Annotated in this window: 31 protein-coding genes and 1 pseudogene; 13 read left to right on the forward strand and 19 right to left on the reverse strand. The window is 71.1% G+C overall.

The genetic code is table 11. From position 1 onward, the window contains the following. The 3 genes from D456_RS23625 to D456_RS0104250 form a co-directional block, all read right to left on the reverse strand. The coding region (locus D456_RS23625) for a protein kinase domain-containing protein (protein WP_040698675.1) at positions 1-364 on the reverse strand (364 nt) is incomplete at its 3' end. 389 nt (positions 365-753) lie between these two features. Beyond that, positions 754-3,516, reverse strand: a complete 2,763-nt coding sequence (acnA, locus tag D456_RS0104245) for an aconitate hydratase AcnA (RefSeq protein WP_193373804.1) — start codon at positions 3,514-3,516, stop codon at positions 754-756. A 337-nt stretch (positions 3,517-3,853) separates the two neighbouring features. Beyond that, positions 3,854-4,789, reverse strand: coding sequence for an LLM class F420-dependent oxidoreductase (locus D456_RS0104250; protein WP_017574913.1), 936 nt, complete (start codon positions 4,787-4,789; stop codon positions 3,854-3,856). A gap of 413 nt (positions 4,790-5,202) precedes the next feature. On the opposite strand from D456_RS0104250, the gene D456_RS0104255 reads away from it, so the two are divergent. Together D456_RS0104255 and D456_RS0104260 are read left to right on the forward strand one after the other, a co-directional pair. Further along, entirely contained in the window at positions 5,203-6,288 is a 1,086-nt protein-coding gene (locus tag D456_RS0104255; RefSeq protein ID WP_230480088.1) for a hypothetical protein, read from the forward strand. Between the two features lie 288 nt (positions 6,289-6,576). Continuing rightward, entirely contained in the window at positions 6,577-6,870 is a 294-nt protein-coding gene (locus D456_RS0104260; protein ID WP_017574915.1) for a hypothetical protein, read from the forward strand. A 15-nt stretch (positions 6,871-6,885) separates the two neighbouring features. Here D456_RS0104260 and D456_RS0104265 read toward each other — a convergent pair whose 3' ends face one another. Beyond that, positions 6,886-8,175 carry a class I SAM-dependent RNA methyltransferase gene (locus D456_RS0104265; RefSeq protein ID WP_017574916.1) on the reverse strand — a complete coding sequence of 430 codons (1,290 nt, stop codon included), beginning with the start codon at positions 8,173-8,175 and terminating at the stop codon, positions 6,886-6,888. Between the two features lie 218 nt (positions 8,176-8,393). On the opposite strand from D456_RS0104265, the gene D456_RS0104270 reads away from it, so the two are divergent. Further along, entirely contained in the window at positions 8,394-9,068 is a 675-nt protein-coding gene (locus D456_RS0104270) for a potassium channel family protein (RefSeq protein WP_026115557.1), read from the forward strand. Then, the gene (locus D456_RS0104275) at positions 9,061-9,744 is read left to right on the forward strand and encodes a potassium channel family protein (protein WP_026115558.1); all 684 of its coding nucleotides are present in this window, start codon (positions 9,061-9,063) and stop codon (positions 9,742-9,744) included. Before D456_RS0104270 ends, D456_RS0104275 begins: the two co-directional genes overlap by 8 nt. 66 nt (positions 9,745-9,810) lie before the next feature. Here the strand turns inward: D456_RS0104275 and D456_RS0104280 are convergent, their stop codons facing one another. Beyond that, on the reverse strand, positions 9,811-10,605 hold the full coding sequence (locus D456_RS0104280; protein WP_017574919.1) for a DUF3159 domain-containing protein: 795 nt from the start codon (positions 10,603-10,605) through the stop codon (positions 9,811-9,813). Between the two features lie 295 nt (positions 10,606-10,900). Here D456_RS0104280 and D456_RS0104285 point away from each other — a divergent pair, with 295 nt between their 5' ends. Then, entirely contained in the window at positions 10,901-12,004 is a 1,104-nt protein-coding gene (locus D456_RS0104285; RefSeq protein WP_017574920.1) for a serpin family protein, read from the forward strand. A gap of 40 nt (positions 12,005-12,044) precedes the next feature. Here D456_RS0104285 and D456_RS0104290 read toward each other — a convergent pair whose 3' ends face one another. The 4 genes from D456_RS0104290 to valS form a co-directional block, all read right to left on the reverse strand. Beyond that, a complete protein-coding gene (locus D456_RS0104290) occupies positions 12,045-12,785 on the reverse strand; it encodes a PIG-L deacetylase family protein (protein ID WP_017574921.1) in 741 nt (246 codons plus the stop codon). 43 nt (positions 12,786-12,828) lie between these two features. Beyond that, positions 12,829-13,674, reverse strand: a complete 846-nt coding sequence (locus tag D456_RS0104295; RefSeq protein WP_017574922.1) for a DUF3710 domain-containing protein — start codon at positions 13,672-13,674, stop codon at positions 12,829-12,831. Between the two features lie 101 nt (positions 13,675-13,775). Further along, the gene (dut, locus tag D456_RS0104300) at positions 13,776-14,237 is read right to left on the reverse strand and encodes a dUTP diphosphatase (RefSeq protein ID WP_017574923.1); all 462 of its coding nucleotides are present in this window, start codon (positions 14,235-14,237) and stop codon (positions 13,776-13,778) included. 102 nt (positions 14,238-14,339) lie between these two features. Then, positions 14,340-16,922 carry a valine--tRNA ligase gene (valS, locus tag D456_RS0104305; protein ID WP_017574924.1) on the reverse strand — a complete coding sequence of 861 codons (2,583 nt, stop codon included), beginning with the start codon at positions 16,920-16,922 and terminating at the stop codon, positions 14,340-14,342. Between the two features lie 217 nt (positions 16,923-17,139). On the opposite strand from valS, the gene D456_RS0104310 reads away from it, so the two are divergent. Next, on the forward strand, positions 17,140-17,418 hold the full coding sequence (locus D456_RS0104310) for a DUF4235 domain-containing protein (protein WP_017574925.1): 279 nt from the start codon (positions 17,140-17,142) through the stop codon (positions 17,416-17,418). A gap of 195 nt (positions 17,419-17,613) precedes the next feature. Here D456_RS0104310 and D456_RS0104315 read toward each other — a convergent pair whose 3' ends face one another. The 3 genes from D456_RS0104315 to D456_RS0104325 all read right to left on the reverse strand — a co-directional run bounded on the left by D456_RS0104315 (position 17,614) and on the right by D456_RS0104325 (position 20,321). Next, entirely contained in the window at positions 17,614-17,910 is a 297-nt protein-coding gene (locus tag D456_RS0104315; protein ID WP_017574926.1) for a DUF4193 domain-containing protein, read from the reverse strand. A 504-nt stretch (positions 17,911-18,414) separates the two neighbouring features. After that, the gene (locus tag D456_RS0104320) at positions 18,415-19,671 is read right to left on the reverse strand and encodes a sensor histidine kinase (protein ID WP_017574927.1); all 1,257 of its coding nucleotides are present in this window, start codon (positions 19,669-19,671) and stop codon (positions 18,415-18,417) included. Then, the gene (locus tag D456_RS0104325) at positions 19,668-20,321 is read right to left on the reverse strand and encodes a response regulator transcription factor (RefSeq protein WP_017574928.1); all 654 of its coding nucleotides are present in this window, start codon (positions 20,319-20,321) and stop codon (positions 19,668-19,670) included. Before D456_RS0104325 ends, D456_RS0104320 begins: the two co-directional genes overlap by 4 nt. A 673-nt stretch (positions 20,322-20,994) precedes the next feature. On the opposite strand from D456_RS0104325, the gene D456_RS27035 reads away from it, so the two are divergent. Further along, the gene (locus D456_RS27035; protein WP_017574929.1) at positions 20,995-21,159 is read left to right on the forward strand and encodes a hypothetical protein; all 165 of its coding nucleotides are present in this window, start codon (positions 20,995-20,997) and stop codon (positions 21,157-21,159) included. A 221-nt stretch (positions 21,160-21,380) separates the two neighbouring features. On the opposite strand, the gene D456_RS0104335 is transcribed toward D456_RS27035, so the two are convergent. The 3 genes from D456_RS0104335 to D456_RS0104345 form a co-directional block, all read right to left on the reverse strand. Then, complete coding sequence (locus D456_RS0104335) at positions 21,381-22,196, reverse strand: inositol monophosphatase family protein (RefSeq protein ID WP_017574930.1); 816 nt, start codon at positions 22,194-22,196, stop codon at positions 21,381-21,383. Between the two features lie 482 nt (positions 22,197-22,678). After that, positions 22,679-24,715 (reverse strand): S9 family peptidase, encoded by a 2,037-nt coding sequence (locus D456_RS0104340; RefSeq protein WP_017574931.1) that lies wholly within the window; start codon positions 24,713-24,715, stop codon positions 22,679-22,681. Between the two features lie 193 nt (positions 24,716-24,908). Further along, positions 24,909-25,928 (reverse strand): ferrochelatase, encoded by a 1,020-nt coding sequence (locus D456_RS0104345; RefSeq protein ID WP_051049398.1) that lies wholly within the window; start codon positions 25,926-25,928, stop codon positions 24,909-24,911. A 148-nt stretch (positions 25,929-26,076) separates the two neighbouring features. On the opposite strand from D456_RS0104345, the gene D456_RS0104350 reads away from it, so the two are divergent. Then, entirely contained in the window at positions 26,077-27,399 is a 1,323-nt protein-coding gene (locus D456_RS0104350; RefSeq protein WP_026115560.1) for a D-arabinono-1,4-lactone oxidase, read from the forward strand. Positions 27,400-27,471: 72 nt separating this feature from the next. On the opposite strand, the gene D456_RS0104355 is transcribed toward D456_RS0104350, so the two are convergent. Then, positions 27,472-28,665 (reverse strand): hypothetical protein, encoded by a 1,194-nt coding sequence (locus tag D456_RS0104355; protein ID WP_017574934.1) that lies wholly within the window; start codon positions 28,663-28,665, stop codon positions 27,472-27,474. 581 nt (positions 28,666-29,246) lie between these two features. On the opposite strand from D456_RS0104355, the gene sepH reads away from it, so the two are divergent. Next, positions 29,247-30,620 carry a septation protein SepH gene (sepH, locus tag D456_RS0104360; protein ID WP_017574935.1) on the forward strand — a complete coding sequence of 458 codons (1,374 nt, stop codon included), beginning with the start codon at positions 29,247-29,249 and terminating at the stop codon, positions 30,618-30,620. Between the two features lie 40 nt (positions 30,621-30,660). On the opposite strand, the gene D456_RS0104365 is transcribed toward sepH, so the two are convergent. Next, complete coding sequence (locus D456_RS0104365) at positions 30,661-32,883, reverse strand: PH domain-containing protein (RefSeq protein ID WP_017574936.1); 2,223 nt, start codon at positions 32,881-32,883, stop codon at positions 30,661-30,663. Continuing rightward, positions 32,883-33,473 (reverse strand): PH domain-containing protein, encoded by a 591-nt coding sequence (locus tag D456_RS0104370; RefSeq protein WP_017574937.1) that lies wholly within the window; start codon positions 33,471-33,473, stop codon positions 32,883-32,885. Before D456_RS0104370 ends, D456_RS0104365 begins: the two co-directional genes overlap by 1 nt. 162 nt (positions 33,474-33,635) lie before the next feature. On the opposite strand from D456_RS0104370, the gene D456_RS0104375 reads away from it, so the two are divergent. Together D456_RS0104375 and D456_RS0104380 are read left to right on the forward strand one after the other, a co-directional pair. Then, positions 33,636-34,598 carry a daunorubicin resistance protein DrrA family ABC transporter ATP-binding protein gene (locus D456_RS0104375; protein WP_017574938.1) on the forward strand — a complete coding sequence of 321 codons (963 nt, stop codon included), beginning with the start codon at positions 33,636-33,638 and terminating at the stop codon, positions 34,596-34,598. Next, the gene (locus D456_RS0104380; RefSeq protein ID WP_017574939.1) at positions 34,595-35,425 is read left to right on the forward strand and encodes an ABC transporter permease; all 831 of its coding nucleotides are present in this window, start codon (positions 34,595-34,597) and stop codon (positions 35,423-35,425) included. The genes D456_RS0104375 and D456_RS0104380 overlap by 4 nt, the downstream gene beginning before the upstream one ends. Here D456_RS0104380 and D456_RS0104385 read toward each other — a convergent pair. Next, positions 35,407-38,766: a BTAD domain-containing putative transcriptional regulator gene (locus tag D456_RS0104385; protein WP_017574940.1), complete on the reverse strand. Its 3,360-nt coding sequence runs from the start codon at positions 38,764-38,766 to the stop codon at positions 35,407-35,409. The genes D456_RS0104380 and D456_RS0104385 overlap by 19 nt on opposite strands. Before the next feature lie 154 nt (positions 38,767-38,920). On the opposite strand from D456_RS0104385, the gene D456_RS0104390 reads away from it, so the two are divergent. Both D456_RS0104390 and D456_RS0104395 read left to right on the forward strand, forming a co-directional pair. Then, entirely contained in the window at positions 38,921-39,538 is a 618-nt protein-coding gene (locus tag D456_RS0104390; protein ID WP_026115561.1) for a YbhB/YbcL family Raf kinase inhibitor-like protein, read from the forward strand. 326 nt (positions 39,539-39,864) lie between these two features. Beyond that, positions 39,865-41,741: pseudogene (locus D456_RS0104395) on the forward strand (hypothetical protein); the annotation flags it as partial.

Genomic DNA, 41,741 nt, shown 5'->3' on the forward strand with positions numbered 1-41,741 from the left:
TGCCGCTGCGGGGGCCCTCCTTGGTCACGGAGTCCTGGAGGGTGGGTCCGTCGATGTACTCGGTGGCGATCCAGGGCTCGTCCGCGTCGGGGTCGGCGTCCAGGATCGAGGCGATGCAGAACCCGCTCACCCGCCGGGCCTGGTCCACCTCCGTGGCGAACCGGCGCCGCATCTCGGTGTCACCGGCCCAACTCGCGTGCAGCACCTTCACCGCCGCCAACCGGCCCGCCTCGTCCTCACCCAGGTACACCTCGCCGAAACCGCCGCGCCCCAACGGGCGCAGGATCCGGAAACCGCCCACAGTACGTTCTTCGGGCCCGTGTTCCGGGATCGATCCGGTGTCCTGGTCCAGGGGTTCGTCCACGCCCGTCCCGTTCCTTGGTCGTCATGCGTGCGGTCGCCCGGTCCGCGCCCTGGAACCGTGGTCGACACAGCAGGGTCTTCGGTCCGGGACGGCGCGTCCGGCGCTCCGCGCAGCCGACGCGGGGCGCGCGAGGACGGCGTCCCCGGTTGGGGGCCCTCCCAGATTAGCCACAGAAGGCGGGTGCCGGGTACTCCAGTACCGGCTCCCGGCCCCTCCGGACCGGTCACGAGGCAGGATCCCGCCCCGCGAGTTCGTCGCCGTGAGCCCCGCGCCCGGGCGCGGTCCGCGCGTGCCCGGCAGAACGAAGGGGCCGCCACCGTCGGTCGGACGGTGGCGGCCCCCGTGAACCGCGCGGCGCACCTGTTGGGTGCGGAGCGGAGCTCGAACCGCTACTTGGCGATCAGCTGGCGCAGGACGAACTGCAGGATGCCGCCGTTGCGGTAGTAGTCGGCCTCACCCGGGGTGTCGATACGCACGTCGGCGTCGAACTCGACCCCCGTCTCGGTGGTGACCTTGACCGTGCTCGGGATACGGCCCTCGTTGAACTCGGTCACACCGGTGATGGAGAAGGTCTCCTCACCGGTCAGCCCCAGGGAGTCCGCCGACTCGCCTTCGGGGAACTGCAGCGGCAGGACACCCATCCCGATCAGGTTGGAGCGGTGGATGCGCTCGTAGGACTGGGTGATGACCGCGCGCACGCCCAGCAGGCTGGTGCCCTTGGCCGCCCAGTCGCGCGAGGAGCCGGAGCCGTACTCCTTACCGCCCAGGACCACCAGCGGGGTGCCCTGCTCGGCGTAGTTCTGCGCGGCGTCGTAGATGAAGGACACCGGCCCCCCGGGCTGGGAGAAGTCGCGGGTGTAGCCGCCCTCGGTCCCCGGCGCGAGCTGGTTGCGCAGGCGGATGTTGGCGAACGTACCGCGGATCATCACCTCGTGGTTGCCGCGACGGGAACCGTAGGAGTTGAAGTCGCGGCGCTCGACACCGTTGGCCTTGAGGTAGTCGGCCGCCGGGGTCCCCGGCTTGATGGCCGCGGCGGGCGAGATGTGGTCGGTGGTGACCGAGTCGCCCAGCTTGGCCAGTACGCGGGCACCGTTGATGTCGGTGACCGGCTCCGGGGTCCGGCCCATGCCCTCGAAGTACGGGGGCTTGCGGACGTAGGTGGAGTCCGCCTCCCACTCGTAGGTGTTACCGGTCGGCGTGGGCAGCTCGTGCCAGCGCTCGTCACCGGCGAACACGTCGGAGTAGGCCGCCTCGTACATGTCGGAGGCGATGGAGTTGTCCATGACCTCCTGGATCTCCTCGGAGGTCGGCCAGATGTCGGCCAGGTAGACGTTCTCGCCGTCCTTGCCGACGCCCAGCGGCTCGGTGGTGATGTCCACGTCCATGGACCCGGCCAGGGCGTAGGCGACCACCAGCGGCGGCGAGGCCAGGTAGTTCATCTTGACGTCCGGGTTGATCCGGCCCTCGAAGTTGCGGTTGCCGGAGAGCACCGAGGTGACGGCCAGGTCGTTGTCCTGCACGGCCTTGGAGATCTCCGTCGGCAGCGGACCGGAGTTGCCGATGCAGGTGGTGCACCCGTAGCCGACCAGGTTGAAGCCCAGCTTGTCCAGGTACGGGGTCAGGCCGGAGCGCTCGTAGTAGTCGGTGACGACCTTGGAGCCCGGGGCCATGGAGGTCTTGACCCACGGCTTGCTGGACAGGCCCTTCTCGACCGCCTTCTTGGCCAGCAGGGCGGCTCCCAGCATGACCGAGGGGTTCGAGGTGTTGGTGCACGAGGTGATCGCGGCGATGGTGACGGCGCCGTGGTCGATCGCGGTCTCGGTGCCGTCGGCCATGGTGACCTCGACCGGACGGTGCGGACGCTCACCGTTCACGTGCTGGGCCGGAGCGTCGGAGGCCGGGAAGGTCTCCTCGTTGGCCTCGTCGATCTCGTCCTCGACGTAGTTGCGGACGTCGTGGCGCCAGGCGCTCTTGGCCTCGGAGAGCGCGATGCGGTCCTGCGGGCGCTTGGGGCCGGCGATGGAGGGCACGACCTCGGCCAGGTCGAGCTCCAGGTACTCGGAGTACTCGGCCTCCTTCGAGGGGTCGTGCCAGAAACCGTTGGCCTTGGCGTAGGACTCGACCAGCTGGACGTGCTCGTCGGAGCGGCCGGTCAGCTTCATGTACCGGATGCTCTCCTCGTCGACGGGGAACATCGCAGCGGTGGAGCCGAACTCGGGGCTCATGTTGCCGATGGTGGCGCGGTTGGCCAGCGGCACGGAGGAGACGCCCTCGCCGTAGAACTCGACGAACTTGCCGACGACGCCGTGCTCACGGAGCTTCTCGGTGATGGTGAGCACCAGGTCGGTTGCGGTGGTGCCCGGCTGGAGCTGGCCGGTGAGCTTGAAGCCGACCACGCGCGGGATGAGCATGGAGATCGGCTGGCCGAGCATGGCGGCCTCGGCCTCGATGCCGCCGACGCCCCAGCCCAGGATGCCCAGGCCGTTCTGCATCGTGGTGTGGGAGTCGGTGCCCACACAGGTGTCGGGGTAGGCCTGGCCGTTGCGGCTCATGGTCACGCGCGCCAGGTGCTCGATGTTGGCCTGGTGCACGATGCCGGTGCCGGGCGGAACGACCTTGAACTCGTCGAAAGCGGTCTGGCCCCACCGGAGGAACTTGTAGCGCTCGTAGTTGCGCTCGTACTCGATCTCGACGTTGCGCTCGAAGGCGTCGGGGCTCCCGAAGAGGTCGACCACGACCGAGTGGTCGATGACCAACTCGGCGGGGGCGAGCGGGTTGATCTTGTCCGCGTCGCCACCCATCTCGCGCACGGCCTCGCGCATGGTCGCCAGGTCGACGACACAGGGAACGCCGGTGAAGTCCTGCATGATCACCCGCGAGGGGGTGAACTGGATCTCCTGGCTCGGCTGGGCGTTCGGGTCCCAGTTGCCGAGTGCACGGATGTGGTCGGCGGTGACGTTCTGCCCGTCCTCCTTGCGGAGGAGGTTCTCGAGCAGAACCTTCAAGCTGTAAGGAAGCCGGTCGGACCCCTCGACGGCGTCCAACCGGAAGATCTCGTACGACTCGTCGCCAACGCGCAACGTGTCACGTGCGCCGAAGCTGTTCGTGGACACGGTGTCTGCCTCCTGATCTCGCCACTTTGTCCCCAGCATCCTGCCTCATGGGGCGGACGCGGGACCTACTGAGGCCGCCCTTGTCCGATGCCGGGGACCGGGGCCTCCGAACCCGGGGCCCCTCGCATCACCAGCATCCACCAGTTCCGCCCTGACCTGCAACGACACCACTCGCCACAGGGCAGGCGGCCCACGGATCGCGGGCGTCCACGATGAAGCGGGGCCGGACGTCGACAAGCGGTGAACTTCACACGCCCGAGCCGGATGCGGGCCGGGGGAACCCCGCTTTTATCTTGACATCAAGTTATCTGACTTGTATCTCGATATCAAGTTATCGGGTGCCCGCCACGGGCGGACACCCGCCCCCCGGAAAGACTCACGCGACCTGCGGTGCCACTTGCTCGGCCACCAACGCGAGGTGGTCCAGGTCGGACATGTCCAGCACCTGGAGATAGAGGCGTTCGGCCCCCGCCTCGGCGAACCGGCCGATCTTGTCCACCAGCTCGTCCGGGCTGCCCGCCAGGCCGTTGGCCCGCAGTTCCGCGGGCTCGCGGCCGATGCGCTCGGCCCGCCGGGCGATCTCGGCCTCGTCCCGGCCCACGCAGAGCACCTGCGCCGCCGAGTAGGTCATGGGCCCGGTACGGGAGGAAGCCGCCACGGCGTCGCGTGTACGGCCGAAGGCGGCCGCGGTCTCCTCCAGCGAGGAGAAGGGCACGTTGTACTCGTCGGCGAACACGGCCGCCAGGCGCGGGGTGCGCTTGGGGCCGGTCCCGCCGATGATGACCGGCGGGCGCGGTCCCTGTTGCGGCTTGGGCAACGCCGGCCCCTCCGAGAGGCGGTAGTACTTGCCCTCGTAGCGGAAGGACTCCCCCACCGGTGTGCTCCACAGGCCGGTGATGATGTCCAGCTGCTCCTCGTACCGGTCGAACCGCTCGCGGCCGGCCTTCGGGAAGGGGATCCCGTAGGCGGCGTGCTCGTCCTCGTACCATCCCGCACCGAAGCCGAACTCGACCCGGCCCCCGCTCATCCGGTCGACCTGGGCCACGGAGACGGCCAACGGGCCGGGATAGCGGAAGGTCGCCGCGGTCATGAGCGTGCCCAGTCGGATCCTGGAGGTCTCGCGGGCCAAGCCGGCCAGAGTGATCCAGGCATCGCTGGGCCCGGGCAGACCACTCACGTGGTCACCCATGTGCAGCAGGTGGTCGGAGCGGAACAGTCCGTCGAAACCGAGGTCCTCAGTGGCCCTGGCGACGGCGAGTTGGTCCTCGTAGGTGGCCCCCTGTTGGGGCTCGAGGAAGATCCTCAGGCGCATGGGCCCATTTTCACCCACCTCGGCCACAGCGCCGAATTCGTCGCACCACTCCAGCTCCGGCAGGCCCCGCGCACGGCCCCGGCCTGCCGGACACCGCTTGCGCGGCGGCCCCTCGCGCAGCGACGACGAGGCCGTCGGCCGGACACCGGTGCCAGCCGACCGCCGCACGGATCCGCGACACCGTCACGGGCACGGCCTCCGGTCGGCCCGGAACCGCGGCCACCGGAGCGGGGAGGCACTGACCAGGGACGGAACGCGGAACGGCGCCCCGGACCCGTGCCGCAGGAACCATTCAGGATGATTCCCGACACACCATCTTGTATTTGGCAAATATTTTAATTGGAAGAAAATATGATGCTTTCGGCCGACCCCATCCGGGGCGGAGCCCTCTTCCGGAGGTGGTGTCCTTGTCCGTGTCCCGTGCGCTCCTCACCGCGCCTGCCGTCCTCCTCGGCAGCGCCGTGGCCCTGGCTCCTGCCCCGGCCACCGCCGACGCCGGAGAGGACTTCCCCGCGAGCGCGGACAGCACTCTGGTGCGCCTCGAGGCCCCCGGGGAGGACCTACGAGGGTTCTGGGGCCACGTGCACGCCGAGTCCGAACTGGGCGAGGACCGGGCCGCCGCGGAGTTCGCCACCGACCCCACCGGCATCACCCCGTACCTGGAGGTGGCCGGTCCGCAGCGTTCGGAGGTCGGGACCAGCGCCGAGGGGACCGGGCACGCCGAGGCACACACGGCGGCCGCGGGCGTGGAGCTGGTCCTGCCCGGCGAGGAAGAACGGCCCCTGGTCTCCGTGGACGGGCTGCGCACATCGGTGGCCTGCGATTTCCACGGAAACCTCTCGTGGGACCATGCGCTGGGCGGCGAAGGCTTCAGTGAGCAGGTCCTGACCGTCATGGGCACCCCGATCGCAGCGGACGAACCAGAGGTCACCGAGGTCGTCGAGGGCCCCGGCGGGAAGGCCGCAGAGATCACCGTGACCACGGACCGGCCCGACAGCGAGAGCGGGCGCAGCGGGAGCGCGGGCACCACCGTGACCGCCGTCCAGGACGGCGAAGAGCTGTTCGAGCTGACCCTGGGCGAGGTCGCCGTCGAGTGCGGCACCCCCGAGGACACCGTCGACGGGGAGAGCGGAACCGACGGTGAGGAGGCCCCTGCCTCGGACGGGACCGACGAGCGCTCCGAGCCCCTGCCGGAGACCGCCGAGGAGGAGCGGACCGCCCCCGAGCCCGGGTCCGGTGCCGCGCCCGGGACGGAGACGCCGACCGAGGAAACACCCGCGGAGGAAGCACCCGCAGAATCCGGCCGGGACGACTCGGACCGGACCGCGGAGGAGGACGCCGCTGCCGGCACCGAGCACGGTGACTCCGGGCAGGGGCTGCCCGTGACCGGCGCGGCCGTGGCCGGTCTCGCCGCTGTGGGAACGCTCGCACTCGCCGGTGGCGGCCTCGCCCTCCACCTGGGCCGCAAGCGCCGCAGCGCCGCCCCCGACGACGACTGAGCCGCCGGAACGCCTGAGCGCGCGGGCCGGGGGCAGGCCCCACGCAGCCGTGCACACGGGCCGGGCGGGGGTTCCGCCGGTGTGCAGGGCGGGCCGGGGCTGCTGGGGCCTCCGGTCCGGCGGAGGCTCAGCCCCTCCGGAGGCTCTCGGCGCCACCGGCACCCCGCGTGTACCGCCCCCCCCGCCCGGAAAGGGCGCCCCGGTACCGCGGGGACGACCCTCGCGGCCCCGGATCCGGTTCCGCCGTACGACCGGGACACCCCGCCCCCGAACGGGTACACACAGTGCATGACGGATGACCCCCTGCTCCCGGAGGACCGTGCCCGCCTCGTCAGGCTTCTCGCCCTCATGGAACCGGAACACGCCCGGGACGTGGCCGCACACCTCGGTATCGACCTCTGCACCGAACCCACGGCAGGCCCCGGCCCCCGGGAACCCACCGCTCGGGGCTCCCAGCACGCGGACCCCGCGGAACCGGACGGGGACCCCGGCTCCGCACGAGAGGACCCTTCCGGCCAAGACCCCTCGTGTCTTCCCCCGCACGGGGCCGAGGTCCTGCACGTTCTCCGGGAGCGGCCGTGACTCGGGCCCCGCGGCTCAGTCCAGCTCGCGGTGGCGCGGGGCGAGCTTGACCGGTTCCAGGACCGCCAGGCACTCCACGTGGTGGGTCATCGGGAACGCATCGAAGGCGCGCAACTCGGTCAGCCGGTACTTGCGGCGCTCGAACTCGGCGAGGTCCCGGGCGAGCGTGGCCGGGTCGCAGGAGACATAGGCGACCGCACGCGGGCGTGTGCCGGCGATCAGGTTCACCGTCTCCTTGCCCGCCCCCGAACGCGGCGGGTCCAGTGCCACCACGTCGGCGCGCACGTCCGCCCACTCGCGCATCTGCGCCGCGGCGTCCCCCTGTTCGATACGCACCTGTTCCAGGTCGCGCAGGTTGTAGCGGGCGTCGCGCACGGCATCGGCCCCGCTCTCCACGCCCATCGCGCGTCCCTCGGGCCCCACCGCCTCGGCGAGGAAACGGGTGAAGAGGCCGGCCCCGCAGAACAGGTCGAGGGCGGTCTCGCCCTCCTTGGGCCGCAGCGCCTCCATGACCGCGTGGGTCAGGACCCGGCCGGCCTCCGGGTGCACCTGCCAGAACCCGCCGGCGCTGACCCGGAACTCACGCTCGTCGACGTTCTCGCGCACACCCTTGCGCCCGCGTACCTGCTGGATCCGGCCGCCCTTGAACCGCCGCAGCACCGCGCTGGAGGCCTTGAGCTCGGGCAGGGTGCCGAGTTTGGCGCCGACGGGGTTGACGACGACGGCCCGGTCGGCGCGGGCGGCGGAGGCCACACCCTCGACGTCGCGGATGCCCTTCCACCGCACCTCGGGGATACCGAGCTCGGTCACGCCGGGGTGGGCGATCAAACAGCGGTCGACGGGTTCGACCTCGTGGGAGCGGTGGCGGCGCAGTCCGGCGTGGCCGTCCTCGTCCACGGTGAACCGCACACGGGTGCGCCAGCCGAGGCCGTCAGGAGTCCCGGGGAGCTCCTCGACCTCGACCTCGCGCTCGATACCGGCGATACGGCGCAGCTGCTCGCCGATCACCTGGCCCTTGATGCGGCGCTGGGCCGGGAGCGAGGCGTGCTGCCAGTCGCAGCCGCCGCACTTACCGGGGCCGGCGTAGGGGCAGGGGGCCTCGACACGGTCGGGGGAGGCTTCGAGGACCTCCACGGCGTCGCCGCGCAGGAACCGGGTGGTCTCCTCGGTCACCCGCACGCGTACACGTTCGCCGGGCAGGGTGTGGCGCACGAAGACGACCTGGTCCTCGTGGCGCCCCACGCACCACCCTCCGTGGGCCACGTCGTCGACGGTGAGCTCGAACTCGGTACCCACACGGGTCATGGCGGTGTCCTTCGATGGTCGGGGCGCGTCACGGTGACCATGCACGCACAGCCACCCACCGTTCCCAATCTACTGTCCTGCGGGCCCGTTCCGGCCGCGCTCGCGTCCTGACAGGAGGTCAGGCACACGTACCCCGGGGATCTGTGCCAGGCTGTGTTCTCGAGGGCATGGATCGTTCGGTGCCCGGTGAGGGTTGTCTCGACGGAAGCGCGGACCAGATGCACATCGTGATCATGGGGTGCGGCCGAGTGGGGTCCACTCTCGCGCACACGCTGGTGGACCTCGGGCACACGGTCGCGGTGATCGACCAGGACCCCGACTCGTTCCGGCGGCTGCGCGGGAACGTCGCCAAACACGCGGTGCGCGGCGTGGGGCACGACCGTGAGGCGTTGCAGACCGCAGGGATCGAACGGGCCTCGGCGTTCGTCGCGGTCAGCAACGGTGACAACTCCAACATCATCGCCGCCCGGGTGGCACGTGAGACCTTCGGGGTCGAGAACGTGGTCGCCCGGATCTACGACCCGCGGCGCGCGGCGGTCTACCAGCGTCTGGGGATCCCCACCGTGGCCACCGTGGGGTGGACGGCCGACGCGATCCTGCGGCGCATGATGCCCGGGGACGAACAGCTGGCCTCCGCGCCGGAGTGGCAGGACGCGTCGGGGACCTTGGCGATGCAGGAGGTACCCCTGCCCGAGGGGTGGACCGGCCGCAGTGTCACCGAGCTGGAACTGGGCCGGGGCCTGCGTGTGGTGTACCTGACACGCAGCGGCCGGATCCTGCTGGCCGGGGTGGACCAGGTGCTGGAGGCCGGCGACGTGCTGCACGTGGTGGCCCACTCCCAGGACCTGGAGGGTCTGCCCGAGCGGTTGGCCGACGATACGGAGCGTGGTTGAGATGCGGATCGCCATCGCGGGTGCGGGGAGCGTGGGCCGCTCCATCGCCACGGAGCTGGCCGGCAGCGGCCACGACGTGCTGCTCATCGACCGGGACACCCGGCGGATCGGGGTCGACGACATACCCCAGGTGGAGTGGCTGCTCGCCGACGCGTGCGAGTTGGCCACGTTGGAGGACGCCCGTCTGGGCGACTTCGACGTGGTCGTCGCCGCCAGCAGCGACGACAAGGTCAACCTCGTGGTCTCGCTGCTCGCCAAGAGCGAGTTCGGGGTGGAACGGGTGATCGCCCGGATCAACGCGCCCGAGAACGAATGGCTCTTCGACGACTCCTGGGGCGTGGACCTGGCGGTCTCTCCCCCGCGGTTGATCGCGGACCTGGTCGAGGGTGTGCCCGAGGAGGACCCGGAGGACGAGGGTGCCCGCCCGCCCCTTCCGGGGGCCGAGATCGCAGAGACGGTCCTGTCCGCGCACAGCACCTTCGTGGGGCGTGCCGAGTCGGAACTGACCGCGGCGCTACCCGAGGGCACCGCGCTCGTGGCGGTGCTGGGCCCGGGCGGGGTGCGCCCGCCCGAGCCGTCCCGGGAGCTGGCCGTGGGCAACACACTCGTGTTCCTCGCCGCCCCGGAAGCCCTGAGCGTCCTGGAGGAGCTGCTCGGCCCCGCGGACGAGACCTGAGGTTCCGCCCCGAGCACGGCCCGTAGGGGTTCCGTGCTTCGGGGACGCCTGTCACCGGCGCACGGTTCAGGGTGCCTCGGGTCCGCCCTTCTCCTGGGGGTTCTCCTGGCCCCCGGGACCGTCGGCGTCCTCGGAGGAACGTCCCAGGGGGGTCCGGCCGCGGGCGAGGACCCACACCATCCCCGTGAAGGCGGCGACCTGCAGGGGCCAGCCCATGGCGACCTTGGAGAAGCCCAGCAACGCGAACGTGTCGGCCCACTCGTAGTGTTCGGCCAGCCACAACGGATACTGGACGAGCACACGGATCACGCACGGCAGGATCAGGAGCCAGGTCAGACGCGAGGCGAGCGTGACCACGGCGGGATTCGTGCGCCAGGAGGTGAAGTCCTCCTTGTTCCCGATGAAGGGGCCGATCATCAGTCCGATGGCGGGCCAGCGGATCAGGATCGTGCCGGTGAGCACCACCGCGTACACGGCGTTGTAGATGATGCCGGGCAGGAAGGCGTCGGCGGCGTTACCGCTGCGCATCGCGAACAGCGCGGCGATCCCGATCCCGAACAGGCTCGTGATGACGTACTGGGGCGAGGAACGCTGCACCAGGCGGATCAGGCCGAGGAGCAGAGCCACGACCACGGCCGCGGTGATCGACCGGCCGAGTTCGGTGGTCACGACGTAGCCGATGGTGAAGGTCAGCGTGGGTACGGCGGCCTCGACCATGCCGCGTTTGCCGCCCAGGGCCTTCGACAGCTGGGAGCGGACCAGGGCCTCGACGGTGTCCTCGGTGACCCGGGGTGTGCCGTCGGTACTGTGCCGGTCTTCCGACAAGACGGACTCCTCGGTGGCCCGATACTGCTCGGTCATCTGGGTGTTGGGCGCACAGGCCCCGCCCTCGAGCGGGGAGGAACGCCCTCTCCTTCCTGGCGCAGGTTCACGGAAGACCTCGACGGTAGTCTCCGGTCTCACACGTCTTCGACGCGGAGTCACCCGCCATCCTGAACCAGCCTAGGCCACGTGTCACCCTTTACACAGGCCGTTGGGACAGGCGGTCACGGACCCCGGGGCGGGTTCGTCCGTGTTGGTCCTCGGATGTCGCGTGCGGCTTCTCCGGGCCTTCCGTACGCTGGCAGCTGCACCCGCCGTCGCGAGGAAGGCCCGCATGAGGCTGAGCACCGCACCCCGGACCGATCACCTGGCCTTCGCCGCCGCCCTCGATCAGGCCCTCACCCGGCCGGAGAGCTCACACGTGTGGTCGCCCTACTCCGTGGCCACGGTCCTGTCCCTGTTGGCCTCGGGCGCCCGCGAGCGCACCAGGGAAGAGCTGGTGTCCCTGGTGGGGAAGGATCTGCGCGGACACCTGGAGTCCCTGGACGAGGCCGCCGCACCCGAGGAGGGCCTGGACCTGTCCGCCCTCAACGGCCTCTACCCGCGCGCCGACCTCCCGCTGCGCCCGGATTTCCGGGGCCTGGTGCACGAACGGGTCGCCGCGGAGGTCGAGGCCGCCGACTTCCCCGGGGACGCCGAAGGGGTACGCACCCGCATCAACGCCCGGATCTCACGGCTCACCCATGGGCTGATCGACGAACTCCTGCCGCCGGGGACGATCCACGCCGATGTGCGCTTCCTCCTGGTCAACGCGTTGTGGGTGGCCATGGCCTGGACCACCCCCTTCGAGATGGACCGCACCACGCAACGTCCCTTCCACACGCCCGGCGGACGGCGGGAGGTGGCGACCATGCACCGCAGCGAACGCCTGTCCCACGCCCGAGCACGCGGATGGTCGATGGTGAGCCTGGAGGGCGGACACGGGCTCAGCCTGGACCTGTTCCTGCCCGACGACCGGTCCCCCACCCCGCCCCCGCTACGGGCCGCGGACCTCGGAGCGCTCTACGGGGGCCGCGCACAACAGCAGGTGGAGCTGGCCCTGCCCCGGTTCATGGTGCAGACCGACACCTCTCTCCTGGAGCCCCTGGCCGAGCTCGGCGTGCACGAGGCCGTCTCGGACCGGGCCCGCTTCGACGGCATCAGCGAGGCCCCGCTCAAGGTCGACGCGATGCTGCACCAGTCGGTGTTGCGTGTGGACGAGAAGGGCGCCGAAGGGGCCGCGGCGACCGCAGCGATGCTGGTGATGTCGGGGATGGTGCCGACGCCTCCGGTGGCCTTCACCGTCGACCGCCCGTTCGTGTTCGCGCTCCGCCGCCGCGGGGCGCTGCTGTTCCTGGGGCGGGTGAGCGATCCGGTCGACCCGGGTCCGGCTCGCTGAGGACCGGCACGCGCACCGGAGGGCTCCCCGCCCCGGCGGTTCAGGTGTCGAAGACCTCGAAGACGGTCGCCAGGGGAACCCCGGCCAGGCGTCCGGCCTCCGCGGCCGCCTCAGGCAGGAACGAGCGGTGGTCCCAGCCTTCCAGGGCGGCCATGTAGGCCTCGTGGGAGTCGAGGGAGGCCACCCCGGCGGCCAGGTCCTCCTCCGACAGTTCGACGTAGTGGGTGGGTCCGGGCGCCGCGCCGAAGGCGGCGAACCGGACCCCTTGCCACGGTTGCGCACCGTCGGCGAGCTGGTCCCGGAAGACCCACCGGTTGGCCGCATCGCGTACCGCGTCCAGCAGTGCGGGGCCCAGGACCCGGTGGTCGGCGTGGTTGAAGAACGGTGCGCCTGCGAAGTGTTCGCGGAAGTTGATGGAGACCACCACGTCGGGGCGGTGCCGCCTGATCGCCTCGGCCAGGGCGCGGCGCAGCGGCAACCCGTACTCCAGGGTGCCGTCGGGGAAGTCGAGGAACTCCACGGCCGAGGCGCCGACCACGGCCGCCGAGGCCCGCTGCTCGGCCATACGCACCGGTGCGCACTCCTGGGGTGCGAGGGTGTCGATGCCGGCCTCGCCCTTGGTCACGAGGAGTTCGACGACGTCCTTGCCCTGCCGGGTCCACCGGGCCAGGGCGGAGGAGGTGCCGAACTCCAGGTCGTCGGGGTGGGCCACCACTGCCAGGGCCTTCTGCCAGTCCTCCGGCAGGGGCCGGGGGGCGCTGTCGTCCGTGCTCTGAGTCATGGCCCGAGCCTACGGAAACCGGCGCTCCCCCGACAGGACCCCGTCAGCTCCGGGAGGGCGGTTCCCCGGCCGTGCCGGAACTGGGCGAACCGTTCGGGGAGCGGCCCGCATTGCCCTTCTGGGCGGTCTGCTGCGCCGAACGCTGCGCGGCGGCCTCGGCCATCTTGTCCTGGATCTCCTTGGGCACGGTGATCGGCAGCATCTCGTTGGGCGGCGCGGGCTGGTCCCCGCGCACCACGACGATGCCGGCGAACATCCGCTCGGCCTCGGCCATCATCTCGGGTTTGGAGGCGCCCTCGCCCCGGATGACACCGCGCAGTACCCAGCGGGGTCCGTCCACACCGATGAAGCGCACACGCTGACCGAGCTGCTTGCCCTCCTCGTTGGTGCGTCCCTTGACCGGTACCAGGGCCCTCAGCTCGGCCCCGAAGGGACCCTCGTGGTCCTCGACCCGGCCGCCCTGCTGCGTGACCTGCCCGCGCAGTTCCTCACGCATCTCGTCCCACAGACCGGAGGACTTGGGTGCGGCGAAGGGCTGGACCTGCAGTGAGGTCCGGCCCCGCACCAGCGTGATACCGATGATGCGCTGTTTGCCCTGCTTGTCCTTGGCCACGTTGACCTGGATGTCGGATCCCTGGTCCATGGGCACCCTCATGCTGCCCAGGTCCATGCGCTGGGACTCGGGGGCGTCCTCGCTCTCGTCCCAGGGGCCGGTCGCACGGTGGCGGTCCTCCCCCTTGACCGGCTCGGACCGGGCCCTCTCGGGTGTGATCTCGTTCTCGAAGGAGACGGCCCCGGCCGCCCCTTCCTGCTTCGACGGCGACGGCTCGGGGGCCGGTGCGGCCTCTCTGCCGGTACCCTGGTCCTTCTTCTTACGGCGTCCGAACACGCCTTCACCTCTCCAGCTCTCAGGTCGGGCCCGGCTGGTCACCGGGGCCGGTCCCCGTCCGGCGGACCGGGCATCCACCGTTCAGGGCCCGGGGGCTCGTGTCATCCCTGTGCGGTGTGGCCCCCGGTCGATCCGAAACCTCCCGCTCCCCGCTCGGTGTCGGGCAGGGCGTCGGCCTCCACGAACTCGGCCCGTTCCACGCGCTGGATCACCAGCTGGGCGATCCGGTCCCCGCGCTCGAACTTGACGGGGGTGTGCGCGTCGGTGTTGAGCAGAGTCACTCGGATCTGGCCCCGGTACCCGGCGTCGACGGTTCCTGGCGCGTTGACGATCGTGACACCGTGGCGCGCGGCCAACCCGGAGCGCGGGTGGACGAAGGCCGCGTACCCCTGCGGCAGCGCAATGGCCAGACCGGTGGGCAGGGTGGCCCGCTCCCCCGGTTCGAGGACGGCGTCCACGGTCGTGCGCAGGTCGGCACCTGCGTCACCGTCGTGGGCGTACTCGGGGAGGGGAAGGCCGGGATCGATCCGGTGGACCGTGATCGGGATCGGACCCTCTTCCATCGATGTGCTACTCACATCCGCCGAGCCTATCGGTCCCGGTACAGCCGACCGGTACGAACAGCGGGGCCGGAGCGCTCGTGACCGCCCCGGCCCCTGGTGCCGTTACTGCTGCTCCCCGGAGTCGGGCAGGCTCACCTCGACGGTGAGTTCCTTTCCCTCGACCGGCTCGAGGTCGACGGCGGCGGCTCGGCCGGCCGCGGCCAGGTCACCGACGGCCGGACGGACCGCCTCGACCCGGTCACCGGCCACATGCACGTTCGCGACCTCGGCGCGCATGGACAGCTTGGCCTCGGACTTGGCGCGGCGCACGTCGTGCAGCACCTCGGCGGTGGCAGCGAGCACGGCGGGGTCGCCGTCGGCGGCCAGGGCGCTGTACTCCTCGGCGTCGGGCCAGGGCTGACCATGCACCGAGCCCTCCCGCCACCAGCTCCAGACCTCCTCGGTCACGAAGGGCAGGAACGGCGAGAAGAGGCGGTGGAGCACGTCCAGGGCGATGAGCAGGGCCGCTCGGGCCGAGGCGCCCTCGGCGGACTCGGTGTCGTAGGCGCGGGCCTTGACCAACTCCAGGTAGTCGTCACAGAAGGCCCAGAAGAAACGCTCGGTACGTTCCAGGGCCCGTGTGTGGTCGAAGGACTGGAACGCGGTGGTGGCCTCGGCCACGACCTCGGCCAGGGCGGCGAGCATCGCGCGGTCCAGGGGCTGGGTGACCTGGGCCGGTTCGGAGGTGGCCTCCCCGCTGCCCGCGACCGACATGACGAACTTGCTGGCGTTGAGGATCTTGATGGACAGGCGGCGCCCGATCTTCATCTGGCCCTCGTCCAGGGCGGTGTCGGTGCCCAGGCGGCCGTTGGCGGCCCAGTAGCGCACCGCGTCGGAGCTGTACTTCTCCAGCATCGCGACGGGCGTGACGACGTTGCCCTTGGACTTGGACATCTTCTTGCGGTCCGGGTCCAGGATCCAGCCGGACAAGCCGGTGGTGGACCAGGGCAGCGAGTCGTGCTCGAAGTGGGCGCGCACGACCGTGGAGAACAGCCACGTACGGATGATGTCCTGGCCCTGGGGGCGGAAGTCCATCGGGAAGACCCTCCCGAAGAGGTCTTCGTCCCGTTCCCAGCCGGAGGCGATCTGCGGCGAGAGCGAAGAGGTCGCCCAGGTGTCCATGACGTCGGGGTCGCCGGTGAACCCGCCGGGCATGCCGCGCTGCTCCTCGGTGTAGCCGGCCGGGGCCTGCGAGCTCGGGTCGATCGGGAGCTGGTCCTCGGTGGGCACGAGCGGCTCGTCGTAGCGCGGGTTGCCGTCGCCGTCGAGCGGATACCAGACGGGGAAGGGCACGCCGAAGAAGCGCTGGCGGCTGATGAGCCAGTCGCCGTTGAGGCCCTCGACCCAGTTCTCGTAGCGCTGGCGCATGTGGTCGGGGTGCCAGACCAACTCGCGGCCGCGCTGGATGAGCTGGGCGCGCAGGTCCTCGTCACGGCCGCCGTTGCGGATGTACCACTGGCGGGTGGTGACGACCTCGAGGGGCTTGTCACCCTTCTCGTAGAACTTCACCGGGTGGGTGATGGGCGTGGGCTCCCCGACGAGGTCGCCGCTCTCGCCGAGCATCTCGACCATGCGCTCGCGTGCGGTGTGCACGGTGGCACCGACGAGCCTGTCGTAGGCCTCGCGGGCGGGGCCGGTCTGCAGGCCCTGGGGTGTGTCGGCCATGATGCGCCCGTCCCAGCCGATGATCGGACGGGTGGTGAGCTGGAGCTCGCGCCACCAGGTGACGTCGGTCGTGTCACCGAAGGTGCAGATCATGGCGATGCCCGACCCCTTCTCGGGGTCGGCGAGGCGGTGGGCCTCGACGGGCACCTCCACACCGAAGACGGGTGTGGTGACGGTGGTGCCGAACAGGTCCTTGTAACGCTCGTCGTCGGGGTGGGCGACCAGGGCCACGCACGCCGGGAGCAGCTCGGGGCGGGTGGTCTCGATGTGCACCGGGCTGCCGTCGGCCTTGTGGAAGGCGACCTTGTGGTAAGCGCTGGGACGCTCGCGGTCCTCGAGCTCGGCCTGGGCGACAGCGGTGCGGAAGGTCACGTCCCACAGTGTGGGCGCCTCGGCCATGTAGGCCTCACCTCGGGCCAGGTTGCGCAGGAAGGCGCGCTGGGCGGCGGCCCGGGAGGTGTCGTCGATGGTGGCGTAGGTGTACCGCCAGTCCACGCTCAGACCGAGGCGGCGCCAGATGGATTCGAAGACCTTCTCGTCCTCGGTGGTGAGGATGTCGCACAGCTCGATGAAGTTGCGCCGCGAGATCGGGATCTGCCGCTTGCGGTCGGGCTTTTCCGGCGGTTGGAAGTCCGGGTCGTAAGGGATCGACGGGTCGCAGCGCACTCCGTAGTAGTTCTGGACGCGGCGCTCGGTCGGCAGCCCGTTGTCGTCCCAGCCCATCGGGTAGAAGACGGCCTTGCCGTTCATGCGCTGGAAACGCGCCACGGTGTCGGTGTGGGTGTAGGAGAACACGTGACCGATGTGCAGCGACCCCGAGACCGTGGGCGGAGGGGTGTCGATGGAGAAGACGTCCTCGCGGCCGGCGGTGCGGTCGAAATGGTAGACGCCGGACTCATCCCATACGTCGACCCACTTCGCCTCGATACCGTCCAGCGAAGGCTTGTCGGGCATGCGGAAGGAATGAGAGCGGTTGGTCATGGCCCAATGTTAGGGCCTGTTCGGCAGGCACTCGACCTGCTGCGCGAGCGGGAGCGTCCGCCGAAAAGGGCTCCGCCTCCCGCATGCGCACCAGAGCGTACCGGCGCGGCCCCCCACTGCGCCGTGACCGTCCCCGTGACAGGATTCGGTACGCAGAAGGTGTGCGGCCCTACCGTGCACCATCGTTCAGGTACGAAGGAAACGGTGGACGATTCTGATGGCTAAGAAGGACGGCGGTGAGCTCGCTCCGGCACTCATCGGTTTCGCGGCGGGTTTCGCGGCGGAGTTCGCCACGCGCAAGGCCCTGACCTTCGCGTGGACCCGTGCGACGGGTGAGGAGCCCCCCACGGACGTGGACTCGCCCGAGACCAGCCTGGGGCGCGCGTTGAGCTGGGCCGTCTTGGCCGGCGTGGGGGTCGAGGTGGCCCGTGTACTGGCCGTCCGTGCCGCCCGCAAGGGGGCCGGGGGTTCGCGCAGGGCGGAACTGGGTTCGTAGTGCCGCTCCCGAGGACGGCAGGCGTGGTGGACGGCTCACCGCACGGGTGACTCGTGCGGTCGGCCGTCCACCACCCTCGCCCGTGGACGTGGGGGCCGCCCCCATGGCTCTGCCGGCAGGGGGCGCCGGGGCGGGCCCGCCTCCATGTGCGCGCCCCACGGGTCGTGACCCCTGAGACGGCCCGTTCACGTCCGTTCAGACGCACTCCTTGCAGACCAACTGGCCCTTGCGCTGCACGGCGAGCTGGCTGCGGTGGTGCACCAGGAAGCAGCTGGAGCAGGTGAACTCGTCGGCCTGGCGGGGAAGCACGCGCACGGCGAGCTCCTCACCGGACAAGTCCGCTCCGGGCAGTTCCATCCCCTCGGCGACCTCATCGGGGTCGGCGTCGATGGTGCCGGTGCTCTTGTCTCCACGGCGAGACTGCAGTTCCTGGAGGCTGTCCTCGTTGATGTCCTCGTCAGTCTTGCGCGGGCTGTCGTAGTCGGTGGCCATCTCTGCTTACTCCATCCCCCTCGTTCAATGCCTCGTCGCGCGGGTGTAACGCTCGAGAGACCTTGGTTTGTGCCCGGTCCGTCCGATGAGTTCTACCGATGTGGGTGGGCCGCGCCCCTCCCGGGTCATCGTCCACAGGTCAGCGGCATGACCACGGGCCCGTGGCCGGAGGCGGCCACGTGAGGTGGTCGTGCCCGCTACCAGTCGATTGAGTACTACCCAACGCCGAGCTCCCCGTAGACGTGGAAAGTCCGTTTCCTCCCACAGTGGAAGAATCGCGGAATTCTGCCTCCGGTGTGGGCAAAAACCAAGACATGCCCACGTCAGGAGGGATTCCCTCCGTGTCCACGCCCGGGGAAGCATACCCACCCATGGTCCACGCTCGTGACACGGGTGTGCGTGTCGTCGGACACGTATAGATACCACGAAGTGCGGACTCATGCAGCCTCGCTCCGCACCTGGTAACGACCGGGTTGCGATGCCGTCCGAAGACGGCCACGGACGTCAACGCCGGTCGGTCGCCTCCGCCGGGGCCGCGGGCAGACACACGGTGACGACCAGACCCCCGCCGGCGCGCGGCCAGGCGGTCACCGAACCCTCGTGGGCACGCACGACCGAACGCACGATGGACATCCCCAGACCGGAGCTGCGCCCGGACCCGACCCGGTTGCCGGTCCCCCGTCGGAAGGGTTCGAAGAGGCCCTCGATCTCGTAGGCGGGGATCACCTTTCCGGAGTTCTCCACCTGTACCGCGGGCATGCCTTCGTAGAGTCCGCTGCGGATGGTGATCTCGCCGTCGTCCACGTTGTACTTGAGGGCGTTCTCCACGAGGTTGGCCACGAGGCGTTCCAGCAGCACGGGATCGCCCACCACGGCAGCGGCCCGCAGGTCGCGGCGGAGGGTCAGGCCCGAGCCCTCGATCTCCCCGGAGAGCTGGCTCAGGACGGTTCCCGCGACCTCCTCCAGGTCCACCCGGGCCCGCACCTCGAGCTCGCGGTCGCTCTTGGCCAGGAACAACAGGCCGTCGATGAGGCGCTCGTGGCGCGCGTTGGTCTCCATCAGGGTCTGGCCGACGCTCTTGAGGTCGGAGGAGACGTCCGGGGCGCTGAGGGCCACCTCCAGGAGGGTGCGGTTGATCGCCAGGGGCGTACGCAACTCGTGTGAGGCGTTGGCCACGAACCGGCGCTGGCCGTCGAAGGCCCGGTCCAGGCGTTCGAGCATGCCGTCGAAGGTGTCGGCGAGCTCACGGATCTCGTCGTCGGGCCCGGAGAGGGCGATGCGTTCGTGCAGGGAGCGTTCGGACAGGCGTCTGGCGATGCGGGTGATCTTCTGCAACGGCGACAGGGCGCGCCCGGCCACGGCGTAACCCAGCCCGACGGCGAGCAGGCCGACCAGGAACAGGGCCAGCAGCGAGAAACGCGTGACGTGGTTGAGGACCTCTTCGATGAGGTCGCTGTGGGCCAGCAGCTCGGCGGCGCTGTCCTCCACCAGCAGGGCGTTGAGCAGCAACGCCACGACGAGGTAGTTGACCAGGACCAGCACCGAGCCCGCAGCGAAGAACAGCATCCCGTAGATGAGGGTGAGTCGGGCGCGCAGGCTGAGGTTGTCGGTGAAACGGTGCACGCGCTCCATGGGCCGGGAAGAGGTGCGCTGCTTGCCCTCCTCCCCCGCCGAGGCCGGCTCGTTGAGCCTGCGCCAGGTACCGGTGTCGCCGGGGCGGGTGGGTTCGACCTGCCCCGGTTCGGCGTCCTCCGGTCTCACAGCTGGTATCCGGCGCCGGGAACGGTACGGATCACGGAGGGTTCACCGAGTTTCTTGCGCAGGGTCATGACGGTGACCCGTACGACGTTGGTGAAGGGGTCGGCGTTCTCGTCCCAGGCCTTCTCCAGCAGCCCCTCCGCGCTGACGACGGTGCCCTGGGCGCGCATGAGCACCTGCAGCACGGCGAACTCCTTCGGGGTGAGGGAGAGCTCGCGGCCGTCGCGGTGGACGGTGTGGTTGGCCGGGTCGAGGGTGATGCCGTGGCGCTCCAGGACCGGGGGCAACGGCGGGGTGGCGCGCCGGGCCAGGGCGTGCACGCGTGCGATGAGCTCTGCGAAGGCGAAGGGTTTGGCGAGGTAGTCGTCGGCGCCCAGGCTGAGGCCCTCGACCTTGTCCTCGACCCCGTCGGAGGCCGTGAGCATGAGGATGCGCCCGGGAAAGCCGTCCCTGACCAGGGTGCGGGCCACTTCGTCGCCGTGGGTCCCGGGGAGGTCGCGGTCGAGCACGACGACGTCGTAGTCGTTGACCCAGAGGTGCTCGAGCGCGGTGTCACCGTCGTAGACGGTGTCCACGGCCATGGACTCGCGGCGGAGACCGACCGCGACCGCGTCGGCCAGCACCTGTTCGTCTTCGACCACGAGTACGCGCACGTTGGACCTTCTACAGTCTCGACAGCGAACAAAAAGGGGCCGCTGCCGGCGCATCCCCCAACACACCGGCAGCGGCGTTCTCGGTCCCGGCCGCGCCCTCCGGGTTTCCTCGGCCGAGATACGAAGACGGTAAACCCGCCCTCCCGGTTCTGACGAACCGCCTCGGCCCGGCCGCCCGGGCGCTGGGCCGGGAGTCTCAACCCCCTTTGGTGCGCGGGGGCCGCCGCCGGCGAATCCCCCAACCGCCGGCGGCGGCTCAACCCCGCACATCTCAAATCTGACACATGAAGAATAAGAAACAAGTAAGCGCAGGACCTACGACGTTCAATGTGGCATGGGACACCGGCATTCCCGGCCTCGCGCGCTTCCCTCGACCGACACCCCCGCAGACCTTAGGGACGCCCGTGACCTGGTAATTCACAGAAACCCCAGTAGTCACACCCGCCACTTCCGGTCATGCATGTTTTTCTCCCGGGACCCGATGGTTTGACCCTCGTCACAGTGCGGTACAGATAGTGAGCGCACGCGTGGAAGCCGGTCGACGGCCGGACCGCGACGGGCGTACATGTCACAGGGTCGTGACCACTTCGATCGAAGCACGCACCGAGCGTGTGCCTGACGGATCCGCACCGGGCGTCGCCATGCCCCGGTGCCTACCCCTGGAAGAGGTGCAATGGGCGAGTTCCTCACGGAGATCAAGGTCCGTATCAACGAGACCTACCGGTCGCTCCAGTCGGCTCAGGCCGCCGGGGACGACTTCCTCGCCGACATGCACGCGTCGGAGCTCGAGGATCTGCACGGTCTCGCGGCTCGCAACGGCGTCGACACCCGCGCCTGAACAGGTTTCGGAGACCTCGGAGGACGCTCGGAGCCATGTGACCGGGACTCCTCCATGAAACGTAGGGAGGGGCAGGGGCCGATGGTTGTGGCCCCTGCCCCTCCCGTATGCCCTGAGCGGCCTCCTGGCGGGCGCACAGGCCCGTTCCCGGACCAGGATCGGCAGGTTCCTCCCGCACCCCGCAGGGGACGGCAGCGATCCCGGATCCAGCGACCGGCAGCTCACTCGTCGCGGTCGGCCCCCAGTTCCAGGAGCAGCGGCTCCAGCTCCTCGAACAGTTCCGGCCGTGCGGCCACCACCAGGTCCTCGCTGGGCGGCCCGCCCCGGGCGCCGGCCACACGCAGACCGGCCTCGGCGGCCACCAGACCGGGTGCGGCCCAGTCCCAAGGGTTGAGGCCGCGCTCGTAGTAGGCGTTGCACTGCCCCGAGGCCAGCCCGCACAGGTCCACCGCGGCCGATCCGGTACGGCGGATGTCGCGGATCCCGGGAACGAGCCCGAGCAGTACCCGGGCCTGGTGCCGGCGCCGTTCGGGCACGTAACCGAACCCGGTCGCGACCAGGGCCCGCTCCAACGGGACCGCCTCGGGGGCGACCAGACGTTCACCGTCGAGGAACGCGCCCCGGCCCCGGACCGCCTCGTACGAGCGCCCGCGCCCGGGCTGGGCCACGGCCGCGGCCACGACCTGCCCGTCGACCTCGGCTGCGATGGCCACCCCCCAGTCGGGGCTGCCGTAGAGGTAGTTGACGGTGCCGTCGATCGGATCGACGATCCAGCGGACCGGTGCGGTGCCGGCCTCGTCACCGCCCTCCTCCTCCCCGAGGAAGGCGTCGCCGGGGCGTTCGGCCAGCAGCCGTGAACGGATGAGTTCCTCGGTTGCCCGGTCCATCTCGGTGACGACGTCGGTGGGGCTGGACTTGGTGTCCAGCACGGTGATGCCCTCCTGGCCCTGTGCGGCCAGTTCACCCGCCTCGGTGGCCACCCGCACGGCGAGTGCGCGCAGGTCGTCCGGGTCGGGTGCGGACTGTGTCGTGGTCACGTCTGTTCTCCCCCGCGGTGACGTCGGCTCGGTTCGCGAGCTGTCGGTTGTGAGACGGATGGTGTGGGATGCCTGGCCGAGGCCAGTGGTGTTCCCCCGCACCCCGAGCCTAGCCCGGTCGGAGGGGCCTTCCCGGCCCCACGGCCCGTGCCGTGGGGCCGTGGGAGAACCTGCCCCACGGCCCCGCACCCTTCAGCGGGCGCCGGAGAGGCCCGGAGGGTTCTCCCCGCCCGATCCTGTCAGGGGTGTTTTTCAGGAGGCTTTCGGATCAGCGAGCGGCCGTCGCCCCTGCTGTGCCCTGCTACGCAAGCTCCGCAGCGTCGCACAGCGGGGTCCCGCACGGTTGTGCTTCACGAGCGCAGAGACACAGCGAGAGGCAGCTGGTGGTTTCGCGGAAACACTGCCGCGCCGGCGCGCCCGTCGAGGGCGGTGGCGGGCGACGGCACGGGACCGAAATGATGCAAAAAACACGGCCTAACGGCCTAGAGGTGCTCGGGCCTGGTCCACTCCTTGCCGAACACGTGGTGGTCGAAGAAGGCGAAGATCGTCTCGTACCAGACCCGTGCGTTGCCCGGGCTGAGGATCCAGTGGTTCTCGTCCGGGAAGTACAGGAACTTGGCCTCGACCTCGTGGAGCACGAGATCGCGCCACAAGCGCAGCCCCTCCCCGATCGGCACCCGGTAGTCCTTGTCGCCGTGGATGACGAGCATGGGCGTGCGGATGCGGTCCGCGCTCAGGTGCGGGGAGTTGAGCTCGTAGCGCTCGGGGCGCGTCGAGGGCGTGCCGAACTCGCGCTCCCACACGGGCGGGTGGTCGGTGGTACCGACGAACGCGTCCAGGTGCCACAGGGAAGCATGGGAGACGATCGCGGAGAAGCGGTCGGTGTGCCCGGCGATCCAGTTGGCCATGTAACCGCCGAAGGAACCGCCCATCATCGCGGTGTGGCGGGGGTCGATGTCCTCACGGGCCTCGGCGGCGTCGGTGACGGCCATGACGTCGTCGTGCACACGCGGGCCCCACTGCCCCCAGGCACGGCGCAGCATCTGCTGGCCGTAACCGGTGGACAGGGCCGGGTCGGGAAGCAGGACCGCCCAGCCGCGAGCGGCCATGAGCCAGGGGTTCCAACGCCAGGTCCAGCCGTTGAAGCTCATGTAGGGGCCGCCGTGCACCCACAGCAGGAGCGGGGCGGGCGAGTCGCTGGAGGCCTCCTCGGGCAGCACGAGCCAGGAACGGAGCGTGGTGCCGTCGTCGGCGGTCGTCTCCACCTCGGTGAGGGTGCCCGGCATGCTCAGTTCCGAGCCGGGGGTACGCAGGTGGACGGGTTCGGCGTCCTCGCTCGCGGCGTCCACGCGCACGGGCGCGGGCGGGGCGTCCCAGGCGTCGCGCAGGGCGAAGACGTGGCGCCCGTCAGGGGAGGGGTTCAGCGCGCTGTAGGCCCCGTGGTCCCCGGTCAGCCGGGTGAGGTCACCCGACCCCAGGTCGACGCGGAACAGGGGGCGGCGGCCGTTCTGGTCGGCGACGAAGAAGACCGCGGCGGAGTCGGGTGCCCAGGCCAGGTCGCGCGGCCACAACTCGGACTCGGCGGCCAGGACCCGCTCCCGGCCGGTGCCCAGATCGACCACGCACAGCGAGACCAGGCGCGGTTCGCCGTCCGCGTCGCCGTCGAAGGCGCGCATGCACAGCACCTGCCGCCCGTCCGGGGAGACCACGGGTGAGGCGTAGTCGTGGGTCTCGGAGGAGATCAGGGTGCTGTGCTCACCGGTGGAGGTGTCCACGCGCACCAGCTGGGTGCGGACCGATCCGCCGCCGGTGGGCACACGCCAGGAGGTCACCAGGACCGAACCGTCGGGGGTCAGGTCACCGGAGGCGCCGATGAGGTGTTTGCCGGCGTCGGGGGTCAGGTCGCGGTGTTCGCCGAGCCCGGAGTCCTCGTCCTCGGGCGGGGCCGCGGCGAAGAACCGGGGGTACTGCGGCCCCAGGTCGTGGTCCCAGGAACGGATCGGCAGGGACTCGTGCAGGATCGCCGTCACCCCGGCCTCCCGGCGTTCCTTGCGGACCTCGCGTTCGGCCTCGGCGTCGGCGGAGTCGGGGTGGGCGTTGGCGGTGAAGGCCACCGTCCCCGCGTCCCGGGCAACGGTGAAGGCGGAGATGCCGCCGGGCCGGGTGGCCACGCGGCGGGCCTCGCCTCCGTCGGCGGGCAGCACCCACAGGGCCGGCTCGGGTTTGTCCTCGGGCTCGGCATCGGGGTCGGGACGGCCCGCGCCGAAGAGCACGGACCCGTCGGGGAGGAATCCGGCGCTGCTCTCGCCCTCGGCGGAGCGGGTGAGCCGGCGGGGAGCACGGCCGCCCTCGGACTCGGGGGCGGCGTCGATCTCCCACAGAGCGTTGCGGAAGCTTCTGCCGTCGGGGGCCGAGCTGCTCACGGGTGCGACCAGACGGGTCCCGTCCGGCGAGAGGCGCAGACCGTTGACTCGGCGCAGCTGTACGTATTCCGGCAGTTCGTACCAGGAACGGACCAAGGCGCGTTCTCCTGTGACTCGGTGTGGACGAACACCGCGCAGGGGGTGCGGGCGGTGCGGGGCGGTCGGTGGATGCCTTCGCAACTCCGGCCGAGCGCGCCCCGGCCCCAGCCTCCCACAGGTGCGTACGGGGCCGGTGAGGGCAGGAAGGGCTGTGCCGGGCAGGCCGCTCAGGACCGGCCCGGCGGACTGTTCAGCAGCTGCACTGCTCCATCTCGCACGAGGGCAGCGTGGTCAGGCGCTGCTGCTCGGCCTGCCCGGTGTACTCGCGCACCAGGTCGGTGATCATCGAGACGAACGCGGGGTGCGTGCCCGGGCTCAGGGCGCGCTGATAGCCGAGGCCGCGCTTCTCCGCGGTCTCGCGTGCCTCGACGTCGAGGTCGAACTTGACCTCCATGTGGTCGGAGACGAACCCGTGCGGGACGACCACGACGGCGGGCACACCCTCGTCGGCCAGCTCCTCGATGCGGTCGTTGACGTCGGGCTCCAACCAGGGCTGGCTGGGCGGACCGCTGCGGCTCTGGTAGACGACCTCGTAGGGGTACTCGCGGTCGAGGCGCTCCACGACCAGGCGGGCGACGGCCTGGAGCTGGTCGCCGTAGGCACCCGCGGGGCCGTAGGTCCGGCCCGGGGTCCCGCTGCGCTCGGCCATCTCCGTGGGGATGGAGTGCGCCGAGAAGAGCAGGCGCACGCCTCGGCGCTGGTCCTCGGGCAACCGGTCGAGGGCGTCCCGGGTGTACTCGGCCAGCGGCTCGACGAACCCGGGGTGGTCGTAGAAGGGACGCACCAGGTCGATCTCGGGGGCGTCCTCGCCCAGGGCGGCTCGGGCCCGGTCGATGTCCTCGAGGTAGGCGGTGCGGCTGGACCAGTTGCAGTAGGCGGAGGTGGGCACCGCGAGCACACGCCGCACCCCGTCCTGCTTCATCTGCTCCAACGTGTCGGTGAACAGCGGGGTCCAGAACCGGTTGCCCCAGTAGATCGGCAGGTCGACACCGGCCGACTCGAAGTCCTCGGTGACGGCGGCGAGCAGGTCCCGGCACTGCTGGTTGATCGGGCTGACCCCTCCGAAGAGGAAGTAGTGCTCCCCGACCTCAGCGAGTCGCTCCCTGGGGATGTTGCGTCCACGAGTGACGTTCTCCAGGAACGGGATGACCTCGTCCTCGCCCTCCGGGCCACCGAAAGAGATGAGCAAAAACGCGTCGTAAGGCCTCATGCTCCTCATGAAACCAGTTCGGAGGCACTCACTCGCTCAGACCTGTGGTCACCGCGCTTGTGTTCTTGGACTCTCCTGCCCAGGGGCTTTCGACCGGTTCCGGAAGGGCTCTGGTGGGCTGGGCCACCTGTCGGTAGTGTCCGATCGCATGACCGATGTCTTGTGGCACACCTGGGCCGACACCTACCGGGCGCGTCCGCGGCGTACCGCCTTCCCCAACGACCCCGCCGAGGTCGCCGCGCAGGTGGCCGCTGCCGCCGAGGACGGCCTGCGGGTGCGCATGGTGGGGTCGGGCCACTCGTTCACGGACGTGGCCGTCACCGACGGTGTGCTGCTCTGCCCCACCTCCCTGGCCGGGTTGCGTTCGGTGGACCACGAGCGGGGCACAGCGACGGTGGACGCGGGTATGGCGCTGTGCGACTTCAACGAGGCGTTGGCACGCGAAGGGCTCGCGCTGGCCAACATGGGTGACATCGCGGTACAGACGGTCGCGGGCGCGGTGCAGACCGGGACCCACGGCACCGGGCGTGACGCCGGCGGTCTGGCCTCGCAGGTCGTGGGGTTGGAGATGGTCACCGCCGACGGGTCCCTGGTGCGGTGTTCGGCCACAGAGGAGCCGGAGCTCTTCCACGCCGCCCGGGTGGGGCTCGGCGCCTTCGGTGTGGTCACGGCGCTGACCTTCGCGGTGCGTCCGGCCTTCCTGCTGCACGCCCGGGAGGAGCCGATGCCTCTGGAGGAGGTGCTGGAGCGCCTGCCGGAACTGCGGGTCGGCAACGACCACTTCGAGTTCTTCTGGTTCCCCCACACCGGAAACACCAACACCAAGCGCAACAACATCACCGAAGGGCCGGTCCGGCCGTTGTCGTCCTTCAAGGCATGGCTGGACGACGACCTGCTGTCCAACCGGGTCTTCGAGGGCGCCAACCGCGTGTGCCGGCGGTTCCCGCGGTTGATTCCGGCGGTCAATCGGATCAGTTCGCGGGCGTTGTCCGCACGCACCTACACCGACGCCTCGCACCGGGTCTTCGCCTCGGTGCGCGACGTGCGGTTCGTGGAGATGGAGTACGCGGTCCCGGCCGAGCACACCGAGGAGGTGCTGCGGGAGCTGCGCTCGGTGGTGGACCGGCGCGGGTACCGGTTGAGTTTCCCGGTGGAGGTGCGTTTCGCCCCGGCCGACGACGTGTGGCTGTCGACCGCGTACGGGCGGGAGACCGCCTACATCGCGGTGCACATGTACCAGGGGATGCCGTACGAGCGGTGCTTCGCCGACCTGGAATCGGTCCTGACCTCCTCGGGAGGGCGCCCCCACTGGGGCAAGCTGCACACGCGCGGGCGCCCGGACCTGGAGAAGGTCTACCCGAAGCTGGGTGCGGCCCTGGCGGTGCGCGACCGGGTCGACCCGCAGCGGCTGTTCGGCAACGCCTACCTGGAACGGGTCCTGGACCAGGACCGGGGCTCGGGCAGGGGGTGAGCGCTCGGGGCCGCGGCCACCCCGGCAGGGGTTCCGCGGTGTCCGCGCTCCCCGGCGGAGGACGGGAGCCGTTCAGCCGCTCTGCTGCTCGGGGATCGGGCCGCCCTGACCGTTGTCGCCCGGTTCGGGCAGTGGCGGGTCCGACCCTCCGGGGTCCTCCTGGGTCCCCTCGTCGCTGGGCGGGGTGTTCTCCTGTCCGTCCGGGGACGGCGTGGGCTGTGTACCGTCTCCGTCGCCCTCGGTTCCGTTCCCGCCCTCGGGCATTTCGGTCTCCGGCCCCTCGGTCCGGTCCGGTTCCGGCTCCCGGGTGGGCTGCTGCTCGGGCAGGCCCGGTTCCTCGGTGGAGGGGACGCCGCTCTCCGGCTCCTCGGGGCCGGGTGCGGGCTCCTCCTCCGGTGCGGGAGCGGACTCCCCTCCCATGATCGAGGGCGCGGTCGGCTCGTCCGTGCCACGGGTCCAGGAGGTCAGGGAGCGCCCGGTGAGCAGTTCGAAGGCCAGGATCACGAGCATCACGGCGGTGAACACGAGCGCTGCCGGGATCAGCACCGCACGCCATCCGCGGCGGCCGGGTGCGGGTGCCGCCTCGTCGCCGTCCCCGGTCCCCTCCTCGGCCCCACCGGCGTCGGCTCCGTTCCCGGAGACGGATGCCGGTGTGTGCGGGGCCGCTCTTCGTCCCGTCCGGGTCTGCGCGGGCATCAGGGTGGTCTCCTCGGGGGCGAGCATGTCCTCCGGCCCGTCGATCCGGGTGGCTTCCCGGTCGGCCTGCGTGAGGTCCGCGCCCAGGACCGGCATGGACATCGTGCGGGTGGAGTCCGCTTCGTCGCCGGGGGCGGTCGGCCGTGTTCCGGCGTCGGTCTGCTCCGGTTCGGTGATCGTCACCGTGCCTCCGGTGGCTGACGTCCCCCGGTCCCCGGTCCTCCCCTCGGTGCCGACGGTCCGGTCCTTGGGGGCCACGGCCCTGCCGGCCAGTTGCCTGGCCTGTTCGCCGCTGCGTGAGAACCAGTGGGAGAACAGCGGGCTGGCGGACGTGCTCAGGATCGCCATGACCGCCGTACCGATGACGGTCCCGTAGACGTCGAGGTAGGAGGCGGCCGTGGCGGCGGTGAGTGTGGCCCCGCCGGCGCCCGCGACCTGCGACAGGCTCAGGTCGATCTTCTTGCTCCTGCCGCTCTCGTCCTCCTGGGCCCGGCTCCGGTCTCCGGTCTCCCCCGGCTCACGATCAGGGTCCGGTTCTCCTGGTTCGTCCTGGTGTCGGGTCCGACCCATCCGGGTTCCCCCTCTGTCTGAGCCGCGTAGGAACACGGCGTGTTTCGGTCCTGGTGACTGGGATGGGCGTGTGGTGGACCAATCAGCACCACGAGCCACAGAGTGCGCATAACGCCCATGCGGGGATAACTCAGACTAAGAGCGATAAGTGCCTGATAACGCCATCAAATAAGAACCATCACTGTCTGGTGTCTCACGGCGTGTCGGCTTGCGTCCGCAAAGATCCCTGTGTCGGGCCAATGGTGGCGAGATCGGATTTTTTACCGACCCTGGGGTGGTTCGTGTGCTCCGGGATACCATCACCGCGGAGCCCCGTGCGGAATCGTCGACATTCCCCCACGAACGCTCCCGGTCGCCGACGGACCAGCGTGCCAAGATTGGCACCGGAAGCGACCGTGAGGGCCCCGGTCAGGTCCGGGGCAGCTCCCACCGTGGCGAGCGCCACGGAACGGGAGGCGGGCACACAGTTCGGGCAGACCGGTCACGGTACTGGCCGAGTCGAGTGTCGGCCGACCAGACTTGGAGAACGCGGGGGTCGGGTCGCGGGATCAGCCCCTCGACGGGACGCGAAAGGGAGGGCGATGCACGAGCTTCGCCTCGTGGCCGTGAGCGAGGACAGCACCTACCTGGTGCTGGCCGACACCGGCCGTGGAACCCGTTTCACGCTGCCCGTCGACGACCGCCTACGTGCCGCCGTACGTGGCCAGTTCTCCCGGCTCGGCCAGTACGAGATCGAAGTGGAGAATCCGTTGCGTCCCAAGGAAATCCAGGCCCGCATCCGGTCCGGCGAGACCGCGGAGGCCCTCTCCGAGATCTCCGGCATACCGATCGAACGGGTCCGTTGGTTCGAGGGTCCTGTCCTCCAGGAACGCGAGTACATCGCCCAGCAGGCCCAGAACGCCACCGTGCTCGCCCAGGAGGACGCCGCGCCCGGTTCGTCCCTGGAAGAGCTCGTCACCAAACGTATCGGCGCCCACCAGTTGGAGACCGGTGACGCCGAGTGGGACTCCTGGAAGCGGGAGGACCGCACGTGGCAGATCAAACTCGTCTACCTCCACCAGGGCGAGGAGCGTATCGCCCACTGGCTGTACGAACCCAGACACAACAGCGTGACCCCCTCCGACGAGGAAGCAGCGCGCTTCTCCTCACCCGGGCCCTTCGAGGCCCCGCAGACACCCAGCGCCAACGTCACACCCTTCGTCCCCCGCCGGAACGAACCCGCACCGGAGGTCCCCGGCGGCGAGTCCTACCACGCGCAGGAGCAGCCCGAGAACCGGCAACCGGCCCCGGAACAGCGGCCCCGCCAGGAGGGACCGCGCCGTGACGGGGCCCCGCGCCCGATGTCCGGACGTCCGCAGACCGACCAGTTCGGTGTCCCCCTGACCGAGGAGCGCCGGCGCCTGGCGGAAGAACGCCGGCGGACCGCCGCCGAGAGCCGTCACCCGCGTCCGGACCAGGACCCCTACTTCGATCCCGCCGGAGGCAACCCGCCGGGCCCCGAGGTCGGACGGCGGCCCGAGCCCGTGGCCCCGCCGCCCGCACCCGAGCGGCCTGCGGCCCAGCAGGCCAGGACCGAGAGCCCCGGGTTCGAGCGTCCGGGGGGCGAGAGGCCGGCCGCGGAGCCTCCCGCCGAGCCCGAGAGCCCCCGGCGGACGGAACGGCCCTCCGCACCGGACTGGCTGGACCCTCGTCCGCCCCGGGCCGCCGAACCGCCCGCGGCCGAGCCCGCGCCCCCGGTCGCGGACCCGCCCGCTCGGCCCGAGCGCCCGCGCCGCCAACGCGCCACCATCGACCTCAACGACACCGGCATGAACCGCCGGACGGCCGAGCAGGCGGCCCCGCCACCCGCCGACCAGGGCCCCGAGCGTCCCGCACCCAAGCGCAAGGGTCGGGGCCGGCGGGCCTCGGTCCCGTCGTGGGACGAGATCATGTTCGGCGCCAAGAAGGACGAGTGAGCCCGGCGTACCCGCACCGGACCACCACGAGGACCGCCCTTCAGCGGTCCTCGTCCGCTGTCGGGGCCCGGTCGCGGCCGCTGCCCCGGTCGGCCTCCGTCGGGGGCGGGCCCTCCTGACCGGTTCCCCCCGGGCCCCGGTCGCGGCCCTCTGCGCTCGCGGCCGCTCCGCCGTCGCGCTCGACCAGGAACGGGCGCACCATCTGCGGGGTGACACCGGCGGCAAAAGCGACCGAGTCCGGCATGGACGCGTCCTGTGCGGTGTATTCCCCAGCACCCGCGCCGACCGTGACCTGGAGGTTCGCCAGCCCCGCGCGGCGTTGGAAGAGCGTCTGGGTCCAGGACCAACCGATGACGGCGGAGCGTTCCACCACCGCCTGTTCACGCTGGAGCGAACCCGAGCGCACACTGACGAAGGATTCGTCGTGGCCGTGGCCGAGCGAACGGTAACGGTCGATACCCAGCGGAACACCCAGGAGGGCCAGGACCGCCGAGACCGCGACGAGCCAGTTCCACCCCAGGAGCACCCCGGCCGCTCCCGTGGCCAGGAACGGGCCCACCGATCGGATCAGACGCCGGTGCAGGGCCGCACGGGGATGGGGCCGCAGTCCGCCCTCGTAACGGTCCAGAGCACGCTCGACGACCTCGGCGACCCGTTGACGCGGGCCGGTCGGCAGCAGGACCGCACGTGTGGCCGCCTCACCCAGGCCGGTGACGATCGCACGCAGGCTCACTGCGTCCCGCGTGCGTTCGAGCGGGTTGTCCCTGAGTTCGTGGCCGCGGATCCGGCGCTTCTCCAACGTGACGCTGCGGCGGGTGAACAGGCCCCGCTCGGCGACCAGGGAACCGTCGCTGCCCCTGAGGGCGAAGCCCCAGTTGGTGACCGCGTAGGAGACCACCGCGAACACCGGCATCATGAGCACCAACGCCACGGGGATCCCGACCGCCAGGGCCGTGAGCAGGGCGCGGTCGGTGGAGTCGAGCCAGTCCACGACCGTGTCGGTGGCCGCCTCCATCTGCGGAGCGGACTGCTGGAAGAGGCCGATCAACGTCGCCATCAGGGCGAACGGGGTGAGCAGGTGGGCCAGGCTCAGGGCACCGTAGAGGTACCACGAGCGCGGCATCCCGAAGTAGGTGACGGTCTCCGGATCCGCGGCCTCCTCCCGTTCCTGCTCGGACCCCGCGGATCCGGCGCTGCCGTCCCCGGCGAGGTCTGCCTTGCGGCGCAGGAGCTCCCCGCGCAGGCGCTCGGCCTCGGCGGTCCCGACCGCGTCGAGTTTGCCGTCCTCGGCTTCCGTGGAGCCGGCCGCGGCCTCGATGTGCACCACCGACACACCCAGTATCCGGTGCAGGAGACTGCTGGTGACGTCGACGCCGCGGATGCGTTGCAACGGGATGGTGCGGCGTTCCCGGCGGACGAGGCCCTTGCGGATCTCGATGTGGTCGTCGGTGATCTCGTAGCGCAGGGTCCGCCACGTGACGAAGCCGCCCACCAGGACCATCACCACGGTCGCACCCGTGGCCGCGAGCAGCCACGGGTTGAAGCCACCGATGACCAGCCCGACGAGGATCGGGAAGAGGATGCTGCGCAACTGGTTGAGGGGGCCCACGACCATACTGCGCGGGCTGAGGCGGCGGCCGCTCTCGGAGGTGAACGGTTGCGCGGCCTCCTCGCTCCACCACTGGCGCGGTTGCGGTGCCGGCCCGTGGCCCTCCGGGGAGCGGGGGCCGTCTGCCGAGCCGTGGTACGGATACCCCGGCGGGCCGGAGGGGCCGGCCCCCGCGTACCCCTGCCACGGACCCCTCGGAGGTCCGTACGGACGGTCCTGCGCGTGTCCCTGCGGGACCTGGGGCGGGGGGAAGTCCCCGTTCCCGGGCGGGTCCTGGGACCCGGCCCCCGGGGAGTCCTGGCCGGGCGGGTGGCCGGAGGCCCTGTGGTCGGGGGGCGTCCCGTACCGTCCGTCCTGCGGCGGTCCCCAGCGGACTCGCTCGGACGCAGCAGCCTCCTGCACGCCCGGCACGGAACGTGCCCCGGTGTCCGGGGACTGCGGGCCGGGCCGCCGGGCCCCGGATGCGGGATGTGCCCCGGCGCCGGGCTGACGGGGCTCCTCGGAGGCGTTCTGCCACTCGTAGGGGTACCGGTCGGCGGTGCGGCCCGCCGGGCCACGCGCCCAGCGGCTGCGTTCGTACTCGGGGCCCGCGGGTTCCGGGGAGTCGGGCCCGGTCCGGCCGTCCGTTTCGGGGCTTTCGTACTCGTGGTCCATCACGTGGCGTCGTCCCGGAGTGTGGCGGCGCGCGCGGCCAGTTCCTCACTGAGCACACGCGCTTCGTCGGCGTCCATGCCCTCGATCGTGGAGGAACCGGCGAAGGAGGCGGTCTGCACCCGCAACGTGGCCACGTCGAAGACCCGCTCCAGCACGGCCTGGGTGTGGTCGACGGTCTGGATCCGGTTCACCGGCACCAGCTGCCAGGTACGGGCGATCCATCCCGCGCGGGTGTAGATGACGTCCTCGCCGACCTCCCAACGGTGGACCCGGTACCGCCATGACGGCACCACGGCGACCTTGACCAGGCCGTACACGCCGTAGGCGATGGGCAGTACCCGGGAGTTCTCACGCAACCAGCCGGGGATCCAGGAGAGCTGCAGGTTGCCCAGCACCACCGCCACGACACTGACCAGCGCCAGAACGAGGGCCACACCGATGAGCATGCGTACCGTCCACACACCGACGGCGCGCCCGCTGACCCTGCGCAGAGGCGGGCGCAGTTCGGCGGGGTGCCCTTCCTCCGTCGGATGTTCGCGGGGGTCCTCCCCCGGTTCGGGGCGATCGTCGTGGGCGGGGCTGTTCAACACGCGACCGAGTCTAGGACGTCTCGGCCCGGGCCCGGGCAGGACCGGCCCCGCTTCGGAGGAATGGCCTGTACCTGGCCTGTGTTTCCGGCATGCAGACGGCTCGTCAGCGTTCTGTCAGAGCGACCCGGCACACTTGCGTACAGACGTTGATCGGAGGACGAAATGACCCACGCCATTCGCGCGGAGGGGCTGGTCAAGGAGTTCAAGGGCAAACGTGCTCTGGACCGGGTGGATCTGACCGCGAGGAAGGGCACCGTTCTGGGTGTGCTGGGACCGAACGGCTCCGGCAAGACCACTTCCGTGCGCATCCTGGCGACCCTCCTGCGTGCCGACGGCGGGTACGCGGAGGTCGGCGGTTTCGATGTGCTGCGCCGCCCCCACGAAGTACGCCGTCTCATCGGGCTGACCGGCCAGTACGCGGCCGTGGACGAAGAACTCACCGGAACGCAGAACCTGGTCCTGATCGCCCGCCTGCTCGGTTTCGACCGCGCCCAGGCCCGGGCCCGCTCGGCCGAACTCCTGGAGGGTTTCGCTCTCTCCGACGCCGCCGACCGTCCCACCAAGGGTTACTCGGGGGGTATGCGTCGGCGCCTGGACCTGGCCGCGAGCATGATCGGCCGACCGGCCCTGCTCTACCTGGACGAGCCGACCACGGGTCTGGACCCGCACAGCCGCAACGAACTGTGGGAGGTCGTGCGCCGCCAGGTCGAGAACGGGGTCACGGTCCTGCTCACCACCCAGTACCTGGAGGAGGCCGACCACCTCGCCGACGACCTCGTGGTTCTCGACCACGGCCGCGTCATCAGCGAGGGCACCCCCGAACAACTGAAGGACCGCGCCGGCACACAGGTCCTGGAGCTGCGCACCTCCGAGGCCGACCAGCTCGGGACGGCGGTCAAGGTCGTCGAGACGGTCACCAGCTCTCCGGTGTCCGACGACGGAATCACGGCACGGGTCCCGGTCACCGATTCCGCGATGCTGCCCGAAGTGGTCCGCCGCCTGGACGAACAGGGCGTGGCCGTGGGTGAACTGTCGCTGCGCAAACCGAGTCTGGACGAGGTCTTCCTGGCTCTGACCGGCCAACCCGCAGAGCCCCGGGGAACCGACGAGGAGACATCAGCGTGAGTACCGTGACCACCGATTCACCTACCGGCCCGACCGAACCGTCACTGACGGCCCCGCCCAACGTCACGCCCCTGCGCACCGCCCACCAGGGCCTGCAGTTGGCCTGGCGCAGCGTTCTCAAGGTGAAGGCCAACCCCGAAGAGGTCCTGGGCCTGATCCTTCAGCCCGTCATGTTCGTGACCCTGTTCGTCTTCGTGTTCGGACAGGCGATGATGGGCGACTGGCAGGCCTACCGGGACTTCCTCATGCCGGGCATCATCGCCCAGTCGGTCATCTTCGCGACCCTGGGTACCGGTTTCTCGTTGAGCCAGGACGTGGAGAAGGGCATCTTCGACCGGTTCCGGTCCCTGCCCATCGCGCGTTCCGCCCCGCTGGTGGGCGCGATCCTGGGCGACCTGGTCCGGTACACCATCACCGTGGTCATGGTCCTGGTGGTGGGCCTGGCAATCGGGTTCCGTCCCGAGGGCGGCGCACTGGGTGTGGTCGCCGCCGGGGCACTGATCCTGCTGTTCGCGTTCGCGCTGTGCTGGATGTCGGCATTCGTGGGCATGATCGTACGCACCCCGATGTCGGTGCAGGCCTTCGGGATGATCCTGATGTTCCCGCTGACCTTCGGCAGTTCGGCCTTCGTCGCTCCCGAGTCGATGCCGAGCTGGCTGCAGACCGTGGCGGTCAACAACCCGGTCAGCCACGTGATCGACGCGATGCGCGGACTCATGGTCGGCGGTGACGTGGCCGGCCCGCTCCTCTGGACGCTGGTGTGGACGGCGATCATCACCGCTGTGTTCTTCCCGCTGGCGGCCTGGGCCTACCGCCGCCGTACCTGAGCCCGACCGGGCCCCTGGCCCTCCGCCGAGGCCGGTGCGTTCGTGCCTGGCCCGGAGGGGCGGCGGGGGCCTCCGTGGGGCACGCTGTGGGCGAGCCAGGCGTCCACGTCGGCGCGGATCCGTGCGGGCCCGGCCCCTCTGCCACGGGCGAGCAGCTGCTCGTAGCGTTCCCGCCCCAGGGCCCGGCGTGCGTGTTCTCCGGCCCTGACCGCGTCGGGGCCGGTGAGGTCGGGGAGTCCGCGCAGGGCCTCCCCGTACCCGAGCAGGAGGGCAGCGCGTTCGGGGCGGGTGTCGCACACGATGCCGGCGAGCACGCCGACGGTCTCGGCGCCGATCGGGCCGGGTGTCTGCCGGGGCGGGCCGCTCCACCAGGCACGCCCGATCGCCTCGAGTGCCTGCTCCGTACGGCCGGCCCGCTGGTGGACGGTCGCGGTCAGGGCCCACCAGCCCGGCCCGACGTAGGCCCAGAAGAACCCGGCCAGGCCGATGATCCCGTCATGGTGGTGCTCGATCAGGTCCATCGCCGAGCCCAGGTCGCCCTCCTCCCGCGCCGCCTGTACCTGCGCCATCGCCCACAGCACCCTGTGGTCCCGGTCCAGATGCTCCGTCACGGGGGTCAGAACCTCCAGGCCGGCACGGGCGGTCCCTGGTTCGCCCGCGTCGAGAGCGAGCTGGACCTCACGCAGGCCTAGGACGGCCGCCATACCGTGCAGCCCGGTCTCCTCCGCGACCCGGCGCCCCTCGGCGAGGAGTGTGCGGGCACGGGCCAGGTCGGAGAAACGGTACAGGTCGGCGGCCTGGGCCAGGGCCTGGCACCGGCCCCACGGGTCCCCCAACTCGCGGAAGGTCCGCCAGGCCCGCACGGAGCGGTCCAGGGCACGTGCGGCCCGCCCGTTCACGACATCGGTCAGGGCGAGCATGACCTCGGTCGAGGCGCGCATCCACGGATCGTCCCGGTCCAGCACCGCGCTCATGCGCCGTTCGTACTCGCTCTCCTCCGGGGCGACCAGTGCGGCGTGCAGGAGGGCGTTGACCAGTACGGGGTGGTACTCGGCGGTCCGGCCCTCGGCGGCCAGGACGGAGTCGATCCCTGCCACGAGCTCGCCGGCGTGCACGGGGTCGGGGTCGAGGCAGGCCGAGGCCCGGTGGAGCAGGCAGCAAGCGTGCGCCACGGCCCGGCCCTGCGGTATGCGGCCTTCGAAGGAGGCGTACACCTGCGAGGACCAGCGGGCCAGGAGCTCCCATTCACCCCTGACCGTCCAGTACCACTGCCCGTGCTCGATCAGGTCCAGGGCCAGGTCGGCGTCGCCGGAGTCCACGGCCCAGCGCAGTGCCGGGCCGAACCCTCCGGCTTCGTCGGCCAGCGAGGCGAGCAGGGCGGCCTGGCGGGGACCGCGCAGTCCGGCGTCGGCCTCGCGCCACAGGTCGCGCACGTACCGCGCGTGGGCGGTACGGATCAGCACCGCTTCCCCGCTCTCGGCGAGGCGTTCGCCGGCGTAGGCACGCACGGTCTCCAGGAGCCGGTACCGGGGTTGTTCGGGGTCGGCGGTGTCGGCGTCGGCCACGACCAGGGACTGGTCCACGAGTGCGAAGAGGGCTTCCCACACGTCCACGCCCTCGACCTCGGTGGTGCCGGGGTCGGCGCACACCCGTTCCACTGCGGCCAGGCTCGCACCGCCGGGCAGTACCGACAGGCGCGTGAGCAGGCGGCGTTCTGCCGGCCCGAGCAGGTCCCAGCTCCAGTCGACGACGGCGCGCAGGGTGCGGTGTCGGGGCAGCGCGGTCCGGTGGAGGCCGGCGAGGAGACGGAACCGGTCGCCCAGGCGCACGGCCAGGTGCGCAGGACCCATGGAGCGCATCCGGGCGGCAGCCAGCTCCAGCGCCAGGGGGATACCGTCGAGCTCGCGCACGATACGCACCACGTGTTCGGCGTTGTCGGCGGTGACGGCGAAGTCGGGGCGTGCGGCCCGGGCGCGGTCGGCGAACAGGGCCACGGAGGCGAACCCCTGCGCCTCGGCCGCACCGCTGCCCGGCGGGGGCAGGGCCAGGGGCGGGACGGGCAGCAGGCGTTCTCCGGGGACCTCCAAGGGGGCGCGGGAGGTCGTCAGGATCCTCAGGCCCGGGCACCGGGCGAGCAGGTCCCGTACGGTCCCGGACGCCGCGTCGAGGAGGTGCTCGCAGTTGTCCAGGACCAGCAGGGCGGAACGGTCGGCGAGGAAAGCGGTGATCCGCTCCAGCGGGGGCGGGGCGACGGGGCCGACGCGCGGGTGCAGCCGGCCGCCCTCGCGTACACCCAGGTTCTCGGCGAGGGTGTCGACGAGGTCGTCGCCGTCGGCCGAGGCGGCGAGTTCGACGAACCAGGCTCCGTCCTCGACCGGAGCGTCCCCGTCCTCGGTGAGCGCGGCGGCCGCCTCCACGGCCAGTCGGGTCTTGCCGGCGCCGCCGGGGCCGGTGAGGGTGACCAGGCGCGCGTGGGTGAGCAGCTCGCGGACCGCACCCAGTTCCTCCTCGCGGGGCACGAAACTGGTCAGGGGCACCGGGAAACGCGTGTGGTGGCCCTCGTTGCGTTCGGTTCGGGGACGTGCGGGCCCCTGGTCGGGGCGCGGCGCCAGCTCGCCGCGCAACAGGCGCAGGTGCAGGTCCTGCAGGTGCGGTGAGGGGTCCAGACCCAGTTCGTCGGCGAGGCGCTCGGTGAAACGGGTGTAGGCGGCCAGGGCCTCGGCTCCGCGCCCCTGAGCGGCCAAGGAGCGCACGAGCAGTTCCACCGGACGTTCCCGGTAGGGGGCCTCGGCGGCCAACGCTTCGGCCTCGGGCAGCACCCCGGCGGGGTCACGCGCCAGGGCGGCGGCGAGATGGTCCTCCACCACGGTGCGGTGCAGACTCTCCAGACGCAGCACGGTCTCCTCGGCCACACCGCGCACGGTCAGGTCGGGCAGAGGGCGTCCGCGCCACAGGGCCCGGGCACGGGAGAGCTCGTGTTCGGCGCCGTCCCGATCGTCCTCCTTGAGCAAGGAGCGGCCCGAGCGGGCCAGGCGTTCGTACTCGTGCAGGTCGACGCGGCAGGGTTCCACGTCGAGGCGGTAACCGGTGCCGTCACCGTCGACGGTGACCGATGCTCCCAGGGTCCGGCGCAGGCGCGATACCAGGGCCTGCAGGGCGTTGGGCGGGGGCAGCCGGTCGCGGTCGGGCCAGACCGCCTCGGCCAGGGCCTCCCTGCTCACGCGCGTACCTGCGCGCAACAGCAGCAGGCTCAACAGGGCACGCAGACGGGGTCCGCCTGCGGCCACGGGCTGCCCGCGGTCGTCGCGGACCTGGAGGGGGCCGAGAACGCTGAACCACACTCGTCCATGATGACCGATGCGCGACCTTCCCTCATCGGCCAGTAAAGTTCGCTCAGGACCCCAGGGTCCGACACCAGCGAGTCCGCCGACGGGCCCGGTCCCCCGAGCGTACGACGCCACACCACCAGGCCCCGAGAGTCCAGCAGGAGCCCCATTGTTCCCGGTCCTCCCATCCGTCCGGATCCCCGCGCCGCGTCAGGTGCGTCGAGCTTCCGCAGCCACGCGTGTGGGTGCGGTGGCTGCGGGTGCGGCCGTGGTCGCGACCACCGGTTGCGGGATGTTCACCCCCGGGTTGAGCGGTGAGATGCCCGACGACATCACCGTCACCAGCCCCCTGTTGCAGGAGGGGCAACCGCTACCGGAGGTCTACACGTGTGAGGGCGTGGAGAACGAGGAGGGTGAGAAGATCTCCGGGGTCTCGCCCCCGCTGAACTGGTCGGGGATGCCCGAGGACGCCGGGTCGACGGCCCTGGTGGTCGACGACCCCAGCGAGGCGACGGTCTTCTGGGTGGTCCACGACCTCGATCCCGAGCTCGTGGAGCTGCGCCAGAACACGGTGCCGACCGGGGCCAAGCAGGCCGAGAACAGCGCCGGCACGGCCGAGTACACTGCGCCGTGCCCCGAGGGGGACGCCTTCCACGAGTACCGTTTCACGGTCTACGCCCTGCACGAGGGCCTCGGCCTTCCCGACGGAGCCCCTCTGGAGACCACCTTGGAAGCCATTTCCGAGCGTGCCGTCGCTCGAGGAACCCTGGTCACCGAGAACGGATAGCGGTACCCGCGCACCCGTGCGGCGGCTCACCGGCCGCAGCGGTGATGAACGTTCAGTAAGCTCTCGACGCCCTCTGCACACGGAGCGCCACAACACATACAGTGGGGTCGTGCCCCTCGCCCCATTTCAGATGACCGTTTCCCGTCCAGTCACCGCGCGGCACCCCGACCTGGAACCGCGGTGGGCCCCCGACGCCTCCCAGGCCGGTCGGCAGGGGGTCCATGGACAGGTCGGCCCACGCGGCCGCTGTCCCGCGGTCGGACACCCGGTGTCCGACCCAGGAACGTCGCGGGTGCGGTAGACCTCCCCAAGGTAGTGCGTACACCATGACCGTCACCGTCATCAGCATCATCGCCGTCATCGTCGTACTCGCCGTGCTCCTGCTTCTGCTGCTGGGCATGCGGGCGCTGAACCCGAGTCGCGCGGAGGAGCACGAGGCCTTCGAGGACGATTACGAGTACGACGGGGACGGCCCCGAACGCGAGGGGGACACCCCCCGCGGGCGCGGGCGCCGTCCCCGCAGGCAGCTCGACAAACCGGGCTTCCTGAAGCGGCGCAGGGTCGACTGGGACGACGACGAGGACGGCCTGTCGGACAACGACTTCTGGTCGTCCCTGAACGAGGAGGGACCGGCCCAGCGCCCGGCCCAGGGGCGCGAGCGCGGATACGACGGGTACGACGACGGGTACCGCGACCACGGCTACGGCGAAGGCCCCTACGAGGACGAGTACGAGGACGAGTACGGCTACGACGACCGGCAGGGCCCCCCTACCCCCGCGACCGGCACGGACCTGCGCCCGGACCAGGGACGGCATGCGGCCCGGTCCGCCCCCGACGGTCCCGGACCGCAGACCAACATGATGGCGCTGGCGGACCTGGGCCAGGAGAACGGCCCGCAGCAGAGCCACGCTCCGGCAGCCGATACCGGGCAGGGTCCTTCTGCCGGGCCCGTACAGCCCGACCCTTCCCCTCCCGAGCAGCCCTCCTCGCTCCCCTCGGCCCAGGAGACACATGGTCTGCCGGCCGCGAACCCGGTCGGTGAGGACAGCGATCCGCTCGGTCCCGGCTCCTGGTCCTCACCCCCCGCGGCTCTGCCCCCGCGTTCGGAGGAGGCCCCGGAAGGCCCGCTGAGCGCCCCGTCGAACGGCCCCGGTTCGCCCTATCCCGCGGCCACCGGTCAGGGAACGGGGGGGACGCCCTCCCCGTACGGAGGCCCCTTCGCCCCGGGGCAGGGCGGCTCCTACGGCACGGGGCCCTCCTACGACGGCAGCGCCCCCTCCCGTTCCGACGAGGAGAGCACACGCCCCTCCTCCGACCCGTTGGACCCGAACTTCCGTCCCGCCCCGGGCAACTCGGGTCCGGACATGCCCTCTCCGATCTGGTCGAGCATGGACACCGGTGCGCACCAGCGTCCGGACCCGTCGGTCCTGGGCGCCCCGGAGCCTCCCGTGTCCGGCGGCACCTCCTCCCCGGGTGCGTTCACCGACCCGGTACAGCCCGGTACGGCCGACCCGCTCGGCGGGTACGGTGCACAGTTCGGGCACGGCGGCTTCACCGAGCCGGCCCAGGGACAGCCGTTCGACAGCGGGAATCGCCCCGGCCAGGGCCGGCCCCCGTTGTGGGGCGACCCGAACGACACGGGATCCCACGCCCGGCCCCCGCAGGCCGAGACCCCCTCCTGGAGCAACCCGAACGACACGGGATCCCACGCCCGGACGCAAGAGCCGGGACAGGGCGGGCCCGAGGACACCGGGCCCTACACGTTCACGGGTCAGGGGCCGTCGCTGTGGACCGACCCGGTCGACAGCGGGTCCCACGCCCGCCCGGGACCGGCACGAACACCCTGGAACAACCCGGGCGACACCGGGGGCCACAACCGCCCCTGGGACGCCGGAACCCCCGCGTTCACAGGCCAGGAGACCGACCCCTACGGCCGGCAGCCCTCGCCCTACGACAGCGGCACCCACACACGTCCGGGCGGCCTCGGCACCGGGATGCCCGGGAGCGGCTGGGAGAACCCGGCCGGCGCTCCGAGCGGCGGGGTCCCGACCGGTCATCCGGGCGGCACCTACGGCACGCCGGGGTGGGGCAGCGGCACACCGGCCGAGAGCTCGGGACCGCCGCCCTCGGCCCAGGAGACCGATCCCTACGGCCGGCAGCCCTCGCCCCACGACAGCGGCACCCACACATACCCCGCACCCGG

It is taken from the genome of Nocardiopsis kunsanensis DSM 44524 (assembly GCF_000340965.1).
GTDB lineage: Bacteria > Actinomycetota > Actinomycetes > Streptosporangiales > Streptosporangiaceae > Nocardiopsis > Nocardiopsis kunsanensis.

Excerpts from the sequence above, each read along its gene's own strand:
- sepH (WP_017574935.1), top strand. The coding sequence starts at position 29,247 with ATGCACGAGCTTCGCCTCGTGGCCGTGAGCGAGGACAGCACCTACCTG.
- D456_RS0104250 (WP_017574913.1), bottom strand. The coding sequence starts at position 4,789 with ATGCGCCTGAGGATCTTCCTCGAGCCCCAACAGGGGGCCACCTACGAG.
- D456_RS0104270 (WP_026115557.1), top strand. The coding sequence starts at position 8,394 with ATGCACATCGTGATCATGGGGTGCGGCCGAGTGGGGTCCACTCTCGCG.
- D456_RS0104290 (WP_017574921.1), bottom strand. The coding sequence starts at position 12,785 with ATGACTCAGAGCACGGACGACAGCGCCCCCCGGCCCCTGCCGGAGGAC.
- D456_RS0104260 (WP_017574915.1), top strand. The coding sequence starts at position 6,577 with ATGACGGATGACCCCCTGCTCCCGGAGGACCGTGCCCGCCTCGTCAGG.
- D456_RS0104350 (WP_026115560.1), top strand. The coding sequence starts at position 26,077 with ATGACCGATGTCTTGTGGCACACCTGGGCCGACACCTACCGGGCGCGT.
- D456_RS0104310 (WP_017574925.1), top strand. The coding sequence starts at position 17,140 with ATGGCTAAGAAGGACGGCGGTGAGCTCGCTCCGGCACTCATCGGTTTC.
- D456_RS0104315 (WP_017574926.1), bottom strand. The coding sequence starts at position 17,910 with ATGGCCACCGACTACGACAGCCCGCGCAAGACTGACGAGGACATCAAC.
- D456_RS0104355 (WP_017574934.1), bottom strand. The coding sequence starts at position 28,665 with ATGGGTCGGACCCGACACCAGGACGAACCAGGAGAACCGGACCCTGAT.
- D456_RS0104365 (WP_017574936.1), bottom strand. The coding sequence starts at position 32,883 with ATGGACCACGAGTACGAAAGCCCCGAAACGGACGGCCGGACCGGGCCC.
- valS (WP_017574924.1), bottom strand. The coding sequence starts at position 16,922 with ATGACCAACCGCTCTCATTCCTTCCGCATGCCCGACAAGCCTTCGCTG.
- D456_RS0104280 (WP_017574919.1), bottom strand. The coding sequence starts at position 10,605 with ATGACCGAGCAGTATCGGGCCACCGAGGAGTCCGTCTTGTCGGAAGAC.
- dut (WP_017574923.1), bottom strand. The coding sequence starts at position 14,237 with ATGGAAGAGGGTCCGATCCCGATCACGGTCCACCGGATCGATCCCGGC.
- D456_RS0104375 (WP_017574938.1), top strand. The coding sequence starts at position 33,636 with ATGACCCACGCCATTCGCGCGGAGGGGCTGGTCAAGGAGTTCAAGGGC.
- acnA (WP_193373804.1), bottom strand. The coding sequence starts at position 3,516 with ATGCTGGGGACAAAGTGGCGAGATCAGGAGGCAGACACCGTGTCCACG.
- D456_RS27035 (WP_017574929.1), top strand. The coding sequence starts at position 20,995 with ATGGGCGAGTTCCTCACGGAGATCAAGGTCCGTATCAACGAGACCTAC.
- D456_RS0104285 (WP_017574920.1), top strand. The coding sequence starts at position 10,901 with ATGAGGCTGAGCACCGCACCCCGGACCGATCACCTGGCCTTCGCCGCC.
- D456_RS0104345 (WP_051049398.1), bottom strand. The coding sequence starts at position 25,928 with ATGAGGCCTTACGACGCGTTTTTGCTCATCTCTTTCGGTGGCCCGGAG.
- D456_RS0104265 (WP_017574916.1), bottom strand. The coding sequence starts at position 8,175 with ATGACCCGTGTGGGTACCGAGTTCGAGCTCACCGTCGACGACGTGGCC.